We start from the raw sequence: 57,671 nt of genomic DNA, 5'->3' as shown, positions 1-57,671 counted from the left end.
ACATTAAAAGAATAATGAAAACCACAGAAGGCGTAATGACAAGAATATGGCAAAGAAAGAAATTATGGGACCAAAGAAACCTCAAAACCACCTAACCCACAAAAACTTTACAGTGCCATTATCCCCCCAGCACAAACAGTTATATAGGATGAACTCTAAAACATGCATCTACCCCTGCGGTTTTTGAATTTATTCATTTAAATTCTCATTTATAGATTTAATAATATTTAAGGGGCCCGTGGCTTAGGCGGTAGAGCGCACGGCTGATAACCGTGAGGTCCTGGGTTCGAATCCCAGCGGGCCCATTATATCGTATTTCTGAGATTATTTTTTATTAAATATTAAATTTTAAATTATTATTATCAAATATAAAGACGCGTATTATGTTTCAACCCGTTGATTAAGACATCACATAACAGCAAAAAGTAATATTTAATTGCTTTTGGAAAAAATTTATATGCTGAGTTTGGGATACTATAACATGGAGCAATGGTAAATTTGGTAATTAATTACCTCATTTTTTTTACCTTATTTACCATTTTCTTCCTTTATTTTATAATTTTGGATATTTAAAACCATCATAATTTCATTTTAAGCATTTTTACCCATATTATCAGGAAATCAAACAATTTCTGTGGAAAATGAATAAGTGTTAATATTATATGAATATTCTGATTTTCTAGATTTTGTAGACAAAGATTTAATTGAATAGAATCTATTTTTTTGAAATAATTATTGGATATGATATGTATATATTTGCAGGTCTTTGAGATTATTGGATACATATCTTATTTATTAATTCTCAATTTCCCTTACAAGCCGATTACACTCATGAACTACTTTTTTATTACTGTATGCATTTGCTATTCTGCGCACTGCCTCCAGCATCCTGATCAGGGAGTCCAGCCAGGAGAAAATGTCCCCTGCATAGGCATGGATTTCATAGTCTCTCATTAATTTTTTGCTGATATCAACAGGGTCACGATGTTTAAGTCTTTGTTGGACCATTTTACGGGAAAGTTCTCTTTGAAAACATCCACAGAATGGTCTTTCCTTGCACTTGCAGGTGTAGAAGTCCATTTGAAGTTTTATGAGACGTTCTCGGAGATTGGGTTCCAGTTTGGAAATAGCCGAACTGGATGAGAGAATATCCAGTGTGCTGTCAGCGAATAAACGGGTGGACATGTTTATCTTAAGTATGCGGCCAATTTGAGTGGTTATTCTATTAGAAAGATAGGCATTTTCAAAGGGTTCCAATTTTAGTGCAATATCCAGAGGCTTCATGCGGCCCAAGTTCTGGCGAATGTACTCAGCACAGGGGTAAGCTAGAAATGAGATGGAAACCGCCCTACCATATGCAGTTGGTTTGATATTTCCTTGTTTTTCCTTCACCAACCCGTAATCTATCATGATGTTGAAGGCATCTTCAAATTCAAGGGGTAATTCCTTATCCCTATAATTAGTAATTATTTGGGGGAACCTTTCTACACAACCAGCACACACATCTGCTAGGAATTGCTCCACCTGACTATCCTCAGAATAGGTAACATTGACCTTTTCCACATCACTGGCCAGGAGTTTCATGGCCTGAGTTTCCTCAGTCTCATCTCCATAGCTTCGCCCTACTTCAGGCAGTAGATATACTTTTCCCTGATCATGATAAGTAGGCCTCCCTGCTCGGCCCAGCATCTGGGAGAACTCATTAGGAGTTAATGTTTGGTTACCCATGGTTAAACTCTCAAATAACACTTGTGATGCTGGAAAATCTACTCCTGCAGCCAGGGCAGCGGTGGTGACAACTGCAGCTAATTTTTGTTTCCCGAAATCTTTTTCGATCCGGTTTTTCTTAGCATATGATAATCCTGCATGATAAGCTGCTGCTTTAATCCCTCTTCGAATCAGGAAATCAGCTATGATGTGGGTTTTTCGTCTTGAATTAGTGAAAATTATACTTTGACCATGATATCCTTTTTTTGACCGGTTCTGATATTCCATGCGTGATAATTGAGTCATTAAGTGATTTTTTTCCTCTTCTGTGCCTACAAATATCAGGTGTCTTTCCAGTGGCACTGGACGAAGGGGGTATTCAACCAGTTTCATGTCAAATTCACTGGCAATTTCTTCAGGATTTTTAACAGTAGCTGAAAGTCCTATCACCTGTAAGTCTGGAAATATGGTCTTCAAACGACGAATAAGGCCTCTCAGGCGGGGACCTCTATCCTCATCTCCCATCATGTGGATCTCATCCACTACCACGACCTTAAGATTTCCCAGTTGGGATGACCTACCCGCCCGCAGGAGAAAATCAATACCTTCATAAGTTCCCACCACAATATCTGACATTCCAATATCATCTTCAGGAAGATTAAGCTCTTCTTTGGCCTTTATCCTGCTCATTCCCACTCTTAAAGAAACATTTAAACCCATTTTTTGGTATCTTTTCTTGAAATCCCTGTACTTCTGATTGGCAAGCGCTACCAGGGGTGTTAGAAATAGGAACTTCCCACCTTCAAGAGCTTTGGGAATGCCAGCCAGTTCTCCAATCAGTGTTTTTCCACTGGCAGTGGCAGATACCACCAGGAGACTCTCGCCCTCTAGAACTCCAGCCTGAAGAGCTAAAACCTGCACAGGCAATAAATGAGTTCCCTGAGATTTTAAAGACTTTTTTAAGTCTTCAGGAATTTTAAGTTCATCAATAAAGATTTCAGGCAGATTATCCTGTCTTCGGGTGGTTATTTTATCGAAAAGGGTGAGTTCTTGATTTTTTAATGGATCAAATCGTGGATCAAAAATACTCAATACTTTGGCCAGGTTTCCGGTCTCATCCAGCATTTTCCTGAATCTGGGGAAAGTGCTCATGTCATATGATCTGGACTTTAATTCTCGTTTTATCTCGTTTTCCGCACACAGACGACAGAGATAATCCCCATGAAACATGTATGATTTCTCTTTCTGTATGAGTGTAATGAACCCTTCAAATGTACAGTGCCTGCAGATAAGGGTGTGTTTATATTTTATATTTAAAGAATCCAGGAATTCTTCTGTTTCATGGTCACTGCCCACCAGGAATACATTCTGTTTTCTCAAGATCTTTACTGCTTCACTGGGAGGCAGAACAAGTTCCTTATCCTTTTTCACTATGAATTTGCTTATTTTCACCTGCCCTTCAACCCGACGAAACTTAATATAAGCATAAAAAAAAGGTTTTCTTCTGTGATTCAAAGCCCCTTTAGAACTTCCAATAGGGAATAACTCCACTATCTTCTTCTTACGTCTTAGGATGATCATTTTACCTTATTTGAGTTCAGCTACATCTTTGACTGTTTATTTATTCTTTGAAAAATTGAAAAATGAATAAAAGAACCTACCTGAATCTTAAGTAGAGATTTTATATAATTATAGTTCATTTAATTGGTTAAAAATGGTTAATATATTTTTTTAATAAAATTTTATCCATAATTTTAGAAAATAATTTTATTTTCTTAATTGAAAATGGTTTTAGGGTAATTTTATTTTCTCCAGAGTTTCTACTCTCTCTTCATGGTATTCTACCACATCAATTTCATCTAGGGTTCCCTTAATTTCCATATTGGAATTATTTATCTGGTCCACCAATTCCTTGCAGGTCCATTTCTCCACTGAATTGGCAATTTCAATATGTGGGATGAAAGGTAGTTCCAGACGTAATTCATCAGCTAGTTTACCTGAATAGAGGTTATCATGGAGTTTAATTATATGACTGTATCCTTCATCAGGGACCAGGTAAACATGCCAGTAAGGGGTGAATGCATCTTTATCCATGACCGCGCATCGTAAAGCGAAATCTATTTTTTTATGATCCGCAGCGCGGCTTTTAATTTCTTCTATGAAAGTTTCTGGTCTCTGATTGAAAACTGGAAATACCAGGGTAAAGTGGGGTTCCATTACTCCATGGTTTAGTTCATCATTTTCTTCCCTAAATTCCTGAATCCAATGGTAATCATTTTTGCTTATTTTTGGATATGCAAGGGCTAATAGTGACATTTAGTTGATCTCCACCGTCTTACAAATTTTTTTTAAAAATTCTTTATATTCTTTATAATTTCGTTTTATACTTCCGTTAGATTGAATGATTATCGGTTAAACTGACTTCTATTAGAGGCTGATTGAAGATTATAAAAAATTGAATATGAGAAATGGATATTGAATCAAATAATCTAATATCTAATTAAATTTTCTCTTCTTTTTCCAATTTCTCTTTAAGCATTTTCGCTGCCTGTTCCCTGAGGATGTATTTCTGTATCTTTCCACTGGCTGTGAGAGGGAATTCATCCACAAAGAAAACATGTTTCGGTACCTTGAAACGTGCTATTTTAGTTAAAGCATAGTCCCGAACATCTTCTTCAGTAAGGTCTGCTCCTTCTTCCAGAATAATGAAAGCACCCACAATTTCTCCATATTTCTCATCAGGTATCCCTACTACCTGCACATCAAGAACACCAGGCATGGTGTATAGGAATTCCTCAATTTCCCGGGGGTATATGTTCTCCCCGCCACGGATGATCATATCTTTTATTCGACCTACAATGGAATAATATCCTTCATCATCTAAAGTTGCCAGATCCCCACTGTGCAGCCATCCCTCATCATCAATTACTTCCCTGGTTTTTTCTGGCATTTTATAGTATCCTTTCATTACATTGTATCCCCGGCAGCATATTTCCCCAGTCTGGTTGGGTCCCAGGGTTTCACCTGTTTCCGGGTCCACAATTTTAATTTCACACTCTGGTAGGGGCTTACCCACGGTTTCCACTCTTTTAACCAATGGGTCATCAACACTGGTCTGGGTGAATCCGGGTGATCCTTCGGTCAGACCATAAACACTGGTAATTTCAGTCATGTTCATGTCATTGACCACCTTTTTCATTGCTTCAATGGGTGGAGTGGAACCTGCCATGATACCGGTACGTAGGCTGGAAAGATCGAACATTTCAAACATGGGGTGACTGTATTCTGCAATGAACATGGTTGGCACTCCGTACAGTGCGGTGCAGCGCTCTTTTTGAACTGCTGCCAGTACCATCAGTGGGTCGAAGAGTTCTACCATGACCATGGTGGCACCATGGCTATAAGCAGCCATAACCCCTAAGACAATACCGAAACAATGGAAAAGCGGCACGCATAGACACAATCTATCCTTTTCTGTGAACTTCTGACGTTCACCAATGTAGTATCCATTGTTTAGGATGTTTCGGTGGGTTAACATCACACCCTTGGGAAATCCTGTGGTTCCAGAGGTGTATTGCATGTTAACCACTTCATTATTATCAACAGAGGATTTGATCTTCTGAAATTCTTCCTCATTACCATGTTTTCCTAAAAGCAGGAGTTCATTGGTGTTGTACATTCCTCGGTGTTTCTCCTGACCCACATAGATAACACTCTTCAAGAATGGGAAATTTTTATTTTTCAGTTTACCTCTTTCCTGAGTTTTTAGCTCGGGAATTAATTCATAAACGATTTGAAGGTAATCAACATCCTGAAATCCGTCAATGATGGCTAATGCTTTCATATCAGATTGTTCAAGCACATAAGCAAGTTCATGGCTTTTGTAAGCTGTGTTAACTGTTACCAATACTACTCCTATTTTGGAAGTGGCGAACATGAATGTAAGCCAGTCCGGCACATTTTTAGCCCATATACCCACATGGTCGCCCTTTTTTATTCCTATTTCCAGAAGGCCTTTAGCCAGCAGGTTTACCCTTTCGTCAAACTCTTTGTAGGTGAAACGGAGATCTCGGTCTGGATAAACCATGAACTCCTGATCAGGATCCTTTTCCACCATTTTTTCCAGGAAATCACCAATAGTAAGCTCGGTAAAAACCATTATAAAAACTCCCAATTCTTTAATTAGATAATTGAATTATTTTTACATTTATTTCCATATCTAACCTAAAACTTAATTTATTTACCTGAATAATCATCTAAATGTTCTTCCAATTTTTTTCTTAAATCTTCTGGTATTGGTAGTGATTTTTGCTGGATGAAATCATAATGCACCAGAACAGCAGTTCCTTTCGCCTTTAAATGGCCTGATTGCCATGCTTCGTGGTAAGTGGTAAATGAAGTGTTGCCAATTTTCATTACATTGGTTTTGATATCCACATCACCATTGTAGTACATCTGTCCAATGAATTCGAAATCAGTTTTAACCATGATAAGTTTCCATTTCTCGTAACTGAGATCGAGATCAGGGGTGAATATGCGATAAAGTTTGTTCCTGGCCAGTTCGAACCATTCTGCTAGTACAATATTGTTAATATGCCTTAAACCATCTGAATCCCCAAAACGAGGAGTAACTGTAATCATATACATTATTTATATCTCCAGTTTACCTGAAAATTTAAAATGGAGTGTAAACCACTGCCAGCATCTTAGAATCTTTTTCTTTGGCGTGCACATGGTGTGGAACGACGGAGTCGTAATAAATGCTATCTTCTGCTTCCAGGAGGTACCTTTCATTCCCATATAATACTTCTATCTTTCCCTTGATTACATAAAGGAATTCTTCCCCTTCATGAGAAGCTAATTGGTAGTCCTGGTTTTCAGTGGGGTGAACATCTATGAGGAATGGTTCCATATGTCTATCACCCTTCCCATATGCCAGGGAGTAGAATTCCAGTGCACTCTTGTTGCTGTGTTCACCAAGACCCTGACCTGAAAACCGTATTATATTATCTGACTTTCCAGATTTCACCATGAAGGGGCCGCTGTGAGGAGCATCATCCAGGAATGTTCCCAGGCGCACGCCAAGTGCCCGAGCAATCTTCAAAAGAGGGGTGAGTGAGGGTACCAGTGCCCCGCTTTCCAAGTCTTTGATTAATTCAACATTACTGAAACTGGCTTCAGCAAGTTCTTCTACAGACATTTGACGATCTTCTCTCAACTGACGTATTTTCGCTCCAACTTTGTTCTCCTCAGACATTTATAATCACCTGATTAGCAAAATTTCTAATTAATACTCCATAAAATTTTTGAGTCAATTATTCAAAAATTTTAAATCTATCCAAAAACTTTTCATATTTGTTTAAACATTTTTTAATATTATTTCTAAGTCCAAATAATTTTTACATTTCATTTTTAATATTCAAATAATTATAATATTAATTTCTCCTTTAAAACCAACCCATGGTTCCAGTGGTTTGTAATCTATCAACTCTCCATAGCCACCTTTACGGACTCTAATATTAACCATAATTAACCATTAAAATAGATAGAACATTATTATTTAAACTTAAATCAATAAATAGCTCTTCTTAATTTTTTAGAACTTAAATCAATAATTGATGATAAGGTTATTGAAGTTTATTAGTTGTTGGTTGCGTTATTAATGGTATTATTATTGCTAGAATTATTTGTAGTGTTAGTGGTGTTAGTAGTGTTGACAATTACATGGCGAACTATGTGAACTGGTGTGAATGATGCATCACCAATTTCATTCATCTTCTGATCCCCATTTAAATTGAAATTAGAAGGAATCAAACCCACCCCTATATCAGTGCCAATATTCAAAGCATTAGCTCCAGATGCTGCCCCATAGGCTACCAGGGCAATCATTAAAACAATGAAAAGTGTGCCTGATTTTTTAGGGGTCATTTTAAATACCTTATTAAATTATCAAGTGATCCTACGGTCAACAGATGAATTAGAATATCTAATTCTAATAAATATTTTCATTATTTTGAATAAATGGATTTTTAGAATTATTTTGAAGTTAATTAGAAATTCGGGTTTCTTTATAAATTCCCAGTGCTTCCCCGGCCTAGCAGGTTCTATTTGATTGTTTATTAATTTATCTAAATATAATATCTCAAAACACCTTTAAATATTCATAGGACGAGCAGACATATTACTAAATTCAAATATTCTGAATTTTTTTATAATTGGATTGGTAAAAAATTTTTTTAAGTTGAATAAGCCATTTATTCCACGGTAACACATTTGGCCAGATTTTTTGGTTTATCAGGATCTATCCCTCTGGCTACACTTATATGATAGGATAGTAACTGTAGGGGCACCACATAAAGAAGAGGAGATAAAATTTCACTTATCTCAGGAGCAAATTCAATCATATCATGAGCTTCATACTTCAAAACATTATCTTCACTTGATCCAAGACCTATTACCCTAGCACCTCTGGCTTTTACTTCTTCAACATTACTCAGAGTGCGGTCATGACTTTTTCCAGGTGGCACAACAGCTACCACTGGAACATCATCATCAATCAGAGCCAGGGGTCCATGTTTAAGTTCTCCAGCAGCATAGCCTTCACCATGGATGTAGGTTATTTCTTTGAGTTTCAGTGCTCCTTCCATGGCAGTGGGATATGAAAATCCTCGACCTATGAAAAAGAAATCATGGGCATCTTTATATTTGGCTGCCATTTCCTTGATGTTATCTTCAAGGGAAAGCACTGCCTCCATGTAATCTGGAACATGCTGAAGCTGTTCTAGAAGATCCTTATTTTGTCCCATGCATGCTGCCAAGAGGTAGATACAAGTTAATTGACTGATATACGTTTTCGTGGCAGCAACACCTATCTCAGGACCGGCACGAGTGAATAAAACATGATCTGCCTCTCGAGTAGCAGTGCTACCCAGTACATTGACAATAGCCAGGGTTTCTGCCTGCTTATTGGCTATTCGAAGGGCTTTTAAAGTATCTGCAGTTTCCCCGGACTGACTGATGAATATGACCAGAGACTCAGGATCCAAAGCATTTGCCGCGAATTCAAATTCAGAAGCCAACATTACATCAGTAGGCAGACCTAAAAGGCTTTCGAAAAGATATTTACCAACCATAGATGCATGGTATGATGTTCCACAGGCAACAAAGGTTACTCGTTTAAATTTAGGGAATTTACTGACCACTTTCTCCACATCTGAAACTTCAAAAAGTGTGTTTTTCACTGCTTCAGGCTGTTCATGTATTTCTTTCAACATGAAATGAGGATAACCACCTTTTTGAGCCATTTCAGGAGTCCATTTAATGGTTTCTACCTTCTTTTCAATTACCTGACCTTCACGGTTCTTCACGGTGATTCCATCACCATCAATAAGGAAAGTTTCATGATCAGCAAGGTATATGATCCTGCGAGTGTGTTGCAGTATTGCCGGGGCATCAGAGGCCAGGAAATATTCACCATCCCCCAATCCTAGTATCAAAGGACTTTCCTTTCGAACACCCCTAATTTTTTTAGGTTCTTCAGCAGAGATAACTGCAAAGGCATAGGACCCATGAAGTTGGTTAATGGCCTGATTCATGGCTTCCTCCAGATCTGCACCCTGTTTATGATATTTTTCAATCAAGTGAGGAATGACTTCAGTATCAGTTTGCGACTTGAAAATGTGCCCTTCACTTTCTAACTGGTCTTTAATTTCCTTGTAGTTTTCAATGATTCCGTTGTGAACCACTGCTATTTTCCCCTCACAATCTGTGTGAGGATGTGCATTTTCCTGAGTAGGTAGTCCATGGGTGGCCCAACGAACGTGTCCAATCCCTATTTCCCCAGATAATCGTTCTAAATGAAGTTCCTCAGAAACATCCTTAATTTTTCCCTTATCTTTTTTAATCTCTATTCCTGATGATGAGATAGTAGCAATGCCCACTGAATCATAACCCCTGTATTCCAGACGCTGCACACAATCCAGGAGTACTGGTGCTGCTTTATTATTTTTAAGTATACATCCCACAATTCCACACACGTGTTTCACCTTGAGAATGATTTATTCTTAACCTCTCATTGATAAATATAAATGATTTAATACGAGTTGATAACGAGTATATCCTATGATATTGGATATCCCCATTCAAATACCTAATATAATTCTATAACTTATCTAATACTATAAGCTATTATAATCCTAAAGCTAATATATTGTCTAAAGAATTGTCTAAGGTAATCTTATCTTAATGTACTTAGTATCTATATTATATAAACTATAAACTTTTGACACCAAACAAAGAAAATGGAGTTAAAAATGAAGCTTGAAAAGGAAAATCTCCTATACAGGGGTAAAGCCAAGGATGTGTACCAGACCAATCACCCCCAAAAAGTATTGGTAAAATTCAGAGATGACATAACTGCAGGGGATGGTGAAAAGAAAGAAGTTATGGGAATGAAAGGTTACTATAACTCTCTCATCTCAGCTAAACTCTTTATGATCTTGGAAGAAGCAGGGATAAAAACCCAGTACATTGATTTACCCAAACCCGGATACATGCTATCTCATAAATTGAAAATGATCCCCTTGGAAGTTATTACTCGAAATATTGCCACAGGTAGTCTGGTAAGGCGCTTCCCATTTAAAGAAGGGCAGACCTTTGAACCGCCAATAATTCAGATGGACTACAAAAACGATGAATACCATGACCCCATGCTCAATGATGATATAATTTTAGCCCTAGGTTTTGCCAGTAGTGAGGATCTTCAGACAATTCGCCAAACCACCCTTAAAATCAACCAGGTTCTTAAAGAGTTCCTCAAAAAAAGAGGACTACTATTTCCTGACTTTAAGATCGAATACGGCAGAGACCATAAAGGGAACATTGTTCTGGGAGATGAAATCAGTCCGGACACCTGTCGTTTCTGGGATAGTAAAACTAGAGACATCTTAGATAAGGATCTCTTCAGGAAAGGAGAATCAGGAGTTATTGAAGCCTATCAAAAAGTGGCTAACATAATCTTAGATCAGGAAGATAAAAACAGATGGAATTTGGATTTTTAATAAATATAACTTTGAAAATGAATCGTAAGCTGAATATAACCCAAAAAATAACTAAAAAATATACTATAAAACTCTAAATATATCCTACTGATAATATTACCTACTGAAACCTGCTGAAATAAATTTCTTATTTAATATAGTTGATACTAAAATTTGAAATCTCTGGTGATGCCATGAAATACAATGCACAAGTAGAAATAAGCCTTAAAAAAGGAATGCTAAACCCAGAAGCTTCTACCATTCAGAGGGCATTGGCTCTTCTGGATTATAAGGTGGAAAACACCTCTACCATAGAAATAATAAAATTCTCACTGGAAGCAGATGATGCTGATATGGCCCGTGAGGAAGTGGTTGAGATGTGTGAGAGATTGCTCTGCAATCCCGTTATTCACGACTACCAGATTCAAATCAAACCTGCAGGTGAGTGAGAATGAAAGTGGGGATCATACGTTTCCCGGGGTCTAACTGTGACCGGGACGTATATCACGCTCTAAAGCTGGCCGGAGGTCAGCCTGATTATGTTTGGTGGAACCAGAGAGACCTGTCCGATTTCGATGCAATTGTTATCCCCGGAGGTTTCTCCTATGGAGATTACCTCAGGGCAGGGGCCATAGCAGCTATAACACCAGTTATTGAAGGAATTAAAGACATAGTGAAAGATGAAAAACCTGTTCTTGGAATATGCAACGGGGCACAGATCCTGGCAGAAGTGGGATTGGTTCCAGGAGTTTTTACCTTAAATGAAACCGCTCAGTTCATCTGTGAATGGGTGGAACTGGAAGTTAAAACCACCAGAACACCATTTACTAGTCTTTACGAGAAAAACGAAATTATCAAGATGCCTATTGCCCATGCTGAGGGTCGTTACTACACTGAATATATTGACCAACTCCATGATCAGGACCAGATCGTACTGGCATTCTCTGGAGATAATCCCAATGGTTCCATGGAAGCCATTACCGGAGTATGCGATCAGGAAGGTTTGGTCTGTGCAGTAATGCCCCACCCTGAAAGAGCATCAGAATCTATTTTAGGATCAGATGATGGTTTAAAATTTTTTAAGGGAATTATTAATTACTAATACATTGAATAAGAATTAACCCTTCATTACTAGGAATTACTAATAAAAAAAAGAATAAATAATAATCAAATTTACGCGGTGAATTAATGGTTGTATATTTAGTAGGAGCAGGACCGGGTGACCCTGATTTATTAACCCTTAAAGCAGTTAAAGCCCTGGAAAAAGCAGATGTGGTAATCTACGATCGTCTGGCCAATGAGGAAATCTTAAAGTATGCAGATGGAGCAGAGAAAATCTATGTGGGTAAAAGAGCAGGATCACACTCCAAAAAGCAGGAAGAAATAAATGAAATACTTATCGAACAAGCTAAAAAACACGAAGTGGTTGTTCGACTCAAAGGCGGTGATCCCTTCGTTTTCGGAAGGGGTGGTGAAGAGGTGCTGGCCCTTAAAGGTGAGGGAATTTCTGTAGAGCTTATTCCAGGAGTTACATCTGCTATTGGTGTTCCCACCACTTTAGGTTTACCAGTAACCCACCGGGGCGTTGCCACTTCATTCACCATAGTAACCGGCCATGAAGATCCTACTAAAAAGGAAAAGCAAGTTAAATGGAACTATAACGCAGATACCATTGTCATACTCATGGGTGTGGGGCACTTGAAAGAAAATGTTGCAGAAATAATGAAATATAAAGACCCTGAAACTCCGGTTTGTGTGATTGAAAATGGTACCCTGCCTGATGAGAGGATCCTACTGGGCACCCTGGAGAGCATAACAGAAAATGATATAAAACCCCCTGCACTGGTTATTATTGGGCCTGTGGTGGATGTTTTTAAAGATATTCGTGAATAATATTCTGAGGATGAAAATGAATGAGTTGAAGGGATTTGATGGTAAAACCATAGCCATCACACGACCTATTGAAAGGTCACAGGTGGCTGTGCAAATAGTTGAAGATAATGGGGGAGTTCCATTAGTGGTCCCTACCCTGGAACTTGAACCTTTCTTTAGCCAATCCCTAAGGGACTTGTGTCAAAGAGCAGGTGAACTGGATTGGATAATTTTTACATCCCCTGCATCCCTGGAATCACTGTTCAAATTCTGTCAAGATTTTAAAGAAGAACTTAAATCCAGTTGTCGAGTTGCGGTCATCGGCCCCCGCACTGAAAGAGTTTTAAATCAATACGGTCTTGAAGCTGAGATAGTTCCAGAGGATTATACTGCTGAAGGTCTTTTGAAAGAGTTCGAGGAGTTTGATCTTCGAGGGAAGAACGTTGGAGTTCCAAGAACATTCAAAGCAAGAGATGTGCTCCCTGAAGGTTTAAAAAAGATGGGTGCTACTGTCATCCTGGCAGAAGCTTATAAATCCACCAAACCCAAGGATACCTCTGAAGTTGAACAGCTTGTAGATGATATAATTCAGGGAAAAGTTGATGCCATAACATTTACCAGCCCTCTCACTGTTACCAATTTCTTTGAAATCTCTGGAGACAAAAAGGAAAAATTAATTGCATCTTTGAAAGGGAAAAAAACTATGGTGGCAGCTATAGGTCCCATAACCCAGAAGCCAATTGAGGAATTAGGAATAAAACCCATCACACCAGACAAATACACAGTGGAAGCAATGCTTTTAACTTTAATGAGAAAAATGCATGACATGAATAAATCTTGACAAAAAGATTATAGTTCTCTGTAAAGAATTGTATTTGCGGGTAAATATAACAAAACTAATGGCAAATACACCAAACCATGAAAACATAACGATCCACGGTAAAAAAAAGCAATCCCCGACATCTAGAGGAAAAAAACATGAAAGATGAAAATAGAATTATCGTCTGGCCTGCTTACCTTGATTCTAAAAAGACCAAATCCGAAGGAAGGAAAATAGCCAAAAAGTATGCCGTCGAATCGCCAAGGATTCGTGAAATCACCCAGGCAGCTAAAAAACTGGGATTAAATCCTTCGGTGGAGAAATATAAATCTTATCCGGCTTCATGGTGGGAAGGATCCGGAAGGGTAATTGTGGATAAAAAAATGAGTAAACTGGAAGTTTTAGTTAAAATCAGTAATCTCATTAATGGCTCCAGATCATCCCATAAAAAATAAATCCAATCTAAACCATGACTCAAAAAAGTTATGAATTGAATGAATTAATATGGCCTTAAAAGATAAATAAAACTAAAAGCCACTTTTAATGTTTTATATTATAAATATTATTTAAAAAAAAGGATTTTTATGGCGTCAACTTCAAAAGAAATGGATCAATCACTAATTAAGGCCCATAATATGGTTGAGAAGGCTGAAGACGTTAAAATATACAGCCACATTGACTGTGATGGGATTTCGGCAGGTGCAATTCTATCATTAACCCTTGATCGTTTAGAAATTGACCATGAAATAGAATTCATTACTCTGGATAGGATTTCAGAGTTAAAAAAGGAGAATGAACTCACCATATTCTCTGATTTGGGTTCTGGACAGAATTTAGAACATTTCCGAAGCTCCCAGTCAAAGGTTCTTATTTTAGATCATCACCCCCCTGTAAGGAAGATTGCGTCAGGGGAAAATTGGTTTCTGGAGATTAATCCTTATTACTACGGTTTTGATGGTTCTTTTGATGTTTCAGGTGGAGGTATGTGCTACCTTTTAAGCAGAACATTTGGATTTTATGATTTAAGCTGGATAGGAGTTTTAAGTGCCATTGGAGATATGCAGAACAGTTTATCCGGGAAACTGAAGGGGTTGAATGAAGGAATTGTCTTCGATGGTGTCAAGAGCGGTGTAGTGAAGTCAACAGATGATTTAGCCATATACGGAAGACAGACTCGTCCTCTATTCGTGGCTCTTTCCTATTTTGGAGATGTTAATCTTCCCATTACCAACAACCGCAACGAAGCAATTGAGTTGTTGAAAAACTTAGACATTCCAATTACCAATGGCAGGAAACAACGCACACTTTATGATCTCTCCCTTGATGAAAAGAAGAAACTTTTCACCGAACTGGTGAGGATGATGAGTAAGGAGGTGCCTCCCCGCTATGTTAAATACATTCCTCGCCTGGTTTCAGGAGATGTATACGAATTTTTAAAAGAAGAAGAATATTCACCACTAAGAGATGCCAGTGAATTTTCAACGGCTATAAATGCTTGCAGCAGGAACAATAATCCTGAAACAGCTTTGAAAGTTCTTAAAGGTGATAGAGGTATGGCTGTGGATGAGATGGAAGAGTTGGGGAAAAAACATCGCCAGTACTTAGCCCAGAAGATGAACTGGATACGGGAAGAAGGTAGAATAAAGAGTTTGAAGAATTTGCAATATTTTAATGGTAACCAGATAAAAAGCGAGGTTATTGGAACCGTGGCCGGCATGGTTCTAAATTATGGTGACTGGAGAAAGCCAATGATCGGTTTCACCCAGACCAATGCTGAAGGTGATGGTTTGAAAGTATCCCTGCGTTGTTCCCGACTTTTAGCATTTGATGGAATTCATTTTGGGAATATGATTTGTAAAGTGGCAAAAAAGGTGGGTGGAAGTGGTGGTGGTCATTCTGTGGCTTGTGGAGCCTATATTCCGGGTGGAACCCAGGATAAATTCCTAAAACTATTTGACGAAGCTTTAAATGGTGTTATATGACCAAATTTTTATCCTTAACCATTCTATATAAGAAGATAGTTAAAAAAATTTAAGATAAAAATTAAGTTCATATGGAACTTAAAGTCTTAAAATAAATATCTAAAACTAAAAAAAGGTGAATTCATGAAAGTTTTCAAGAAAAAGGGGGAACTCACCAAGTTTCAGATTCTGGCTGAAATTGCCAGAGGCCAACCTCACCTGCGTCAGAAGGACATTGCTCAAAAGCTAGGAATCACTGTGCAGGCAGTTTCAGAGAATCTGAAGACCTTGGTTGATGAAGGATGGGTGGAAACCGGGACCGGGCAGTCACGTTACAAGATCACCAAACGTGGAATTGAGAAAGTTAAACGAGGTGCCCTGGATTTGCGAAAATATTCTGATGAAGTTTTAGACACCATGAACACCTATAAATCAGTTTGGCCGGCAATTGCCAAGGAAGAACTAAATGAAGGGGAAAAAGTTTGGCTTAAAATGGAAGAGGGGACATTATACGCGGTTAAAGAAGAAACCCCTGCTCATGCTGAAGTGATGCATCATGCAAATAAAGGTGAAGACGTGGCCCTGGTAAGTTTAGGTGGTACTATTGAACTTAAAACCGGATTTGTAGTTATTATTAAACTTCCCACTATTAACCAGGGCGGTACCAGGGCCTGTGACTTTCAAAAAGTCCAGGATGTTTTGGAAAAATATCCGGAACAGTTTAACCGGGTGGGGATAATGGGAACCGTATCCAGAGCCCTGGTAAATAAATTGGATATAAAAGCAGATTTTGAATTTGCAACCCCACAAGCAACAGTTGCTGCTGCTAAAAGGGGTTTAAATGTTCTGGTATTTGCAGTAGGGAAGATGACCCGAAATCTAACCAGAAAAATGGATGAAGAAGGAATCAGTTATGTTATTGAAGATGTTACTGAAAAATAGAATTACTAAAAAAAGATATTTCTAAACTTTATAGTAGATTTCAGCTGCATAAAACCATTCGCAAACCCCGGTAACCCGAGATTATCTAAAGTATCACAAGCAACTAATTAACATTTATCAAAGAATCCTTTTAAAAAAAATTTCTTTTGGAGATATTCCTTAATCGAAACATAAAACTCCAAAAAAAATAAACTCCAAACTACTACCATCAAAAGAACCTGCAGCCACAACTATCTACCTTTGCAACCATTACACCCTCAACACTGGAATCTGGAGTTTGTGAAATGGAGAAAGCTGTTTTACCAAGCATTGCCATTGAAGCACCTATTGTTTCTTCTTTCATTACTTCAACTATTTCCATAACTTCTTCATCAATCAGTCCAGTCTTCTGGGCGAATTCAAGGGATAAGTCCATGAAATTTGAAATTTGAGGGCTGGAAATTAGTTTTCCCAATAATTCCCTGGCAACTTTGTTCACCCTGCGGGTCATTTCCGGACTTTTAAGAACTGATGATGTTTCAATGGTCCCCAAGCTCTTGGATATAACGTAAAGTTCCCCTCCATCTTTACCAATACTTTTGTATTTAATATCTTCAAAATTAATGTCTTTAAAATCTTTTTCATAACCTTTAACAGTGACCTTATCATCAAGGAGCCGGTCTGCCTTTCCGAATCCCGGAGCACCGGGTTCTAATCGGATGGGGAAACCTCCCATAACTGCACCCATCACATCGCCCAAACCTGTGTTTAACTCTACTTCTGCTCTATGAGCTACTGCAGCAGCCTGATTATATGTTAAAGGTAGTTTAAGGAGTTTTGACAAGGACATAGATGTTCCGAGGGCTGATCCGGCTGATACTCCAAAACCAGCCTCTATAGGTACTTGGGTCTGATGATGGATGGTGATTTTTTTCTCATCCCATCTTATTTCTTCAGGAAACTGTTTCCTGAGTAAATCAAGAGTTTTATAACTGACTGAACCCTCTAATGGATAGTTACTACCATTGGTTTTAATAATGATCTCACCATTGCCATCTGTAACATTCACCTGACTTATAACACCCCTATTCAGGGTAACCCCCGCACCCCTTGACCCTTTAATTAGAGGGTTATGATGTTCTACTATTTCAAAAAACCCTGTTATATGGGATGGAACAAATACTGTGCATTTCAATTGATCACCACTTTTATTATATCACTTGATGAATAAAAAAAAGGCTCCAGAAATAAAAACTTCCAACTTTCTAAAGTTTGTATAAATAAATTCCCTGTAAATTATTCCAAATATTCCCTGATATTAAATACTGTATTAAATATATTAATAATTACCAAGTATTAATAATTACCAAGTTCACATAAAAAATACAACTTCATGATATAATTATAAAGTTCCCCTAACATTTCCAAAATAATAAATTTCACTATTGGTCTACTTGGATGTTCCTAAATAATATTTGCTAAATTTAAGATGGTAGAATGATAAAAAAGATAAATGAAGAAAATTGAAGAAAATTGTGAAAGTGGATTTTTAGATATTATAAACTACTTTTTGTAAACACAATTAAACATATTATGAATAAGGTGAACTGATCATGAGAAAAAGAATTGATCTGCATACACACAGTATTTTCAGTGATGGTGAACTCCTACCATCAGAAATAGCACGTCGAGCTTGTGTCTTAGGTCACCGGGCTGTGGCTATTACAGACCATGTGGATGCCACCAATATGGACTGTGTGGGCAGAGTTATTAACGCAGTCAGGGACCTTAGAGATAACTGGGACATTGAAATCATCCCCGGGGCTGAAATAACCCATGCACCTGCTGAAATAATCCCCAAACTGGTGAAAGAGGCTCAGGATCTAGGTGCGGAGATTATTGTAGTGCATGGTGAAACATTAGTGGAACCAGTTATTGAGGGAACCAATTGGAGTACGGTTAACTGTCCTGATGTTGATGTTTTAGCCCACCCAGGACTTATAAGCCACGAAGAAGCACTCATGGCCAAAGAAAATGATATTGCCCTGGAGATCAGTGCCCGAAGAGGTCATAGCCTTGGTAATGGTCATGTGGTACAGGTGGCTCTGGAAGTAGGAGCCAATCTGGTGGTGGACACAGATACCCATGCACCAGGTGATCTCATAAACTGCCAAATGGCTGAAAAAATAGCTTTAGGCGCAGGTTTACCTAAAAAAGAGATTAAAAAGGTACTGGTAGATAACCCAACGCAAATCTTGAAGAAAAAAGGCATACTATAATTTTTTGGTATACTGTAATCCTTTTCCTAATATCCCTTTTTTTAAATAGTTTAGTGTAATTGTTTTCTATCTGAAATTCTGAAATAATTAGAATAACTTTTAAAGAGCTTTAAATACTATAAATGAATGGATATTCTCATAAAAATAACAATAAATTACCCCAATACCTTGTATTCGACTATTAAGTCTTCACCCAAGGTATAAGTCTTTTTAAGCTTTAGACGAAAGGCATCTTTCATATAGTCCACTCCTTCACCATCAACCAGAGTTTTTGCCTCAACCCCACCTGCAATCATAGGAGCTATACACAACCTAATTTCACTTACCAGCCCCTCCTTTAGCATGGAGTAATTGAGAGTGGACCCTCCCTCTAACATTAAAGTTTCAATCCCTTCATCAGCTAATTTTTTCATTAAAAGATTAAGATCTACCCTTTTATCTCCACAGATCATCACTTGGTGACCTTTAGATTCAATTGCAGCTATCTTATCCTGTGAGGCTTCACTAGAAATGGCAATGATGGTGGGTGCTTCTTTGTTTAGGATCCTGTATTCTGGAGGTGTGCGGGCTTTACTATCAACCACCACCCTAACTGGATTATTTTCCGGTTTTGCAGGGACTTTATGAACAGTCAACCGAGGATCATCAGCCAGAACCGTGTTTATCCCCACCATTATGGCGTCCATCTCTTTGCGAAGTTCATGAACCCTTAAAAGATCTTCCTGACCAGATATCTCTGAACTACCAGTTCTGGTGGCTATTTTCCCGTCCAAAGTCATGGCTGCGTTGAGTATCACTTTAGGTTTAATGAAGACTCCTCCCCTTTTCTCATTAAAGATTTTTTTATATAAATATGGAGTTTTAATTAAATTAAGGGGTATTAAAGGCCTTTAATCTATATCATTTAATCCATTGTTATTCTATATCAACTTTTTAATTAGAATCCTGCTAGGCCTATAGAATTTTTCATAAATTTTTCCCTGAGGAATAAAATAATAAATAGAATAATAATAAGGATGCTTATTGATATCCACCACCCATTAGGTTGGATATGGTCCAGATAATTTGTTGTATCTGCTGTACAATGGAATTGATGGTGTTAACAATATCCTGAATTGGGTCTAGTGTTTTTTGAATTTCCTGAGCTGTTTCATTGGTTGTTTTACTGGCGTTTTGAAGTGCCTGATCAGCACTGTTTTTAACATCACCCAGATCTGGTTGTTCAGCAGCCAAAACTGGCTGGAACATTAAAATCAGAACCAAAAGCACTGAAAAGCCCATTAATAACTTTTTCATTATATCACCTGTTTAATTGATTAATATAAACTTCCATTTTCTATTTCTGCATTTTCTAAATTACTTACCTCATTTATCACTTTAAGTTTCATTTATCACTTATTTCTATCTCATGTAATACTAAAACTATACTTACAATTATAGAGTATTTCTCTGTTCATAGATGGGAACTGAAAAGATTGGATCTGAAAAGATCATCTTAATACAAGCATAACTACAATTATAGGGATGATGGATATTAAATATTTACAAAAGATATACAAAATTCCCCATTATCAAAAATAAACGAATATGCAGAGTGAATATACGGATAAAAGGAAGTGTAATCATGAGTAAAGACAGATACCAGAAAGGTCTGGACAAGTTGAAAATAATGAATCCCGATTCTTACCGTAACCTGGAAAAACTATTGGAAGATATTGCCCCTGATATGGCACGTTACGTGGCTGAGTTTCCCTACGGGGACATATATTCAAGGAAGGGATTAGATCTTAAAACCAGAGAACTGATAACCATTGCATCCATCACCACCTTAGGCAGTGCCCCTCTGCAACTGGAAAGCCATATCCATGGTGCTTTAAATGTAGGGTGCACTCCTCAAGAGATAATAGAAGTTATTATACAAATGGCAGTCTATGCAGGTTTCCCAGCAGCTTTAAACGGAATATTCACCGCTAAAAAGGTTTTCAATGAAAGAAATGAAAATTTTTTGGAAGAAAGGGATGAAAAACCTGATGAATAAAATGGGGGTAAAAAAAGTTAAAATAAACAATTCTTATCAAACCATTTAAACTTTTTCCTATTTAGAACACTTCATTTTTTTTAGAATACTTTAATAGAACTAAACTGAGGAAATGGTCAATTCAAGAAAATGAAGGTAATATAGAAACTAAAAAGAAAAACAAAAAAATATTAACAATTATAAATTAAAATGAACAATTTCAGAATATGAAAACACTTTCATTTTTTTTATCGTTTTCATAATGAGAATACTTTAAGGGCATTTCTTTCAGTAATTTTACCTACCTCATTAGTGGGGATGGATTTAATCTCAGCAATGGTTTTAACTGTTTCTTCTACAAATACTGGTTCATTTCGCTCTCCCTTAAATGGAGATAAATAGGGACTGTCTGTTTCTGTGAGAAGGTGAGATAGGGGAAGTTCGCGGGCCAGTTCCTGATGATGTTCACTGAAAGCTACAATGGTGGAAATTGATATGAAGAAATCTTCTTCAATGATTTTATTGGCAGTTTCTAGATCTCCTCCATAACAGTGAAATATTACTTGAGGGATTGAATGATGCTTTTTAACCATTTTCAAGGCTTTCTCCTCTGCATCACGGGCATGTATAACCAGGGGCAACTGATAATCAACTGCCAACTGCAGGAAAGTTTCAAAGAGCTTGATCTGCTTATTTTTACTATTTTCACCCTTCAAATTGTTAAAGTCCAGTCCGGTTTCTCCCAGAGCTACAGCATAATCAATATTAGTTTCAATTTCTTTTAAAACCTGTTTTATAACCGTTTGATCTGATTTTGCAGAATTGGAAGGGTGAAATCCCAGTGTGGGGAATAAGAAATTTTTATATTCCTCTGCCAGTTTCAGAGTGCGGCGATTTCCTCCTAAAGTGGCACCGGAATTAACTATTGCAGTGAGTTTTTCCTGAGCCCGCTGGAGTACCTCTTGCCGGTTTTTGTTATAAACCTTAAAATCAACATGACAGTGACTGTCAATCACGCATACACCTGCCTCTTTGTATAATGTGCTATAAATTTTAACTCATCTATGAGATATCTACACACCAAACCTGCGTTCTCTCTGCTGGTAAGATCGTAAAGCACGTAAAAAGTCAACTTTTCTAAGTTGGGGCCAGAGACTATCACAGAAATAGAGTTCAGAGTAGGAGGATTGCCATAAAAGGAAGCCACTGAGCCTCTCCTCACCACTGGTTCGTATAATCAGATTCGGGTCTTCTAATCCTGCAGTGTAAAGGTTTTTATTCACCATATCCTCGTCAATATCATCCAGATTGATTTTCCCATCTTCAACTTCTTTAACTATCTTCTTTATGGCATCCACTATTTCCATACGCCCGTCATAGCCTATGGCAATGTTTACCTGCCTTTTATTGTATTTTGCAGTTGATTCTTCTGCTATGCGAATTGCTTCACGAACATCTTCCGGTAAAAGTTCCAATTTCCCCACAGCTTTCACACGAACTTCATTGTTGTGGATCTTCTTATTACGGGCAATTCCCTCAAAATTTTCCTTAAAAAGTTTCATTAGACCTTCAACTTCATTGGGGGGTCGTTTGAAGTTTTCTGTGGAGAATGCATATGCAGTTACCATCTCAATACCCAGATCAACACACCAATCAAGTACTCGTTCTAAAGTTCCAATACCCATTTTATGACCCTCAATTGCATCGCGATTTCCCTGGATCTTAGAATACCGACGATTACCATCCATAATGATGGCCACGTGTTTGGGCATGTTCTCTGGTCTGAGGTTCCTGGAGATATACCATTCATAAAGTCTGTAAAGAGGTTTTAGGGGTGACATTCTATTTCCTTTAAGCTAGTTGTGTTATTTGATATTTAATAGACTATATTTTAGGTAAATAAAAAAATACATTGTAATAACTAGTTAGTATTTAGATTTACGATGATAAGATTATTCTACAATTATTTTACAATAAAGTTTAACCCTTAAATTCAAGTAATTTTTTTAATAGGAACTTTGTAGTGAAAAATATACTTATTGGAATTTTGATTAATGAATAATTTATTAATGAATAATATAAATCTATTTATGTTTTGCTGCAAGTTTTTCAGCGAGTTTAAGAGCTCTTAAGTATCCTTCTTCATTCTGTGATCGTGATGTGTCTATAAATATTTCCTTAATTCCAAGGGTCACTGCACCATGGCTTTTTATGGAACCTATAAAAACGAGGCTGCGGAAAATTAGGTTTCCACATATTCCATCAGGTGCTAGTATTATGTTAGCACCATCATTAATAGCATCTTCAATCAATATAAAGTAATGTTTAACTGCATATTTATCCCTTGTGATTCTAGCTAACTTTATAGCGTCATGAATTGACTCATCAATGCGGGAACTTCGACCTTTATCCTGAGGTCTGCCACCGGAAAGAATAGCAATTTTTGGTTTAATACCCATTTCTTCTAAAAATTGAGCCCCGTATTCAATGATCTTTTCCTTCTGTTCCAGGGTGTCCCCCTCATCAATTCCCACTGGTGCAAGTAAAAACTGACCTCCTTCAAACTCCATTAAAGATGCACGGTATATATGGGAATATTTTTCCCTGAAAAAAGCCATTAAATGAGAGGCACTTAACGATCCCCTTACTGCAGCCTCAACTTCACCATTTAATATTAAATTAATAAGTTCTTCTTCAGATTCAGTTAAGATCACTTCACTCTCAACCTTCTGGGCTGCTTTAATTATAGCTTTGTTCTCACCCACACCTGCTGCAATTTTCATGGTGTTAATATTTCTTCATTTTTAAGTTATTTATAATTGAAATATAATTGAAATTCACCAAATTCAATCAATGATGAAGAATAATATTAATGATCCCTAAATTATTTAACATTTATCCTCATCTAGTTTGATACACAAATAATAAATAAGAAAAAATCCTTAAAGATAAGCAAAAATTGTCTTTAATTAAGAATTTTGTTATTTAAAAAAATGCCAAGTGAAGGTGTTTGAATGGTTTTGAACCAGGAAAAAAACCAAGAATCCATTCAATTTTATGATAATCCTGCAGGATACTTATTTTGTAATAAATGCGAGGGTTATTACGAGTTAAAGGACTCTGAAACTCCCGAAGACTTTGAAACATGTTCCTGTGGAAACGTCTTGGAATTCGTTTCAACATTGAATGAATTGGATAATCCGGAAATAAAATTTTCTGAGAACATATCCAAAAAAGCATCTTTAGTGAGCAATTTATCACAAAAACCAATTGCAGAGGAAATATTAACCAACATAAGGCAAGATAAATGGTCTTTATGGAATTCAGAACAGCTAAAATCCACTGAAGAGCAAAATGACCAAAAATTAATGATGGATGATTTTGTTGAGATGAACCGTTTGATGATGCTGGTTGATGAAAAAAGATCCATTGAAATGGGTAAAACCTCAAAATTAGAATCAATTTCCCAAAAAAAAGGTCTAATTGGATTTTTAAGCACGGCTATAATATTAATGATTGTAATTTTAACCCTCACCCTTCCTGGTAAAATGATTTAGGTAAAATGATTTAATTACTGGATAAGAATAAAGATAGAAGAAAAAAAAATTAAAAATAATTCCCTTTAACAAGACTTTAATCCTTATTAATAGTTCCCTTTTTTTAATCGTTCCAATCTTATAAAAAAGTTTAAAATCCAATGAGTTTCGTTGATTATCTTTCTATATTTTTAATTCCTTTTTCCATGGCTTCTAGTGTTTTTTGAATGTCTTCAGTTGAATGACTTTGGGATAGGAAACAACACTCGAACTGTGATGGGGGAATAAAAACTTCATTATTGAGTAGTGAGTGGAAGTAGTTCCCAAATTTTTCTGTATCTGCAGATTTAGCCTGAGCATAATCCCAGACCTCCTCTTCAGTGAAATAAACCTGGAACATTGATGATAAACCCATAACCTGATATTCAAGGGCAGCATCCTGTATTATGTCCTTAATTCCCCTTCGCATTTGCAGTCCTTTAACTTCTAAATCCTGGTAAAACCTGTTATCAAGATGTTTTAACGTTTCAAGTCCAGCAGTGATGGAAATAGGATTTCCATTAAATGTTCCCGCCTGGTAAACATCTCCAGATGGAGCAATTAGTTCCATAAATTCTTTGGATCCTGCAAATGCCCCCATAGGGAAACCTCCTCCTAAAATTTTTCCTAATGTTACCAGATCTGGTGTTACACCAAAATAATCCTGTGCTCCACCTTTTGCTATTCTAAAACCAGTTATTACTTCATCAAAAATGAGTATAACGTTATATTCTGATGTTATATCTCTTAAAAATTCAAGAAAACCATTTTTTGGAGGGATGCATCCTACATTTCCCATGACGGGTTCCAGTATTATGGCGGCCAGGTTTTCGCCTTCTTTTTCCATCAGGGAGACAAGGGCTTCTTCATTATTGAAAGGAACAAGAACTGTATTTCGAGTAGTTTCTTCCGGGACTCCGGGAGAATCTGGTAATCCCACAGCTCCAGAACCTGATTTGACCAATACATAGTCATGGGCACCATGATAGGCTCCTTCGAACTTGACTATTTTTTGCCGACCTGTAACTGCTCTGGCTAATCTAATGGCGCTCATGGTAGCTTCCGTGCCTGAGTTTACAAAACGAACCATTTCAGCACAGGGAATCCTGTTTATAACTTCTTTCGCCAGTTCAATCTCGGCTTCAGTGGGAACTCCGTATGCTGATCCCCTGCTCAGTTGTTCTCCAACAGCTTTCATCACCGGAGGATAGGAATGGCCCAAGACCAGTGGCCCATAGGCTAGACAGTAATCAATGTAACTGTTTCCATCAACATCAAAAAGTAGGGGGCCCTTTCCCTTTAAAGCAAAGAATGGGTATGGTTTAAAAGCCCTTACTGGAGAATCAACCCCGCCTGGAAGATAATTTTTAGCTTCTTTAAACAAATCCTCAGATTTCATTACAAAACACTCCTAACAACATAACCTGCTTATCACTTAAACAAAAAAAACTATAGTATTAAGGTCTGCTTAAACTCTGAAAATATCTGAAATTCATGAGTTCTTGAAAACCTTAAAATCTGCACTGATTTCACCTATAATAAATCTCATCTTTTTTAAAGCTTTTTAAAAGCTGCTATTGTTATTAACATTTATTACTGCTATTTTATTAGGATTTTTTATTAGCATTCATAATATTAATCAGAGAATTTACAGCAGCCACTGCTACAGGTGTTCCTCCTTTAGGGCCTTCAGTAACCAGATAGGGGGTTGAACTTTCCTGAAGTGCTTTTTTTGATTCTGCAGCACCTACGAAACCTACTGGGACTCCTATGACTGAGGTTACCTTAATTGAACCTGATTCAATCAATTCCATTACTTTCCACAATGCTGTGGGAGCGTTTCCAATCACCACCACACCATCAAAACCCTCTTGAGCAGCTAATTCTACAGCCGCAGCAGCTCGGGTGATTTCTTTTTCCCGGGCAAGTTCAACAGCCCTCTCATCACCTATATAACATTTGATATTTCCGGAGTACTTATTTATACCCACTCTAACCATGTTAATATCTGTCAGGATATCCTTTCCAGCAGTAATTGCCTTAAGACTTTCGCTAACGAAATCATCACTCATAAGGGTTATATCCGCATAGTCTGGATCTGCAGTAGAGTGTACAATTCTCTCCACTATTGATCTTTCCTCAGTTGACAAGTTCTCGGTTTTGGAATCGATGAGGGATCTGACTATCTTCCTACTTTTTGCAGCAATCTCGTAGCCCTGTTTGGTTGATGCACCCATAGACATTGTTTTCACTTACCCTAAAATCAATCTAGACCATTAAATATTCTGTAATGAATTTTGATAGTTTTGTTATAATAATTTATTTATGGCTATTAAATTTTTTAATTGCATAGTTCACTAAATTTTGGAAAAATATTTGGGAACTAGTTTTTTTATTGAGCATCTATGCCATAAATGTTCGTTTAAGGATTAATTTAATAAATCATAATTTTCAAAATATTATTCACAGTTTTCGTTGGGAGGAAAGATCATGAAAAAACAAGCCGAGGAAGTTAAGGGACAGGTACTTCAGACCATTGCTACATTGATGACCACTGCATTTGGTTTGATTGCAGCCTTAGCATGGAATGAAGCTATAAAGGCCATTATACTGCTATATGTGCCTAAAGGGGATGGTGTAACTGGTTTACTGATATATGCGATTATTATTACCATTATTGCAGTAGTTGCAACCATTATAATCGGCAGAGCAATAGCTAAACCAGCAGTTCAAGAGGTTAGAATTGTAGAATAAAATCTAGAATAAGGTTAAATAATGGTTAATATCTGTAATAATGATATTAACCTACTCTTTTTCTTAAATGCATATTCATCAGAATCAAAAATTTATAGCTTAACTATAGATGTAATAGGAACTATTAGAGCAAGTCTAATAAGATTAGGTAATTGTTTTAATTCAGATTCAGATCATTTTAATCCAGATTTTACGACTCTTGTCCCAGCAAAATGATCAAGATATCGTTTTTTAGTTTCCTTTTCAGCCCTGAAACCCACTGCAATATCAACCACCAGTGGTATAATTAGAAATTTGGAGAGATTTCTTAGTAATGCTTTTTTATAGTTCATTTCACCTTCATCAGACCTGACTTTAAATTTGAATAAACCTTTGCCCAGTGTGGTGCACCATTTTCCTTCCATTATAGTGAAATATAGCAGGGTGATGATTCCCCATAAAAGGAGCCAGAAGTTCAAAATTGCGAAGCCACCAGTCCATGCTATTAATGGGTAGATTAATGCAGTTAGAATCCATAAAAGGAGAGTTATGAAAATTACGTCAATTATTAAAGCTGCCAGTCTTAAACCCCAAAATTCCTGCATTTTATCACCCTTTAATACCCATTAATACCATTAATTAATATTCTAAGTTTAATTTAACATACTCTTGGCACTGGATCTGCGATTGGCGCCTCCAGTATCCTCTTACCACCCATTGTAGTTTCCAGAATCACATGTTTATCTGAAGTTATCTCACCAATGATCTGCGCCTCTTCTCCATACCGTGTTTTACGAATGGCTGCTAATATTTCATCAGCCTTGTCAGCCTCAACACTCATAATAACTTTACCTTCATTGGCTACCTCGTAGGGGTCTATTCCCAGCATCTCTGAGGCAGCGTGCACTTCTCGTTTTACTGGTATTTTCTCTTCATCAAGATACATCCCCAATCCAGATTTAAAGGCCATTTCATTAAGAGCATTGGCAATTCCACCACGGGTGGGGTCTTTCATGGCATGCACCCCTCCGATGTTCAGGGCAGCTTCCACCATACCCCATACTGGAGCCACATCAGATTTCAGGTCTGTTTCAAAGCCGAATCCTTCCCGGTAGCTCATTAATGATATTCCATGATCTCCCACACTACCAGTGAGGATGACCTTGTCTCCCACTTTGAGATTAGAATCACGGGTTATGGCATCCTTAGAAGCTATTCCTATCCCGGTAGTACATATAATCATTTTATCCAGTTTATCTTGCTCCATTACCTTGGTATCCCCGGTAACAATGGCCACACCTGTTTCCTGGCACACCTCATCCATAGATTTGATAATGCGTTCCATATCCTCACCTGGAAACCCCTCACTGATGATCATGGCATTGGCTATTGCCAGTGGACGGGCTCCCATGACAGAAACATCGTTCACTGTACCAGCCATTGATATTCTACCAATGTCTCCTCCCGGGAAGAATAATGGGTCAATGGTATGACTATCTGTACTTATAACAATCTCATTTTCACCAAGGGGAATAGTTCCCCCATCATCCAATTCATCCAGACCCAATCCACCGTTTACATTTTTGTTTTTGATGTTACCCAGTATCATTTCTGAGATGAGGCCCTGCATTAACTCTCCACCAGCCCCATGTGACATTCCGATCTTCATTAATTCACCTGTTTATTGTTTTAATAACCATTATTAACATTGAAATCCTTTTCTAATCATTTAAGGCTTTGAAGTCATTAATTAGAAAAATATAGATATGATTCTCCTGTTAGTGAGTTGTAATGTTACGATATTTAAATTTACCCCTACTATAAATCAAACATTCCAAGTTGTTTTTGATATGAATAGAATAATGGGAATAGGTTAATGGTGATGAGAGATATCAAAGCTCTTGGAAAAATATGAGAAACAAGTGAATTAAAAATTTAAGATAAAAGAGGGTTATAAGATAAAAAAGGGTTAAAATAAATTATTTGGTTTGAAGGGACTTTAAAGTTAAAGGGTGTGGGAATGTAGTTAAATTTCAAATTCGTTTATTATGGTTTTTCACAAACAAATACAAATTATTTCAAAAATTTTTCAAAAATCACTCCCCATAACTTTACAACCCCGGTTTAAATATATCCAAAGGTTTAAATATATCCAAATTTAATGTTACAAGTTTAATTTGTAATGTAGTGGCAGGTTAAATTCTTTCAGAATACTCTAATTCTCTGAAAAATATTCTAAACTTAGTTCCCTTATTGCGGCTTAGTTCAACTCTACCCTCCAATTGATTCACCAGTGTGCTGACCAGTTGCAAACCCAGTGTTTCTGTTTCACCAAAGTTAATATGGGGCGGTATACCCACACCATCATCACTAATAGTAAGACAATATTTCTCCCCATCTGAATCAAGTTCGATTTTAAACTCACCCTTCATATCATTGGGAAAAGCATATTTGAGAGTGTTGGTTACCAGTTCACTGATTATAAGGCCACAAGGAATGGCTGTTTCTAATCCCAACATCACTTCTTTCAAAATCATCTTCTTTTTGATTTTGGCGGGATCTGCACCATAGGAATGGAAAAGATCATCCACCAGACTTTTTATGTAATCTGCGAAGTTTATTTCTGAGAAATTCCTGGTTTTGTAGAGTTTTTCATGGATCATGGCCATTGATCTAACTCTGTTCTGGCTTTCCAGAAGTACATTCACTGCTTCATCATCATTTACATACTGTTTTTGCAGGTTGAGTAAACTGGAGATAATTTGCATGTTGTTTTTAACCCGGTGATGTATTTCACGTATTAAAACTTCTTTTTCTTTGAGGGAAGATTTAAGTGATTTTTCAAACTCCTTGCGTTCGGTTATATCACGTGCCACCATGACAATATAAAAGTCATCACTGAAACTAACCAGGCTAAGGTTGATTTCCACACACATCCTGGAACTATCTTTCCTACGCAGCACTGTTTCAACGGTTCTACGATTTTCAACATCTTTTTCCTCAATTAAAATCCGGAAAATGTCATTCATCTCCCCTATCTCATCAGGAGCTATGATATCCTTAACAGACATTTCCAGCATTTTCTGAGGTGAATATCCAAGTTGCTGGCAGGCAGAGTAATTAACATCAGCAAAACGTCCGGAAGATACTTCTAAAAGAAATATAGCATCGTTAGTTTCATCTAATAAGGCCCTAAACCGCTCTAATTCAGAAAGCCGTTGCTGCAGTTCCGGGTAATAACTCTTTCTAATAGATTGTTCCCCTAAACCTATTATTTTCTCACGGATAGAGTTCCAATTTTGATCCGGATCAGAGGGCATTTTTAAAAATCACCTCTACATCACTCAGACTCGGTCTTCGGGGATTGGTAATAATACATGCATCATTCATGGCTTTTCTGGCCAGTTCTGGAATATCACTGGTAGTTACCCCAGCATCTTTGAGAGAATGGTTTATACCTGCTTGGGCCTTCAGATCTCTTATTCCGCCAATAAGAATTCTTTTAGCCTCATTGTCACTGACTCCCCCTAATTGAAGTCCAAGAGCTTCGCCTATTTGCCGGTATTTCTCCACTTCTGATTCAAAATTGAATTCAACCACATGGTCCAGGAGTATGGCATTACACTCACCATGGGGCAAATCCAAAAAACCACCCAGGCTATGGGCCATTGCATGTATAAGTCCAAGACTTGCATTGGAAAATGCTAATCCTGCATGTAGACTGCTTAACATCATCTGAGCCCTTAAATCAATGTTTTGCAGATCATTACTGGTGGGAATGAGGTTAGATGCTACTAAGCGAATGGCTTCCAGTGCATGTAAATCTGTGATGGGTGAACTGGCATTAGAGCCATAGGCCTCTACAGCATGGCTTAAAACATCAAAACCTGTGCAAAGGGTTAGGAATCTGTCCATGGTAAGAGTTGTTTCCGGGTCAATCAATGCAACATCTGGCACCACAGTCTTACTAACAATTGCCATCTTTAATTTACGCCGGCTGTCAGTTATTATTGCAAACTGGGAAACATCTGCAGCGCTTCCCGCTGTTGTTGGTATGCAGATCAGTGGTGGTGATGGAACAGCAACTTTATCCACACCTTCAAATTCGCACACATCCTTATTATTGGAACACACAATCCCAATAGCCTTGGCACAATCCATGGGACTACCACCACCCACTGCTACAATGAAGTTGCAGTTTTCATTCAAGTTAACATTGGATCCTTGCATTACCTGTTCCTCATTGGGGTTTGGTGTGACATTAGAATATACTACGTAATCAATTCCTTCATCCTTCAAAGATTCAAAAACAGGATTAACCAAGCCTAAAGAAAGTACATGAGGATCTGTGACCACTAAAACTTTACGGGCACCGAAATTCTTAGCATAACGTCCCACAAGTAATCTGGCACCACTGCCAAAAATGAATTCTGGTGCCACGAATTTTCTTAATTCCAATACATTATCCATGGTATTATCCCCTGGAACCAAGTATTATCTATTGAATTAGTCTATTGAATTAGCTTAATATTTTTTGAATTGAATTGTTGTTATTTATGGGGTGTTCTTAATATTAATGTTTGGTCCGTATCTTCGTATGAACCATAATACCCCTCAAAAAAACTTGGAAGTTTTTGAAATTCATCTTTTTTATAAATAGGGGGAAAGGTTAATATATCATACACTGTAAAATCATTACATCTGGAGATGAAGACTTATAAAAAGACTTTTTTACACTCCAAAGGAATTATTCAATAATGAATTTCCATGACTTTTTATTGAAATAGAAAGAATAAATTGTAAATTAAGTTAATAGAGGTAGATAATATGGCAATATGGCAAGGAAGATCCGTGAGAAAACCAACTGGTGCACGGGCTAAAAGTAATCGTAACAAAAGAAAAATGGAATTTGGTAGGGAAGCTGCAGAAACCAAAATTGGAGATCGGAGAATAAAAAAAATCCGAACCAAAGGTGGGAATGAAAAGATCCGACTCACCAATGAACAGAAAATCAACGTAGTTAACCCCGAAACCCAAGAAGTAGAACTAGCCGAAATTATCAGTGTGGTGGAAAACCAGGCAAACACTCACTTTGTAAGGCGTAATATCATCACTAAAGGTGCAGTTGTTGAAACCAGCGTGGGTAAAGTTAAAGTTACCTCCAGACCTGGTCAGGATGGTATTATCAACGGAACTATGGTTAAAGAATAGTTTAGTTTTAATCTTGTTCAGATTCCATGAAATCTGAACAAACACCCTATTCTCTTTTAACCATATTTCTCTTTTAAAAACAATTTTTATTAAAATATAATAATAAATATAATAATAATCATTATATCCCCTAAAAAATGGACAATTCATTCCAAATTTGGTGTAAGTTTGCGCAAAGAAATTAAAGAAACCGTTGACAAGTTTCTGGATTCTGTTAATAATGAACTTCCCCCTGGAATGGAACTGGAATTTGAAGGATTCTACGAAAGGGGTTTTTTTGTTACTAAAAAACGTTACGCCCTTATACAGGGTGATAAAATTGTTGTTAAGGGATTAGAGCTAGTTAGGCGAGATTGGGCTCCTGTAGCTAAAAAGACACAGGAAAAAGTGATGACGGCAATCTTAAAAGATGGATCTCCTGATAAAGCTGCTGAAATCATCAAAAATGTTATTGACGAGATCAAAAATGGTGAAATACCCCTTAAGGATCTGGTAATCCACACCCAACTCACTAAAAATCCCGATAAATATAAACAGATGGCACCACATGTTATTGCTGCAAAAAAGGCTATTGCTAGAGGAAGGAAAGCAGGTCGGGGAACCATAATTCAGTACATAGTAGTTAAAGGTAAAGGCCCTATCAGTCAGCGCGCAGAACCTGTGGAAGATGCTACTGAAGCAGAATATGATCCTTCCTACTACATCGATAACCAAGTTCTTCCAGCAGTATCAAGAATAATTGACTCTTTAGGATATTCACATGAAGAAATAGTGCATAAAGAGCGGCAGAGTAGCTTAGATGCCTTTTTCAACTAGAATAAAAATAATTTTATGGGCATGTTTTTCAATCTAGAAAAATCCTAGAAATCTGTACAAAATATAATACATCACAGTTATATATCATCCCCATCCTAATCATGAATTAAAAAAAAAAATAGAATTGCGTAAAATCAAGTGCGGGTATTATCAAATGAATGAGCGGATAATATGATCAAAGCTGTTTTTTTTGATATAGATGATACTTTGTATGATACTTCTGGTTTTGCGGAGTTAGCTCGTAAAGCTGCACTAAGAGCCATGATCGATGCTGGTTTACCCTTAACAAATCAGGATGCCTACTTGCTTTTGCGTGAGATCATTGCTGAGAAAGGATCTAACTACAATAAACACTTCAATATATTAACCAAACGCGTTCTTGGAGATGAAAACCCACGACTCATAGCTTTGGGCATGATCACCTACCACAATGTTAAATTCGCTCTTTTAAGACTCTTCCCTGACACCATGTCCACCCTCATTTACCTTAAAAAAAATAACTACCAACTGGGAGCAATCTCCAATGGTTTAACCATTAAGCAATGGGAGAAACTCATAAGACTGGATCTTTATCATTTCTTTGATGATGTGGTAACCTCAGAAGAGGCCGGGTCGGAAAAACCACATATCGAAATCTTTCAAATGGCCTTAAAACGCATGGGATGTCAGGCTGAAAAATCAGTGATGGTGGGAAATAAATTCAGTGAGGATATACTGGGAGCAACCAACGCCGGAATGTCTGCTATACTTGTGAATTCTAAATTAACTGATGAAGAAGAAAATATTATAAAAAGAGAAGGTCTGGATGTGGAAGTGATTTCAGACATTGGTCAGGTTAAAGACATACTTTAATATTAAAAAAATAATTTAGTCTCTAAAAAGGAACTGGAAAACTCTTTGAAACTGAAAATAGGAAATTTCAGGTGGTTTGATTCTATGGACTACTTTCACGATGAAAAAATGGAAAAAATTTTCAAAGCTCTAAAACAGCCTAAAAACATTGATGATCTCCAGCTGTCTGACAGTTTTGTTAAAGGATTGATACTGAAAATTATCGCCAGTTATGGTACGGTGAAAACCAGCACCATTAATGAATTAACCGGAATACATTGGGATATTCTGGAGGTTACTTTAAGTCAAATGGAGAAAAGTGGTTTCTGCGCACCGGTTAGTGGAGGTTTTCTATTTTCCAGTGTTGAATACACAATAACCAAAAAAGGGCGTGAAAAGGTTAAGGGCATTGCTGAAGAAAACCCTTACATTGGTATTGCACCCGTCCCCTATGAAGAGTACTTTGAGATCATGAAGGTGCAGATGCACCACCGCCATCCCATTAAAATCCCTCCAGAAGTAATACAGAAAACCTTTAATCAAGTGGTGGGAGTTGAATATGCCAAAGAAGCATTAATTGAGTCCTGTATTATTGGAAAAGGAATTTTCGTTTATGGACCACCTGGTACTGGAAAAACATTTATCATCAGCACCATGCCTGATCTTTTACCTCCTCTGGTAATCCCCAAATACATAGAATTTGGTGGGAAAGTTATACAACTTTACGATCCAGATTTTCATAAAAAATGTGAAGAACAGCCCAGTGATCCTCGTTGGGTTAAAATTTATGCTCCGTTCGTTCTGACTGGTTCAGAATTGAATTTGAACAAATTAGAAACCAATTACGATCCTAATAAAGGTGTTTATGAAACTTCTCCCATTATTAAAGCAAATGGAGGTATCCTTCTCATAGATGATTTGGGAAGACAACGGGATGATCATGAACTCATCCTAAACCGATTAATCGTGCCCATGGAAAATAAGAAGGATGTAGTTTATGTGCGTGGTATTCCCGTTATTCTCCACACTCATTTCATCCCCGCATTTTCAACCAACCTAGATATAAGTATTATGGATGAAGCTCACCTGCGACGAGCCCCCTTACATATCTTCCTAAAAAATCCAGAGATTGAAGAAGTGGCTGAGGTTTTCCGTAGGAATCTAGAAGATCTGGGAGAAACATTCGAACCAGAAGCTCTGGAAAGATTCATGAAAGTTTATCAATCAAAGAAAGAGGGTGGTGAAGGTTTACAGCCCAGTTTTGCTCATTCACGTGATTTAGCTCAAATATGCCAAGCAGTACGTATCAACTGTAACAAAAACACTATAGACACCCAGGTCATGGAAGATGCTCTGGATAAACACGTGCTTATTGTGCTGCAGAGGATGAACATTGACATAGCTCAGATTTCCCATAAAACTCGCTCCTACCGGTTGAAAGTTGATGACCTGGAAAAAACATACGATGCCCTATTCCATTTTGGTGCCAGCAATATATCCTATGAAAATAGTTCTATACTCACAGATGTGGATGAAAGCACCAGTCCAGCTGAATTAGCAGATTACTTACGGGAAAAAGGTATTAAAGTTGAAAAAGTTGATTTAATAGCTGAAACAGAAAAAGAACTTAGGAGAACCCTCTTGAACTGGTGATGATTCTCTCTTCATCACTAGAGTTAATGGTTCCTTAATAGTACCACAACTTATTTAAACGTGGAGTACCTACACTAGTAAAAAAAGGGGTTACTTAATTTAAGAATTAAGAAAAATTCATGTAAATCAGGATTTCATGAAAAAAAATTTTTAGGGAGATTATTTATTTGAAGAAATATATTTTAGGAATTGTTTTTCTGGCTGCCATAGTACTGGCATTTACAATATCATTTGGTAGTGCTAATATTGAAACCAAACATTATCAGAATGGTGAAATTTCTTTTAACTATCCTGCCAATTGGCAGCAAGTTCCAGGCCAGGGCAGCCAAGTGGTTGCCTTCAAAGATCCAGATACTGGCAGCAACATCACTGTAAACCGTCAGACTATACCACCAGGTTACAAGGTCCCTGCAGATTTTGTTCCTGAACTAATCAAGGAATCAGAAAGTAAGATTAAACTATCTTCCAGTAACAAAGTTGATGTTAATGGAAAAGTAGCTTATGATAACACCTACCAGATCCAGGGAAATGGTTCCAAGAAAGAACAGAGAGAATTATGGGTTAATACCAACGGAGCCCTCTACAGTGTTGTTTATACTTATCCACAGGAAGGATTTAAAGTAGAATCATTACTTAAGGGAATAAGTGGATCTGAATCTAGTGCTTCCTTCGATGCAATAAAAAACAGTCTGAAGATAGACTCCAGTAAACTGCCCACTTCACCAATTTTTGGAACAGTATCCATACCTAAACTGGGAGTAAACTGGAACATTCGATACGACACTTTAAATGCAGCAAGTGCAGTTTATCATTATTCTGCACCAGACAGTACCCTGCCTAAAAGCTTTTACCCTGGTGAAAAAGGATCTATGGGATTATTAGGACATCACACCCGTTTCTCAGCTCCATTTGATAATATAGATAAGCTCCAAACCGGAGATATCGTTATTATTAAGGATTATCTGACTCAGAAGAAATATACATACAAAGTGGTTTCAAATAACGATATAAGATATGATTACACCACCAATCTAATCCAGTTCCCTGCAAGTAGTAAAGAACTGGTACTCGGTACCTGCTGGCCAGAAGGATTTACCGCTGCAGAACGATATGTTCACTGCCAGCTTAGCTCAGTAGACCCCTTAAATTAAAATAACAATTCAAGGGGTTTTAAAACTATTTTTTTAACCCCAAATTCTCTTTTAATTTTTATTGTTGAATTTATTATTTTATATGTAGGCGTAAAAAACTTTCCATTCCTTAATACAATAGAATAAATTATTTATATTATATTTTACACCATACAGTTGTAGAAAATTTAAAAATCCAGTTCACGAACAATTCACAGATAAATTTAAAATCATCTGAATAAAATTTATGAAAATCATATCTATAAAAATAACATCCCATATACAAGGTCTATATTTGAAAAAAATAATTCACCTTTAAGTGCATAAAGAGTTTTTTATGTTTTTCAGATGCAAAAGATATACAATTGATAAAGGGCTAAAAAATGAATAGAAATACCATCATCCTTATTTTAACAATACCCCTAATTTTGTTTATAGTATTATTCCCCATATTTTCAGCAAACAACAACACACAAAGTGATAATGCAACAGACACCGGATCAGGTAATGGAAGTGCTGCATCCACCCCAGACAAAGTAGCATTTATTATCCCTCATCCTGATGATGAAACTATAGGGGTGGGGGGAACAATTCAAAGAATTATGGAAAATGGGTCCACAGTCCATTTCGAGCTTATGACCTCGGGAGATGCCTTATCATCTAAATTGCTCACTGTAAGGAATTATTACAATATAGATATTCCTGCCAATGCCACTGCAGATTACAGGAAGAAGTTAATCCGGGAGGATTCATTTAAAAGAGTGATGGCGTTGTGGGGATGTAATGATTATAATATTCATGGATTTGATGATGGTACCTTAAACTCCGACTATGTATTTACCACCATGGAAAATCTGTACCTTAACGGAGGATACAATGTCTTTTACACCACCACCGGTGATGGTAATGTTGATCACCTGGCCTGTTACCAGGGTATGAAAAAAATGATGGAAAAATATCCCAATTTAAAATACAGACAGTTCCCCATTTACTATTACCACACAGTCAGAGCTAATCCCCTGCCACTGACCAAGAACTACACTGATGTTAACGTTAACAAATACGCTGCTAAAAAGAAAAGCGCCTTCCAAGTATATTACAATATAAATACTATTCAACCAATATTTTATCCCTACAGTGATGGTTTATACAGTATTGGGCCAGAGAGAATTTACTATATTAATTGATGCTATAGTTTGAGGGTAATAAACAGGTACATATTAGGTTATTATAAAAAATTAAACAAATTTTGATTTGAGAATTGAATATAAAAAGAATTTTCTAAAGCAAAACTTTTTCTAGGCAAAACTTGTTAATATTAAGAAAATTATATGATGCATTGAGTACAAAATGGAGATTTTGATAAAATGGCAGATACTGTTGTGTTTGGATCACTACTTTATTCCCACATACTTCCCCCTATACTGGCATTTGTAGCTGTGATACTAATTTGCAGTGGAATAATGGATCGTAAGACTAACTACACCATAGCAGGGATTGTTCTCTTCTTTGCTGCAGGTTTGTTACCATTTTTAATATTGCCATTATTAATCGGATCATGAAATTTAGATAAATTGATTAAAATCCAAAATTTATTTTCAAAACTACATTGTAAAGGACAAATAAAAGATGGATAATAAGTTAAATCCCAATCCAATTAAATTAATTAAATGGTCAGCATGATCTTACCCATATCTAATTGGTGTTATTGATTAAATAGATAAACTTTGAACGTTTATTTTCAATTTCTTGCCGGTTACTGTGAAATGCTCCTTTTTTCTCTAATTTCAGAGAGGATACTATTGATGCAAAAATTCCACTCTCATAAGTGTCCCCGGTCTCCTGCATTCTAAGTGCATAAGCAGCCAAATAACTATCACCAAGACCGGTAGGGTCTGCCCTTTCCTTGGAAGGAAATGCAGGTATTCCATAGATCTCATCTTTATCTTTAGAATAGATTAGAGATCCCCTACTTCCCCTGGTGATAATGACTTCTTTAGGCCCAGAAAGAGACAGTTTTTTTGAAATTTCATCTAGTGAAAGTGATTCATCAGCAGTAACCACTGCAGCCTCAACTTCATCCAAAAAAAGAAAATCAACATAGTTTAAAAACTTTCTATAATTATCCCATGGTTTTAAAACAACTTTTTGACCTTCCAAGTGGCGTAAATACCCCTGAGCACCTAAATAAACAGGAACTCCCTGTTGTGAGATATATTTAAGGGTTTTAAGGGGAACATCATAGGGTGAAAGTGGGGAAACCAGTACTGCATCAAAGGTTTTAAAATCAATACCAGAAAGATGCGATATGTTAACTGGATTTGAAGGTATACATGCCCTTTGAATGCGGTGATTGGGATTTTCATCAGGGTAACAGTTCTCAAATACCATGGACTCATCGCCCCAAACTGGTTGAATATCTAAATCAGAGGGGAAATATTTCAATAAATGTTCATCATCCCTACCTAAAGTTACTATAGCCTTCAAACTGATTTTAAGGGCTGATAATACACTGGACTGGTAATAAACTGGTCCACCTACCCCTCGACAGGTGGAATCCTTTTTTAAAATAGTATCTCTGGTAACTGGACCTACAATCAAAAATTTAACCATAATCTACATTAGTTGAGACTACTAATAAGTTTAAGGATAGTTTATTGTTAAGGAATTTCTCTAAATAAAATAGGATCTGTCAAAAACTAGGATGATTTCAAATGAAATCATCTTTATCAATAATAATTCCTTGAAATGATAGGAACAACACAATAATTCCCCGAATAAGGTTTTTTATGGTCAAAAAAATGATATTAAGGGAGTTAATTATCCAGAATAATTCATTCATCAATTCATCAAAAAATAGGTTTCATTTTTCCACTATGAAGGGCCGTGCCCACCAATACATTATCAACACCTAAATCATGAATTTGTTTTAGGTCTACTTCTGTAATACCTCCCCCTAATATAATTGAGCTTTTTAAACCAGCGAATTCATCTATCAAGCGTCTGTTAAACCCTTCTTCTGTCCCTACACTGGTAATATCTAAAAGTATAACCCATAATGGTTCTAATTCTTCTAATTTTTCTTTTAGACTGTTAAAATCTAATTGAAAATGTTTGTTGAGGATTTGGTTATTTAATACATCCACACTTACAATTAAATGTTCTTTATTAATTCTGAGGAATATTTCATGAAGGTCCTCCAGGTTTTTTAAGGTTTCTGTGGCCACAATCACCTTATCTGCTACTTGAAGAGCTTCTTTGACAGAATCAAGATCATGAGCACCGCAATCAAGCATCACCGGAATATGGGAGTTAATTTCTCTCACAACATCCAGATTAGAGCCTTTTCCATCGATGGAATCCAGATCAGCAATGTATAGCGCTTTAGCACCTTGATTTTTAAGAGACATGGCTATTGAAAAAGGATTTGAAGACTGACTAAAAACTGTTTTCAAAGGTTTATATTCTTCTCTGTTACCTGATTTTCCTGAAACAGCCACTCCGTCTTTGATATCTAAAACTGGTATAATCATTACCTAACTCCTAAAATTTAATAATATTTAATCAGCTATTGCTTTTCATTAATCAATTAAAATCATTTTAAAAAGATATATTACATTGTATTCTCGTCATGTTCCATATGAACCTACTATCTATAATTAATATATAATGAATCAAATACTTATAACTTGATTTTAGATAAATAGTAATGATATAAGTATTTAAATGTTATTAGGTTTTTTAGAGTGATAATAATGATTATAATTCGTAAACTGAGTTAAGTGAGTTGAGAACTGAAATTTCCATCAGAAATCTGGAAGGCTTAGGGATAAAATGAGAGGAAAAGACGACATAATAGCAGAAGTTCAAGACAAAGGCGTTGAATTCATTCGTTTATGGTTCACTGATCTTAATGGTGTTCTTAAAAGCTTTGCCATAACCAATGAAGAACTTGAAAATGCACTGGAAAGGGGAATGGGTTTTGATGGATCCAGTATAACTGGTTTCCAGGATGTTGAAGAGTCGGATATGATCGCCATGCCGGATCCAGACACATTTGCCATATTACCCTGGAGGCCACATGAAAATTCTGTTGCCAGAATGATTTGCGATGTCTTGCAACCCAGCGGCAAACCCTATGAAGGTGATCCCCGTTACGTTTTAAAAAGAGCCCTGGAAAAGATGAAAAAATACCGCTTCAGTCACTTTTATGTTGGACCGGAACTGGAGTATTTCTACTTCAAATCACCGGAAAAACCTGAACCCCTGGATAAAGGGGGTTACTTCGATCTTACCCCTCTTGATCTGGCATCAGACCTCCGGAGAGACACTGTTTTAGCCTTGAAAAAGCTGGGAATACGGGTGGAGTATTCTCATCATGAAGCAGCAGTTTCCCAGCATGAAATAGACATGCGCTATGATGATGCCCTGAAAATGGCAGACAACATGGTCACCTATAGATTAACTGTAAAGGAAATCGCCACCCAACACGGAGTCTACGCCACTTTCATGCCCAAACCACTGAATGGGGATTATGGCTCTGGAATGCACACCCATCAATCCCTCTTCCGTGGAGATAAAAATGTTTTCTTCGATGCAGATGATCCCTACCATCTCTCGGATTATGCTCGTTCTTACCTGGGAGGAGTGCTTAAATATTCAAAGGAAATAACATCCATCCTAAATCCCTGGATAAATTCCTATAAAAGGCTGGTTCCTGGCTACGAGGCCCCAGTTTATATTGCCTGGTCCCGCAGTAATCGATCAGCCCTGGTTAGAGTTCCGCAATACCAGCCGGGTAGAGAAGAAGCAACCCGGATTGAAGTACGCTGCCCTGACCCTTCAGGTAACCCTTATCTTCAGCTGGCAGTTATGCTCATGGCAGGTTTAAAAGGAATAAAGGAAAAATGCGAAGTACCAGAACCTATGGAATTAAATTTGTACGGTTTAAACGAAGCAGAAAGGGTTGAGAAAGGGATAGAAACCTTACCATCATCCTTGCAGGAAGCTATAAGGTACTCAGAAGAATCAGAATTAATGAAGGAAACCCTGGGACCACACTCGTTTGAAAGGTTTATCACCCTTAAAAAGATGGAATGTGATGAATTTAACCGCCAGGTGACAGATTACGAGATAAAAAAATATTATCCTCTTCTATAATTTTTGGGAAATTGATGAAAGGTGATGAAAGGAGAAATCTAAAAAACAATCGGAATATAAAAAAAGATAATTAAAAAAGATGGAAAGAAGATATAATTTAAGTTTTCAGGCGGATTTTGATCCGCATCTGGTCAACCAGTCACCATTATCAGTTTTCCAGTTTTGGGATCCTGATACACAGTTCCTTTTTTAGCATATCCCTGTCCTGATCCAGATTGAGTTTGGGGTGTTTCATTAAGTTCTTTACCCTGCTGGAGTTCAGCAACCTGTTTCATGGCTTGCATAGTCTGCTGGCGTTCTTCCTGGGACATATCAGCAAACACCACATTCTGCATGTTCCAGGACATTACCAGGAATATCAGAAAGCCGACAGCTAAAACCAGCATGGCATCCACTAGGTTAGCGGACCCTGCTGTAGGATCTTCACCATGATCAACCAGCATACGGCGTTTGCGCCTTACCATGGTTCATCACCTCTAGGGCAGCTTCACACAGAGCATCGAGATTGGAGAGGTATTCTTCATACCACCTTCTCCTGATTTTGGATATAACATAGGCTACACCACCTGCAGCCAATCCCACCACAGTAGTATCAAAAGCAATGATGATGGCATTGGCCAGAGTGTTTATGTCTCCAGCACCAAGTGCTGCCAGTCCAGGTCCCATGGGTATCAGTGTTCCCATCAATCCCAGTGTGGGGCCTAAACGAGTTACAATATCAGTTTTCTCAAGGCTTTTAGCTGCGGTGGCTTCTTCTTTTTCAATTAACTTTCGAGCCAGAGCCTCCCTGGATCTGCTTCCCAGTTCAGGGTGGGATGCAATTTTGATTATTATGTTTTTATAACCAGTAGGGAGTTCACTGGCCTCCATCACTTCTTTAATCCCATCAGATGTGCCTTTCCTTGCAAAATCGCTGATAATTTTTTCCATTGTATCTGTGCTAACCCTTATTCTACCTGTATATTCGGATAATAGACCTCCGAAGCTTACGATTGCATAGACCATAAAGGCCAGAAGTCCTACAATAACTGGAATCAGGAGGCTCTGGGATATAACATGCAAAGCTGAGCCTAACATTTCACTACCTGGAATCGCTACCATATGTATCACTTAATATTTTGATTTTATACGATTATATTTCTAATTTAATGCTGATCTATAAATCTCTGTTTTAATAATTGATAATCCATACTACTTGTTACTAGATGATTGATTTCCTGATGATTGATCTACAAATGGGCTTCTATTACGGGTTATATAATAACCAGCAGCTGCCAGTACAATCAAGGTTATCAATGCATATGAAAACATCCAAACATCTGGAATCTCTATGGGGGTCATTTTCTGGGTTAAAACTGTGCTGATGTTGGGGATTACTATGGCTGAGGTTAAAAAGTAAAACCCGGCAAACAACATGAAATTACCCAGCATAACAGGATACGGTTTGTTTAATGCACGGCCAATAAACCCTGAAAGTAAATAAAATGCTGTCATTACAATCATGAGAAACAAAGCAGCATATTCACCCACTGCAAAGGCTGAAGCACCAATCATTGGCGCGGCGATGACTATGGCTGCCACTGCTGCTCCGAAACAACAGGGACAGGGAGCAATCATGGCCATGCAGGTTGCAGTAACACTGTTTTTGTTGTGAATTTTCCATTCTTTAAGGGTGTGGAATCCAGCATATAAAATCACTGCTGCCATAACGATCCCTAAAACAGAACTATAAGTGTAAACAAAACCCTGTATCTGGTCAATAAAAGCGCCAGCAATGAATGTAAGTAGTAGTATACCGCCTCCGTAGCCTAAAATGATTGCGGCTGCTACTTTCTTGGAAAGACCTGCGAAACCCATGGCTAATCCAATTTTAACACCGAAAACCAAAACTATTGAGAGTATTCCCAGTTTCCATAGTAAATCCATCATGATAATCACATTCTTATATGTTAACCACACTATGATTTAATCAAATAGCTTATAATATTTTCGATCAGCTTTGTATTATTACTTTTTGGAGCAAATAAGGCCTTTTTTTAATACCCGGACCATCATTACACCCCATCTAGAACACTGTTATTTTAACCAAAAATACTATCACCAAAATATTTCAAGCATTCCTTAAAGATATTAAAAATAAATTGAATATAAATCTTTTGATTTCAATTGATGATAAATTTAAAAAAAATGTAATTAATCCCCAAAAAAAGAAATGGGGGGGTGAAATTGCTTATTTTTTGATGAATCCCAATATACTGTTTCGGAAGTAACCGAAACCTACCAGACCCACGAGCATTAACACTCCAACCATTGCCACCAATGGCATGTTAGACTGTGGAGAAGAAGAAGACTTCTTCTCAGATACCTCGTAGGAACTGGAAGATCCATCACTACCTGCAGCTTCTGATCCGGATTCAGCTAGAGATGGACTCTGGTCTTGACTACTGGAAGCACTGGAAGGTTCATCCCCTGCAGTAGAAGATGACCCTACAGCAGATGATACAGAACCAGTGGGCTGAGATGGATTTCCTGTAGTACCCACAGTTACCGGTTCACCAGTAGCAGCCTGCATGATATCTGCGAACTGCTGCAGTTGTTCCACGCTTAAAGAAGAACCCATTACCACGTAGTTGGTGAAATCAATGTTTCCACAAGTGTGATGGCAGCAAGTTACACCATACTCTATATTTGCCTTGATATAAAGGTCTTTAAGCTGAGTTAAGGTTGCTGCATCTGGATTCCACATACCTCGGCGGGCAGCTTCTAAAGCCCATGCAGCCATTGATTTGAAAGCATGAGGATTAGCTGCAAGGAGTTTGTTCCTCATCTGTGAGTTGAAGATGTAGGTTTCCACCACTTCCTGCCACATCCAATCTTTGATTGAATCTGGTTGGATGGCGTCCCATCGGAACATGTTCTCCACATTATCGTTGATTTCATGAGCACCAGAAAAACCGTTTTTTAGCATTCCTTCAGCCCATTTAGGGTTTAAAAGGCGTGTTCTTATCTCATTATTCACAAATGAGGATAATGTTTCGATTTTTGGTGTGCTTCTGGTGTTTGCAATGTAAACATGCACATTACGGCCGGATAATGCTTTGGCAGCCATGGAAAGGCCCCCTAAATACTGGACAACATCATCATTGTCAAAAACACCATATAAACCATCTCTTATCTGCACTGTGGCTTCAATACGAGTTAATTGGTTTATAAATGCATTTAAACCACTTTGGGCATTGATGTTTCGTCCGTAGAAGTAGGAATTCCGTGCCAGGTAGGTGTCAACCAGGTCAGATTGATCATCCCAACCTGAGGTGGTGGTGGTTAACTCACTTAAACCAGTACCATACGCCTCTGCAGGAGGTCCGAAAATTCGGGCCATAGCATACATCTCTGCTTCTTCTGGACTCATTCCCTGATTTAGATATTTTTGAAGGTCTTCCAAGTAGTGCTTTCGGATGTAATTTTCTTTGTCAGTTTCATTGAGTTTGGAAACCATTCTAAATGCATCATCCAGAAGTTCCACTGTATAGGAGAAGGTGTCTCTGAAAAGACCACTCATAGAGATTACTACATCCACTCGTGGCCGTTTGAGTTCTGATAAAGATGTGACATTGACTCCATTGAAGTAACCCGAAGAGGCATAAGTTGGTTCAAGACCCATCAGCCGTAATATCATGGCTATGGTCTGTCCATTGGTTCTCATGGTCTCGATGGACCATAAAACCACCCCCACTGTTTCAGGGTAGTGCCCATTGGCCTGGTAGAAATCCTGCAGCAAATCATCTGCCAGCTTCTTTCCAACCTCCCACGAAGCCTTATCCGGTGCGTATCGGGGGTCAAAGGAATAGAAGTTCATGCCAGTTGGGATAACATCTGTTTTGCGTATGGGGCTTCCTGCCAGGGCTGCTGAGATGTATTCACCATTTAAAGCTCTTAATAGGTTTTCCATTTCATAGTTCTGGCTGAGTTTCTGACGTAGACTGTTTCTGAAGGCAGTATTATTCCGGTTGACCGGGTCAAAACTCACTATGGATTCAATCATCTGTTCCAGTAAATCCCCTTCCAGGGCCTTTCCAAATGTATGAAGACCATAAGGCATCATAGTCTTGGCCAGTTCTTCTAGATAGTGTTCTACCTTGTCCACTACTTCATAGAAGGGAGTTTTATCCATGTCCATGTTAAGGTCTTCATTCAGGTGCAGATCCTTAATCATGCCTACTATAATGGTTTGAAGCTCCAGTTTTCTCTGCTCGGTCGTTGCAACGTGATAGAATTTTATCTGATCACTGAGGCTTGAGAGATCTGGATAGAGTTCGGAAAGAACTATGGGTGGGATCATGTGGTCGATGATTACTGCGTAACTCCTTCTTTTAGCCTGGGTTCCTTCTCCCGGGTTTTCCACAATGTAAGGGTAGATGTGGGGCATGTTTCCCAGTAGAACATCTGGCCAGTCATCATCTCCCAGCCCCACACTTCTTCCTGGAAGCCATTCCAGGGTGCCGTGTGTTCCCAGGTGAATCACTGCATTGGCATCGAACTGGTTCTGCAGCCACATGTAGAATGCTATGTACTGGTGAGTTGGTGGTAAGCTTGGTGAGTGGGTGATTTTATCTGGATCTTCTCCCCAGCCACGCATGGGTTGCGCTCCTAAGAACAGGTTGCCCAGAATTATTCCAGGGATTACAATGGAATTATTGTATACCATTACATTTCCTGGTGCTGGTCCCCATTCGGCTATTACTTTGTTACGTAGAGTTTCAGGGAGGGTGTTAAACCAGGTTAGATATGTTTCTAAGGGTATGGTTATTGCACCAGATTTAACCACTTTTTCCAGTTCACCCGGAGCCCAGGAGCCTACATTGTTTCCAGTGCTTAACATCAAGTTGACGATGTCCTGGGAAGAAAAATTGGCTGGTACACTGTACCCTGCAGAGTTAAGGGATTTGATAATATTGTCTATACTGCTTACAACATCCAGGTAGGAAGCAGAAACTCCATCTTTACCTCCGCCGATATTGTAGTAAATCAGTGCAAGCTTTTTAGCTGAGTTTTCCAATTTTCTTAATTCTACCCAGTTCATTACTCGTTCAGTGACTCTTTCTATCCTGCTAGGTATGGCTGTGTAACGTTTGAGCACAATACCTGTCTCTTGATCTATTCCTACTGTTTCTATGCCTCCCATAAGGACTGGTTCAATTCTGCCTTCCAGTTCAGGTTGGGCGATCTGCCAGTACACTTCACTGGTAATACCTGTTGAACTGTCCTCCCATCCTTCAAGATTTGAGGTGTATGCAGGGGCAAATACAGGGACATTAAGATCTTGAAACAGCAATATGGACTTGCTTGAATTTCCAGAAACATAGGTGAACCCTAAACTGGCAATAAGTGCATCTATTCGGGTTTTGTTACTGGCATCTTTGAAGAACATAGTGGCTAGGTTTAATCTACCTGTAGTAGTAGCAAATATTAACATGACATTGGCTCCCTTGGCTTCCAGACTTTTCAAGAGTTCCACTTGCATTTCATAGTTTCCCCCTTTCAAACTGGAATCATATGCCACAATTGCCACCCATGGTGCATTCTCCTTGTAAAAGCCTTTATTCTTATACCAAGTAAAGTACTCATCCCATGTTTTAAACAGGGGTACTCCCCCAATTAAGGTTGCATCAGATGAAGTTGCGTTGGGATGGTATACCATCTGGTCTGGCCATTTTACAACCGCTACATTTTCACCGGTTTTTAATTTCATTCCCACTAATTGCAGGACGTATAACTGGAATCTGCGAACGTTTTCTTCACCACCCTGAGCCCAGTAATTTTTAGTTATCGAATCATCAGTGTCAATTCCAGGTATGTTCAGATTGGAACTGCGTATTCCCAATATTTTTTGAGCAGGCGATGCTGAAATGAGGTCTTTGATAATATCCACCTTCGAAGAGCTACTTATCATCTGTAGAGCTATTATATCTGCTTTATTAGCTGCAGCTCGGATTTTTTCCTGTTTAGCTGTGTCAGTTACTTCATCCAACCCAAAATAATACAGGTTAAAGTAGTAACCTTCGTTTTTGAGTTTTTTGTAGGAGTCCACAAAGTTCTGGACAAAAGTTTCTGAGCTACTGATAATCAGGAGATTGTAAGCCCTTAGATATAGAGTAGCATTACCATAGAGAACCGGATCGTTTAGGTTCTTCTGTGAAACTGGTACAGTTACTGTTTGATTAATGTGCCCCAGAGCACTAACATTCAGGTTGAAAATGGTTTTATCACTGATAAAAGTCACTTTGTACTGAGTGTCATTGTTTTTGGTTAAGGTTACTCCGTTTATAACATTCCCTTCGCTATCTTTAACTGTCACATCCGGTAATTTATCTCCTGAGAGAGCTTCCGGATGTTCTAAGTTGATAGTGAGGGTTATCTCCGGGTCAGTTAGTTCACTGCCATGATCAGTGCTTGCATTAATAAGATTATTCTCAACACCACCAGTTTCCTGTGAATCTTCTGCTGATACTGCTCCTGAGAGGAGCAATGCGAAAACAATTGTCGTTAATAGTAAAATCACTTGTTTTCTTATATTTTCACCTCCTTTTTATTAGTTCAGCATTCATTGATCTTTTTCAATAATGCTTGATTAATTTTAAAATTAACTTTAATATAAATATTTCTGATAATCAATGAATATGAGCATAAAATATTAAATAAAATGCATAAATAAGTTGAATAAAAAAAAAGATTGATAAATACCCAAAAAAAGAAATAGGGGAAAAATTGCTTATTTTTTGAAGAAAACGAAGATGTTGGTCTTGAAGTATCCTAAACCAACCAGCCCAACCAGGATCAGCACACCAACAATAGCCACAATAGGCATGTTGGACTGGCCTGAACCCTGTTGACTTGCTTTTGAAACTTCATATGCACTACCTTCACCAGTGGCTCCTGCTTGCTCTCCAGAAGTTGAGGTTTCCTGTGCAACACCAGCATCTCCAGAAGAAACTGTTCCCGAAGATGAGCCTACACTACTGGTTTGACCACTGCTACTGCTAGAGCTACTTTGACCAGTACTCTGACCTACCTGTCCTGTTTGTCCTGTAGTACCAACTGTAACCAATTCACCAGTTGCAGCTTGTAGAACACTTGCAAACTGCTGTAGTTGAGCTGTGCTCAGTGATGAACCCATAACCATATACTGGTTGAAGGCTAGGTTCCCACAGGTGTGGTGGCAGCATGAGACCCCGTACTCGTTAACAAGTTGCATGTACTTGTCTTTTAGAGCTGTTAAAAGCTGCGGATCAGCTTGCCACATACCTCTACGGGAAGCTTCAATGACCCATCCCAGCATACTTTGGGTTGCATAGGCCTGATAATTAGTGTTTCCAGTGAAACGGTTACTTAAGAGATTTTGAGCTGCTAGAGCCCACATCTGGTTGGAAACACATCCTGTGGTTGCATGCATTCCAAATAGGTTCTCGTATCTTGAGGCATATTCCATCCATCCACTGGGAGTTCCCAGCAGTGCATCCTGGTAGGCGGGGTTTAAGAGTTGAGATCGCATTTCCAGTTCAACCTCTTCCTGTGCAGTTCGGGTTACCACGTTGTTTTTGTTTCGGATATCGGCCAGTATGGCATCTGGACTACCGCCCAAACTACGTGATGCCAGTAACATTCCACCGAACCAGTCGTAGTAGTCATCGGTGTCCAGTAATCTCCAAGTGCTGTCAATGGTTTGAGTTACCATGTCCATGTTTCTCAAGAGATATTGGAAGGTGTTTCTGTTCTGCTGAATGCTGACCCCATTATTAGTGGTTCTCCAGGCATAGGAAACACGGGATAGATATACACTGGACAGTTCATCACTGGTATCCCATTTACTGGTGTTTGGCACCAGATCAGAAATTCCAGTTCCTTCTAAAACCAGTCCTCTAAGACCAAAAATACGGTCTAAAGAATCGTTTTCAGAGAGATGTTTTTTGACGTAATTCTGATTGGTGTTTTCTCCAAGTGCTTCTGCTGCCAGTTTCACGGCATTGTTCATGAGGTTGATCCATATCTCATTACCTGTGACTGCAGTGGTGAATACATCGATTCTGGGTCGTTGCATGGTGACACCATCAATAGTAATGGTCAAGTTTTCCAGTGCAATCAATTTAGGCATGGACTGCACATCCCCGTTATCATTCCAATCCGGTTGCACACCTAAAAGGTATAAGAACTCTGCAATTGCTATGGCATCGGTTCTAAGTAGTTCGGTTCCCCACATGATCATGCCTATGGTTTCCGGGAATCTGCCATGTTCCTTGTAGTAATCGGTTAAAAGTTTATCTACTACTTTTTTAGCGGTTTCCCATGCGGCTTTAGTGGGCATTTTCTTAGGATTAGCGCCGTAGAAGTTCATTCCTGTTGGTAAAACATCAGCGTAAGCCGGGTCTGCTCCTAAACCTGATCTAACAAACCCACCATTAAGTGCATTCAGAAGATTTTTCCATTCCTGATTTTCCCTTATTTTATTGATGGTTTGCTTACAGTAGTTAAGGTCTGCAAGTAGATCACTGCTGGTTACGCCTAAACTTGTTGGATCTTCACCATTCGCTATTCTTTCAATGTATTTTCGAATCTGGTTATCTATGGATTCAAGTTCGTCTTCGTACTGAGTATCTTTCTGCATATCATAGTAGTTCACGGTTATGGCTGGATAAAGAACATTTTTCACATGATTTGTTATTTGAGTCATGGATGAGGCTATGGTTAAAATTTCTTCTACCAATTCATCTCCATTTAAAATCTTACCTATACTGTGTAAACCAAGTGGTATGATATCGTTTTCAATTTCATGCAATTTTAGATGAATTCCTTCCAACCAATTACCGAAATTTTGACCGGCTTCCTGACTTTCAAGCCCCATTTCATTGGTTTTAGATGTTATCTGTGCTTCAATGGCAGGTAATATCTGGTAATTGCCCAGTTTCAATGCATTTTCGTACTGGTGTATTAATTCATGGATTACAGCCAGATCACCGTATAACTCAGATCGAACCATTGCTGGTGTCATGTGATCTATTATTAGTGCGCTGGCTCTGTCTTTTGCTACCAATCCCTCTCCAGGGTTGGATACTATGTAGGGGTTGATGTTGGGTATGTTTGAAAGTTGGAAAGGCCAGTCATCTTCCTGCAGACCCACATTTCTTCCTGGAAGGAATTCCAGCGTTCCGTGGGTTCCCATGTGTATCATGGCATTGGCACCGAATACTTCCTCCAGCCATTTGTAGAATGCTATGTACTGGTGGTGTGGTGGTAAGTATGCATCGTGGTAATTTTCTACTTCTTCCCATCCTCTGCTGGGCTGAACTGTGATGAACACGTTACCTAACATAATGCCAGGAATCACAATTGACCCGGAAGAGACCATGATATTACCCAGAGCAGCACCCCACTTTTCAATCACCTGTTGTTGCAATGCCACTGGTAACTGGTTGAACCAGGCCATGTAGGTGGTTGCATTGACCAGTTGTCCGTTGATTTGCAGTTTTTCCAGGTTGTTCTGAACGTACTGTTCTAGGAGTGGTTGTGCCCAGCTACCCTTGTTACCAAATTCAGCAGCCAGAGTGTAAAGTGCATCAGCCGTGGGTATTTCCTCTGTTCCAATGTTGTAACCTTCATCCTTTAACTTCGCCAGGAGATCACGGACACTCTGGAATACATCAAGGTATGATGCACCCATTTCTGCCTTTCCAGGAGGATAGTTGTAAAGAATTATGGCTATTTTCTTCTCTGCATTGGATAATTCTTTGAGTATAGCCCACTGGTTAGTTAAACTGGCTATTTTTTTTATTCCAGATTCAAGGGTATGTTCAATGTAGTTACTATCACTGTAGGATATTACTACTGGACTGAATACTCCTTCAAAGCTGGGATAAGTTACTGCGAAGGTCCATTCATACTGAGCTCCCAAAGGATTGGTTAAACTGTTCTCATCGAAGAGTTGAACTGCCTTGATGGCTTTGATGTTCATTCTTTCCAGTTCAGTTAAAGCCCCATCACCTCCAAAGAGGTTAGCGTAGTTCATTGACCAGCTGTATAATGATGTGACTGCTGATACTCCTCGTTTTAATGGTCCGTTACCATTTTTTCCCAGTACCAGTTCTTCTAACAGGCTGCTTATAGGTGGGTTGGTAGCTCCCTGGAACAGATTCACCACTGCCCTACCCTGACTTTGATATTCTGTTATCAGAGCATCTATGGCAGGTGCCCATGCTCCCCCTGGACTGTAACTGGTTATTACTATGAATGGTCCTGTTATTCCTGGTTTGTTAGTGTTGTACCAGTTTTCAAACTGTTTGTATAGATTATCACGGGCTGTTGAAGCCCATGTGCCGTAATCTTCGTCGATCCATTTAAGACTGTAATAGGGTGCTATGTATCCAGGGTTTCCTTCTATCCAGTTTTTGATCTGTATCTGGGTGGGAACAGCAGATAGGACTCCCATGTCTGGATGATACAAACCCCAGTCTGGGGTGGCCATTATGGGACTTTTACCATTCTGGGTGGGATTGAGTGTGGTTTCTCCTAGGAGGAAATAGATATATTCCACCATGTTCTGCAAGTTAGTCAGGAGTGCTGAACCAGTAGCCAGTGCATAGTATGAACCAACATAAGTGTTTTCCACTGTATCTGCAGTGTCACTGGTGTCGTGGCCACCTAAAAGGTGTAGACCATCTCCACCGTAGGGGTCTGTGTCCGGGTCACATGTAGGATAACCAAAACCATCTGAAATCATATAATTCTGATTGGCTGGGCTTTGGAGTAGTTCATCATACCATGAATCTCCCCATGTGGTTCCTGGCATGGCCATGTCCAAGTAGGCGAAGTTCACGTACTTCATGATCCAGTCGTTTGCAGGTGATGAGTTGGGATCCCACATGTCTAGATAAATAAGCCTGCGATTAGCCAGATCTTTTAGTCCCTGCCCTTTCTCTGGAACTGAACTAATAATTGCAATATCCGGCATGAATGTATGATTTAGCTCTGCTTCAGGTATAGGTGTGCCCGTTGGTGTGACGTTGAAAATGCGGGTTTTGTAGGTTGAGTAGGCTATTTCCACCTTGAACTCTGTCAGGGTGGATATGAAACTGAGGTCATATTGTCCTTTGGCATTGGTAGTTCCAGTGACAATTACTGAGTCATCAATGGGGTTTTTTATGGTGATGGTTGCACCGGTAACTGGAATTGCATTTTCAAGACTGGTATATTTTCCGGAACTTTCATTGTAGATCTCGGTTACAACCCCATAAAATCGTGGATCTAAAGCTTCTTGTTGACTATCGGTAGTTAAAGTGGAATTGTCATAGGAATCTGATGTCCAGCTGGATGAACTTGCATATTGAATAACATCGTCTTGGCTGAATATCTCACCTCCCTGTGAATCTTCTGCTGATACTCCTCCTGAGAGGAGCAATACGAAAACAATTGTCGTTACTAGTAAAATCGCTTGTTTTCTCATATTTTCACCTCCTTTTTGTTAGTTTAGCATTCATTGATCATTTTCAAGAATGCTTGAAAACTATTAAGTTAATGTTGTATATAATAGTATCCATAATACTTTAAAAAAATTAAAGTAAATTTTATATATTATGAAGTTAAAGGAATAGTTTGATCCATACACCTATAAAATTGACACCAATAGGGTCCATAAAAAACTCCTTGTTTTCCTAAAGGTGCCACAAATAAGGGACTTAGACCTCCTGGGTCCCTTTAATACTTTTTAAATAGTAAAATGAAATAAATAAATAAATAAATAAATTCTGCGATTAGATATAATAAAATTGTTATTGGCCCTTTTTGATATCCATGGTAAAAGTTTATTCATTTATATCCCATAAATTAAGAGAAAAATCAATAATACTGCTGAAAACAGTTTAAATGAAAAAGGAATTAGTATGGTGTAAAATTCAAATCAGTGCCTTTTATTTCCTGCAAAAAAAATAGCAGTCATTAAAACTTTAAAAACCTTTAAATGAGTTCTAGATAATCTAAAGTTGATTTGAACCTGAAAGCTTTTCTTAACTCTTCACTGTTATTTAAATCATTTACATACATATTCAATATCAATTCCATAAAAAAAATGGCAAATAATCCAATTTTTATAGTATCCAGTATCTTTTTAACTGTTTTAATAACCTTTTCCAATTAATTCCTGCTAGTTTTCTCTATAGCCTATATCTATATTATTAAGTCCAAAATTTTCATTTAGGATTTTTTTTATATCGTAAACCAATGGCATTTTCAATTTTATCACTAAAAAATAGTATTAAAGATCATTATTTAAGTTTTCAATATAAAGACCCTTTAAAATCAATATAATCAAATAAAAAAAAAATGAATTTTAAAAAAGAACTATAATAAACACAAAAATTAAAAAAATCCTTAAATTCCCCAATTTTCACATTAAATCTAACACCCTATTCAATCTAAACCCATCCAATCTATTGTCATGTATTTTTCTCAGTCAATAAATGGACCTTGTACTTTGAGTAGGTTAAAATTACCGGCTCTTCTATTAACCTTCCTTCATCTTCCGGATCTACTTCATCTTCTTCCATTTTTATAATCACGGCTTCCTCTTCTGCGGCCCCTGGATCTTTCTCGATGCACTCTTTGACTTTAGATTGGATGGCTGCAGCATCTTCTACATCAATCATGCTCACTATATCCATCTGTTTCTGGAAACGTTCAATAGCCTCATCAGGCATGTTTTCGATGAATGGTATGGCTCCTGTGGCCCCAATAATTTTCCTTTTTTCAGGATCAACTCCATTGGCATGTAAGGCTTCAATGCTCTGACCAGTGATGTGTCCCTGCACTTCAGATCCGCAGAGTATCAGGAAGCGGATGTTGGGATTGGAAATCAGGTTGGCTATCATCTTTTCAATTCCCAAATTTTCAGTCTTACAGGGCCCGGCAATGGCCGCACCTGCATCTACCAGAACTTCTTCAATGTGGGAAGCCAAGGTAGCGCCAGCCACACAACTTTTAGGGTCACCCACCACATAGTCCCCATTAATCACCGGCCATCCTTCTGCTGGTTCTTTCTTTTCCACCATCTAAAACACCTCCAGTTTGATCAAAAATATAATATTCCTAGAATGAAATTTCATTTATTTAATATGAATTAACTGAATATAAATATTTCCATTTTACTTTAATAATATTAAAGTATTTTTTAAAAATATTTGTGAATTGATTTAGGATAACTGTGAATGTTAATTCCAATAAACAAATAAGAAAAAGTTCTTAAAAAAAATAAGCAGTTAGGTATTTGATTTTAAAGCCAAATACCCTATAATCAACCAATTTAGAAATTGAATGTGTTTATTAATACATTGCATTTTGAATGGAATTCTCCTCCAATAGGCTGCCGATTCCTTTCCCTATGGAATAGCCTATTTTAGAGGATACGGTGCTTAAAAGGTCGTCAAATGACTGGGGAGAGGTCATAGTAACCACTTTATATGATCCATGGATTCCTCCCAGTTTTGCAGCAATATCCAGTGCCTTATCTTTTCCTCCGATTTCATCAATGAGTTTGAGATCTTTGGCCTGTTTTCCAGTGTATATCCTGCCTTCTGCAATGCTTGACACATAGTCTTTGCTTAAGTTTCTGTTTTCTGCTACTATGGTCATGAAATTATCATAGTTTTCATTCACCATACTCTGGAGTATGCTCTGCTCCTCAGGAGTTAGATTCTTGTAGTCAGCCCCCATATCCTTGTATTTACCTGCTGTAATGGAAGATCGGTTTACTCCCAGTTTTTCGTAAAGTTCTGATAGATTGGTTAAATCCATTATCACCCCTATACTTCCCACCATGGAGGAGTTACTTGCCACAATTTTATCGGATCCTGTTGCTGCTAGATAGGCTCCTGATGCTCCCGAGTCGCTTATCCATGAAACAACGGGTTTTTTAGAGTTTTTAACGGCATTCATGATTTCTTCACTGGCAACTGGTGTTCCACCGGGGCTGTTGATATCCAGTAGAATTGCACGAACTGAACTGTCCTCTTCAGCATTGCGAATTTGTGTTTTGATTTTTTCAGGGTTTACAACACTTCCACCCAGTACATTGGCTGAACCATATCCAATTTGACCTTGAATAGGTACTACGGCCACCGTCCCTCCGAAAGAAGATGATATTATGGCCAGCATGGCCACGGCAAATACAGCCATAACTGAAAGACCACCCAATCCTAATATCAGTAATTTAGTATTTTTATTTATATAAACCACCTCGATTTATTTTGTTTTAAATACTCAGTGAATGAAATAGGTTTTAGTTATGATATGAACTCAATGAAAAATCCCAATGGCTAATTAAGTTATAATTTTCCATTTTAGTGCAATTAAATCCATTATATCCTATAATTTTAACCCAACATATAATACTTTCGGTTTATATTATATTATTACATTTATAGTGATGAATCAGTTATTTGTAATAATGATTGAATTTTAAAAAACATGATTTAATTAGAGCTGATGAAGTGAATAAAACACTCGATTCTATTTTTTTAAAAAAAAAGAAAAAAATGGGGAAATGGATTGATTTTTTTTATCCGAAGAGACTTCCCTTAAAGAAGAATCCAATTCCAGCTAAAGCCAGAACAGATAAGATTCCCACCACAGCATAAGTACCCCATGGGGTGTCATCTGATCCCTGTTTTCCGGCTTGGGTTACCTCATAGGATTTTCCAGCATCACCTGCAGGCTGAGCACCAGCCTCAGTAATGGTGGTCTGGGTTGCAGCATTCACTGCAGCACCAGTAGTGCCCACAGAGCCTCTGAAGAACCCACCAGTACCAGATCCGGTTGAAGTTATGAGTCCTGATCCGGTTGAAGTTCCCTGAGAAGTTGAACCATCAGATTGTGAACCTCCCTGAACAGGTATTAAATCAGAAAGACTACGCACCGGCAATCCAATAACGTAACTCAACGAATTAACCGACCCAGATCCTCCAGATACAATAAAAGCCAGATCTTCTTGGGTTATAAGACGTTCAGCCTCTACACTAATTTTGTGTAAAGAAAGCAAGTTAGCTGAAGAAGTGTCACCCTTATACAACTTAATGTACTCCTCATAAGAGTTTGAACCCCTAGCAAAATCTGGACTCTGCCAATTAATGATGGCTGCAGTACCTATCTTCAACTTTTCATTCCATTTTATTATAATACCCACCATACCATTCATACCTCCACCACCATTACTTCCAGCTGAGGTGTCTGTGGTAGTGAGTCTTATGTTGTAGTAGGTTCCGGATCCTGCGGACACTCCCAGAAGATATGAAATGATATCATCTTTACAGTTGTCCAGAGTGGTTACGTAGATATATTTCTCATCTTCTCCCACAGGGTAGTTATCCAGTATGTAGTCAGTGAGCAAGTATCCTGGTGAACTACCTCCACAAATGTGGTTGTGGAATAACCATGCCATCAATGCATCATAAGGTGGATCATATAACAAGACACCCTCAATACTGTAACTGGCCTTTGAATCCACCACTAACTTCTGAGTGGCAATATCATAGTGCATAGTTTTGGTTAGTACTTTGGTGCCGTTTTCATAAGCAAATTCGAATATGAGTGATTTCCATAGTGCGCTGTGGACTGGTAGTAGAGTTGCTCTTGAAAGTCTTGTTCCGAGAATGTCAAATAGACCGTCCCAAGTCATATCAGTAGGTTGGCCATTTAAACGTACATAACCTGCGGAAGTTAAGACAGTTAAACGGGAATCGTCTTTCTCTATAGTTATTCCCATTGCCTTGAAGAGTTCTATGGCTTTTTTGGCAGCGTCAATTCCAATTTGTTTAATCTGTTCTGGGGTCAAATTACCAACTGTGTACTGCATATTTTGTCTGGTTGCTTTAGGTAGATTTAGGGTGTTAATGTAATCCATGTCCAAT

The 57,671-nt window shown here is 38.0% G+C and carries 49 protein-coding genes, 1 tRNA gene and 1 pseudogene (2 of these 51 cut by a window edge); 22 read left to right on the top strand and 29 right to left on the bottom strand.

What is annotated here, in order from left to right:
- Both HVN35_06490 and HVN35_06485 read left to right on the top strand, forming a co-directional pair.
- Positions 1-15: the 3' portion of a hypothetical protein gene (locus HVN35_06490; GenBank protein NYB52186.1), read on the top strand. Its footprint begins 1,107 nt before the window's first position; only the last 15 of its 1,122 coding nucleotides appear in the window; its start codon lies beyond the left edge, outside the window; the stop codon is at positions 13-15.
- 217 nt (positions 16-232) lie between these two features.
- Positions 233-305 (top strand) — tRNA-Ile (locus HVN35_06485).
- A 490-nt stretch (positions 306-795) separates the two neighbouring features.
- Here HVN35_06485 and HVN35_06480 read toward each other — a convergent pair.
- From HVN35_06480 to glmS, 7 genes are all read right to left on the bottom strand, one after another.
- Positions 796-3,288 (bottom strand): DEAD/DEAH box helicase, encoded by a 2,493-nt coding sequence (locus HVN35_06480; GenBank protein NYB52185.1) that lies wholly within the window; start codon positions 3,286-3,288, stop codon positions 796-798.
- 210 nt (positions 3,289-3,498) lie between these two features.
- Complete coding sequence (locus HVN35_06475; protein ID NYB52184.1) at positions 3,499-4,023, bottom strand: 2'-5' RNA ligase family protein; 525 nt, start codon at positions 4,021-4,023, stop codon at positions 3,499-3,501.
- 184 nt (positions 4,024-4,207) lie between these two features.
- Positions 4,208-5,866, bottom strand: a complete 1,659-nt coding sequence (locus HVN35_06470) for an AMP-binding protein (protein NYB52183.1) — start codon at positions 5,864-5,866, stop codon at positions 4,208-4,210.
- A gap of 77 nt (positions 5,867-5,943) precedes the next feature.
- The gene (locus tag HVN35_06465) at positions 5,944-6,354 is read right to left on the bottom strand and encodes an acyl-CoA thioesterase (protein ID NYB52182.1); all 411 of its coding nucleotides are present in this window, start codon (positions 6,352-6,354) and stop codon (positions 5,944-5,946) included.
- A gap of 28 nt (positions 6,355-6,382) precedes the next feature.
- Positions 6,383-6,964, bottom strand: a complete 582-nt coding sequence (locus HVN35_06460) for a helix-turn-helix transcriptional regulator (protein ID NYB52181.1) — start codon at positions 6,962-6,964, stop codon at positions 6,383-6,385.
- A 383-nt stretch (positions 6,965-7,347) separates the two neighbouring features.
- On the bottom strand, positions 7,348-7,635 hold the full coding sequence (locus HVN35_06455) for a hypothetical protein (protein ID NYB52180.1): 288 nt from the start codon (positions 7,633-7,635) through the stop codon (positions 7,348-7,350).
- A 326-nt stretch (positions 7,636-7,961) separates the two neighbouring features.
- Positions 7,962-9,743: a glutamine--fructose-6-phosphate transaminase (isomerizing) gene (gene glmS / locus HVN35_06450; GenBank protein NYB52179.1), complete on the bottom strand. Its 1,782-nt coding sequence runs from the start codon at positions 9,741-9,743 to the stop codon at positions 7,962-7,964.
- 276 nt (positions 9,744-10,019) lie between these two features.
- Between glmS and HVN35_06445 the strand changes: the two genes are divergently transcribed.
- From HVN35_06445 to HVN35_06410, 8 genes are all read left to right on the top strand, one after another.
- The gene (locus HVN35_06445) at positions 10,020-10,766 is read left to right on the top strand and encodes a phosphoribosylaminoimidazolesuccinocarboxamide synthase (protein NYB52178.1); all 747 of its coding nucleotides are present in this window, start codon (positions 10,020-10,022) and stop codon (positions 10,764-10,766) included.
- A 173-nt stretch (positions 10,767-10,939) separates the two neighbouring features.
- Positions 10,940-11,194 carry a phosphoribosylformylglycinamidine synthase subunit PurS gene (gene purS / locus HVN35_06440; protein NYB52177.1) on the top strand — a complete coding sequence of 85 codons (255 nt, stop codon included), beginning with the start codon at positions 10,940-10,942 and terminating at the stop codon, positions 11,192-11,194.
- 2 nt (positions 11,195-11,196) lie between these two features.
- Positions 11,197-11,847 carry a phosphoribosylformylglycinamidine synthase subunit PurQ gene (purQ, locus tag HVN35_06435; GenBank protein NYB52176.1) on the top strand — a complete coding sequence of 217 codons (651 nt, stop codon included), beginning with the start codon at positions 11,197-11,199 and terminating at the stop codon, positions 11,845-11,847.
- A gap of 86 nt (positions 11,848-11,933) precedes the next feature.
- The gene (cobA, locus tag HVN35_06430) at positions 11,934-12,638 is read left to right on the top strand and encodes a uroporphyrinogen-III C-methyltransferase (protein ID NYB52175.1); all 705 of its coding nucleotides are present in this window, start codon (positions 11,934-11,936) and stop codon (positions 12,636-12,638) included.
- Between the two features lie 25 nt (positions 12,639-12,663).
- Positions 12,664-13,458: a uroporphyrinogen-III synthase gene (locus tag HVN35_06425; protein ID NYB52174.1), complete on the top strand. Its 795-nt coding sequence runs from the start codon at positions 12,664-12,666 to the stop codon at positions 13,456-13,458.
- A 137-nt stretch (positions 13,459-13,595) separates the two neighbouring features.
- Positions 13,596-13,892 carry a signal recognition particle protein Srp19 gene (locus tag HVN35_06420; GenBank protein ID NYB52173.1) on the top strand — a complete coding sequence of 99 codons (297 nt, stop codon included), beginning with the start codon at positions 13,596-13,598 and terminating at the stop codon, positions 13,890-13,892.
- Between the two features lie 129 nt (positions 13,893-14,021).
- On the top strand, positions 14,022-15,419 hold the full coding sequence (locus tag HVN35_06415) for a DHH family phosphoesterase (protein NYB52172.1): 1,398 nt from the start codon (positions 14,022-14,024) through the stop codon (positions 15,417-15,419).
- Positions 15,420-15,542: 123 nt separating this feature from the next.
- Positions 15,543-16,340, top strand: a complete 798-nt coding sequence (locus HVN35_06410; protein ID NYB52171.1) for a MarR family transcriptional regulator — start codon at positions 15,543-15,545, stop codon at positions 16,338-16,340.
- A gap of 208 nt (positions 16,341-16,548) precedes the next feature.
- Here the strand turns inward: HVN35_06410 and HVN35_06405 are convergent, their stop codons facing one another.
- Positions 16,549-17,514 carry a GHMP kinase gene (locus HVN35_06405; GenBank protein NYB52170.1) on the bottom strand — a complete coding sequence of 322 codons (966 nt, stop codon included), beginning with the start codon at positions 17,512-17,514 and terminating at the stop codon, positions 16,549-16,551.
- 418 nt (positions 17,515-17,932) lie between these two features.
- Between HVN35_06405 and HVN35_06400 the strand changes: the two genes are divergently transcribed.
- Complete coding sequence (locus HVN35_06400) at positions 17,933-18,598, top strand: histidinol phosphate phosphatase domain-containing protein (GenBank protein NYB52169.1); 666 nt, start codon at positions 17,933-17,935, stop codon at positions 18,596-18,598.
- 155 nt (positions 18,599-18,753) lie between these two features.
- Here the strand turns inward: HVN35_06400 and HVN35_06395 are convergent, their stop codons facing one another.
- Both HVN35_06395 and HVN35_06390 read right to left on the bottom strand, forming a co-directional pair.
- The gene (locus tag HVN35_06395) at positions 18,754-19,407 is read right to left on the bottom strand and encodes a 2,5-diamino-6-(ribosylamino)-4(3H)-pyrimidinone 5'-phosphate reductase (GenBank protein ID NYB52168.1); all 654 of its coding nucleotides are present in this window, start codon (positions 19,405-19,407) and stop codon (positions 18,754-18,756) included.
- A gap of 211 nt (positions 19,408-19,618) precedes the next feature.
- Positions 19,619-19,894, bottom strand: a complete 276-nt coding sequence (locus HVN35_06390) for a hypothetical protein (protein ID NYB52167.1) — start codon at positions 19,892-19,894, stop codon at positions 19,619-19,621.
- Between the two features lie 328 nt (positions 19,895-20,222).
- Between HVN35_06390 and HVN35_06385 the strand changes: the two genes are divergently transcribed.
- Positions 20,223-20,636 carry a carboxymuconolactone decarboxylase family protein gene (locus HVN35_06385; GenBank protein NYB52166.1) on the top strand — a complete coding sequence of 138 codons (414 nt, stop codon included), beginning with the start codon at positions 20,223-20,225 and terminating at the stop codon, positions 20,634-20,636.
- A 236-nt stretch (positions 20,637-20,872) separates the two neighbouring features.
- Here the strand turns inward: HVN35_06385 and HVN35_06380 are convergent, their stop codons facing one another.
- From HVN35_06380 to mtxX, 3 genes are all read right to left on the bottom strand, one after another.
- The gene (locus tag HVN35_06380) at positions 20,873-21,631 is read right to left on the bottom strand and encodes a TatD family hydrolase (protein ID NYB52165.1); all 759 of its coding nucleotides are present in this window, start codon (positions 21,629-21,631) and stop codon (positions 20,873-20,875) included.
- A 57-nt stretch (positions 21,632-21,688) separates the two neighbouring features.
- Positions 21,689-22,456, bottom strand: a complete 768-nt coding sequence (uppS, locus tag HVN35_06375) for a di-trans,poly-cis-decaprenylcistransferase (protein NYB52164.1) — start codon at positions 22,454-22,456, stop codon at positions 21,689-21,691.
- Positions 22,457-22,699: 243 nt separating this feature from the next.
- Entirely contained in the window at positions 22,700-23,398 is a 699-nt protein-coding gene (gene mtxX / locus HVN35_06370; protein ID NYB52163.1) for a methanogenesis marker protein Mmp4/MtxX, read from the bottom strand.
- 231 nt (positions 23,399-23,629) lie between these two features.
- On the opposite strand from mtxX, the gene HVN35_06365 reads away from it, so the two are divergent.
- On the top strand, positions 23,630-24,172 hold the full coding sequence (locus tag HVN35_06365) for a hypothetical protein (GenBank protein ID NYB52162.1): 543 nt from the start codon (positions 23,630-23,632) through the stop codon (positions 24,170-24,172).
- 154 nt (positions 24,173-24,326) lie between these two features.
- Here HVN35_06365 and hemL read toward each other — a convergent pair whose 3' ends face one another.
- Complete coding sequence (hemL, locus tag HVN35_06360) at positions 24,327-25,589, bottom strand: glutamate-1-semialdehyde 2,1-aminomutase (GenBank protein NYB52161.1); 1,263 nt, start codon at positions 25,587-25,589, stop codon at positions 24,327-24,329.
- A gap of 208 nt (positions 25,590-25,797) precedes the next feature.
- On the bottom strand, positions 25,798-26,442 hold the full coding sequence (locus tag HVN35_06355) for a cobalt-precorrin-8 methylmutase (protein NYB52160.1): 645 nt from the start codon (positions 26,440-26,442) through the stop codon (positions 25,798-25,800).
- Between the two features lie 238 nt (positions 26,443-26,680).
- Here HVN35_06355 and HVN35_06350 point away from each other — a divergent pair, with 238 nt between their 5' ends.
- A complete protein-coding gene (locus HVN35_06350) occupies positions 26,681-26,944 on the top strand; it encodes a hypothetical protein (GenBank protein ID NYB52159.1) in 264 nt (87 codons plus the stop codon).
- 173 nt (positions 26,945-27,117) lie between these two features.
- Here the strand turns inward: HVN35_06350 and HVN35_06345 are convergent, their stop codons facing one another.
- From HVN35_06345 to HVN35_06330, 4 genes are all read right to left on the bottom strand, one after another.
- Positions 27,118-27,528 carry an RDD family protein gene (locus HVN35_06345; protein ID NYB52158.1) on the bottom strand — a complete coding sequence of 137 codons (411 nt, stop codon included), beginning with the start codon at positions 27,526-27,528 and terminating at the stop codon, positions 27,118-27,120.
- 53 nt (positions 27,529-27,581) lie between these two features.
- The gene (hypE, locus tag HVN35_06340) at positions 27,582-28,592 is read right to left on the bottom strand and encodes a hydrogenase expression/formation protein HypE (GenBank protein ID NYB52157.1); all 1,011 of its coding nucleotides are present in this window, start codon (positions 28,590-28,592) and stop codon (positions 27,582-27,584) included.
- Between the two features lie 526 nt (positions 28,593-29,118).
- Positions 29,119-30,243, bottom strand: coding sequence for a PAS domain S-box protein (locus tag HVN35_06335; GenBank protein ID NYB52156.1), 1,125 nt, complete (start codon positions 30,241-30,243; stop codon positions 29,119-29,121).
- Complete coding sequence (locus HVN35_06330; GenBank protein NYB52155.1) at positions 30,233-31,393, bottom strand: iron-containing alcohol dehydrogenase; 1,161 nt, start codon at positions 31,391-31,393, stop codon at positions 30,233-30,235. Before HVN35_06330 ends, HVN35_06335 begins: the two co-directional genes overlap by 11 nt.
- 357 nt (positions 31,394-31,750) lie before the next feature.
- Between HVN35_06330 and HVN35_06325 the strand changes: the two genes are divergently transcribed.
- The 7 genes from HVN35_06325 to HVN35_06295 all read left to right on the top strand — a co-directional run bounded on the left by HVN35_06325 (position 31,751) and on the right by HVN35_06295 (position 38,126).
- A complete protein-coding gene (locus HVN35_06325; GenBank protein NYB52154.1) occupies positions 31,751-32,134 on the top strand; it encodes a 30S ribosomal protein S8e in 384 nt (127 codons plus the stop codon).
- Positions 32,135-32,302: 168 nt separating this feature from the next.
- Positions 32,303-32,950: a hypothetical protein gene (locus HVN35_06320; GenBank protein NYB52153.1), complete on the top strand. Its 648-nt coding sequence runs from the start codon at positions 32,303-32,305 to the stop codon at positions 32,948-32,950.
- 171 nt (positions 32,951-33,121) lie between these two features.
- A complete protein-coding gene (locus HVN35_06315) occupies positions 33,122-33,802 on the top strand; it encodes a TIGR02253 family HAD-type hydrolase (protein NYB52152.1) in 681 nt (226 codons plus the stop codon).
- An 84-nt stretch (positions 33,803-33,886) separates the two neighbouring features.
- The gene (locus tag HVN35_06310; protein ID NYB52151.1) at positions 33,887-35,434 is read left to right on the top strand and encodes an ATP-binding protein; all 1,548 of its coding nucleotides are present in this window, start codon (positions 33,887-33,889) and stop codon (positions 35,432-35,434) included.
- Positions 35,435-35,601: 167 nt separating this feature from the next.
- On the top strand, positions 35,602-36,585 hold the full coding sequence (locus HVN35_06305; GenBank protein ID NYB52150.1) for a sortase: 984 nt from the start codon (positions 35,602-35,604) through the stop codon (positions 36,583-36,585).
- A gap of 362 nt (positions 36,586-36,947) precedes the next feature.
- Positions 36,948-37,751, top strand: coding sequence for a PIG-L family deacetylase (locus HVN35_06300; GenBank protein NYB52149.1), 804 nt, complete (start codon positions 36,948-36,950; stop codon positions 37,749-37,751).
- A 180-nt stretch (positions 37,752-37,931) separates the two neighbouring features.
- The gene (locus HVN35_06295) at positions 37,932-38,126 is read left to right on the top strand and encodes a hypothetical protein (protein ID NYB52148.1); all 195 of its coding nucleotides are present in this window, start codon (positions 37,932-37,934) and stop codon (positions 38,124-38,126) included.
- Positions 38,127-38,259: 133 nt separating this feature from the next.
- Here the strand turns inward: HVN35_06295 and HVN35_06290 are convergent, their stop codons facing one another.
- Together HVN35_06290 and HVN35_06285 are read right to left on the bottom strand one after the other, a co-directional pair.
- Positions 38,260-39,177: a carbohydrate kinase gene (locus tag HVN35_06290; protein NYB52147.1), complete on the bottom strand. Its 918-nt coding sequence runs from the start codon at positions 39,175-39,177 to the stop codon at positions 38,260-38,262.
- 236 nt (positions 39,178-39,413) lie between these two features.
- Entirely contained in the window at positions 39,414-40,097 is a 684-nt protein-coding gene (locus HVN35_06285; protein NYB52146.1) for a HisA/HisF family protein, read from the bottom strand.
- Positions 40,098-40,398: 301 nt separating this feature from the next.
- Between HVN35_06285 and HVN35_06280 the strand changes: the two genes are divergently transcribed.
- Positions 40,399-41,724, top strand: a complete 1,326-nt coding sequence (locus HVN35_06280; protein NYB52145.1) for a glutamine synthetase — start codon at positions 40,399-40,401, stop codon at positions 41,722-41,724.
- Between the two features lie 131 nt (positions 41,725-41,855).
- On the opposite strand, the gene HVN35_06275 is transcribed toward HVN35_06280, so the two are convergent.
- The 8 genes and pseudogenes from HVN35_06275 to HVN35_06240 form a co-directional block, all read right to left on the bottom strand.
- Positions 41,856-42,188 (bottom strand): DUF2149 domain-containing protein, encoded by a 333-nt coding sequence (locus tag HVN35_06275; protein NYB52144.1) that lies wholly within the window; start codon positions 42,186-42,188, stop codon positions 41,856-41,858.
- Complete coding sequence (locus HVN35_06270; GenBank protein NYB52143.1) at positions 42,157-42,825, bottom strand: MotA/TolQ/ExbB proton channel family protein; 669 nt, start codon at positions 42,823-42,825, stop codon at positions 42,157-42,159. Before HVN35_06270 ends, HVN35_06275 begins: the two co-directional genes overlap by 32 nt.
- Before the next feature lie 90 nt (positions 42,826-42,915).
- Positions 42,916-43,653: a DUF2162 domain-containing protein gene (locus tag HVN35_06265; protein NYB52142.1), complete on the bottom strand. Its 738-nt coding sequence runs from the start codon at positions 43,651-43,653 to the stop codon at positions 42,916-42,918.
- Between the two features lie 301 nt (positions 43,654-43,954).
- Positions 43,955-48,298: a cobaltochelatase subunit CobN gene (locus tag HVN35_06260; GenBank protein ID NYB52141.1), complete on the bottom strand. Its 4,344-nt coding sequence runs from the start codon at positions 48,296-48,298 to the stop codon at positions 43,955-43,957.
- A 198-nt stretch (positions 48,299-48,496) separates the two neighbouring features.
- Positions 48,497-53,218, bottom strand: coding sequence for a cobaltochelatase subunit CobN (locus HVN35_06255; GenBank protein NYB52140.1), 4,722 nt, complete (start codon positions 53,216-53,218; stop codon positions 48,497-48,499).
- A 1,090-nt stretch (positions 53,219-54,308) separates the two neighbouring features.
- Positions 54,309-54,818, bottom strand: a pseudogene (gene mtrA, locus HVN35_06250) (tetrahydromethanopterin S-methyltransferase subunit A).
- 271 nt (positions 54,819-55,089) lie between these two features.
- The gene (gene sppA, locus HVN35_06245; GenBank protein ID NYB52139.1) at positions 55,090-55,992 is read right to left on the bottom strand and encodes a signal peptide peptidase SppA; all 903 of its coding nucleotides are present in this window, start codon (positions 55,990-55,992) and stop codon (positions 55,090-55,092) included.
- Positions 55,993-56,323: 331 nt separating this feature from the next.
- A protein-coding gene (locus HVN35_06240) for a metal-binding protein (GenBank protein ID NYB52138.1) crosses the window boundary here: on the bottom strand, positions 56,324-57,671 show its end. Its footprint extends 1,379 nt past the window's final position; 1,348 of the gene's 2,727 nt are visible here — the last part of the coding sequence; its start codon lies beyond the right edge, outside the window — the gene reads right to left on this strand; its stop codon occupies positions 56,324-56,326.

The organism is Methanobacteriaceae archaeon (genome assembly GCA_013403005.1).
Taxonomy (GTDB): domain Archaea; phylum Methanobacteriota; class Methanobacteria; order Methanobacteriales; family Methanobacteriaceae; genus Methanobacterium.
Note: the sequence above shows the minus strand (reverse complement) of the source record. Positions and strands in the feature narration are given on the sequence as shown.

Bases quoted from the DNA above. Each gene is read 5' to 3' on its own strand.
- HVN35_06480 (NYB52185.1), bottom strand. From the start codon at position 3,288: ATGATCATCCTAAGACGTAAGAAGAAGATAGTGGAGTTATTCCCTATT.
- HVN35_06475 (NYB52184.1), bottom strand. From the start codon at position 4,023: ATGTCACTATTAGCCCTTGCATATCCAAAAATAAGCAAAAATGATTAC.
- HVN35_06470 (NYB52183.1), bottom strand. From the start codon at position 5,866: ATGGTTTTTACCGAGCTTACTATTGGTGATTTCCTGGAAAAAATGGTG.
- HVN35_06465 (NYB52182.1), bottom strand. From the start codon at position 6,354: ATGTATATGATTACAGTTACTCCTCGTTTTGGGGATTCAGATGGTTTA.
- HVN35_06460 (NYB52181.1), bottom strand. From the start codon at position 6,964: ATGTCTGAGGAGAACAAAGTTGGAGCGAAAATACGTCAGTTGAGAGAA.
- HVN35_06455 (NYB52180.1), bottom strand. From the start codon at position 7,635: ATGACCCCTAAAAAATCAGGCACACTTTTCATTGTTTTAATGATTGCC.
- HVN35_06445 (NYB52178.1), top strand. From the start codon at position 10,020: ATGAAGCTTGAAAAGGAAAATCTCCTATACAGGGGTAAAGCCAAGGAT.
- purS (NYB52177.1), top strand. From the start codon at position 10,940: ATGAAATACAATGCACAAGTAGAAATAAGCCTTAAAAAAGGAATGCTA.
- purQ (NYB52176.1), top strand. From the start codon at position 11,197: ATGAAAGTGGGGATCATACGTTTCCCGGGGTCTAACTGTGACCGGGAC.
- cobA (NYB52175.1), top strand. From the start codon at position 11,934: ATGGTTGTATATTTAGTAGGAGCAGGACCGGGTGACCCTGATTTATTA.
- HVN35_06420 (NYB52173.1), top strand. From the start codon at position 13,596: ATGAAAGATGAAAATAGAATTATCGTCTGGCCTGCTTACCTTGATTCT.
- HVN35_06415 (NYB52172.1), top strand. From the start codon at position 14,022: ATGGCGTCAACTTCAAAAGAAATGGATCAATCACTAATTAAGGCCCAT.
- HVN35_06410 (NYB52171.1), top strand. From the start codon at position 15,543: ATGAAAGTTTTCAAGAAAAAGGGGGAACTCACCAAGTTTCAGATTCTG.
- HVN35_06400 (NYB52169.1), top strand. From the start codon at position 17,933: ATGAGAAAAAGAATTGATCTGCATACACACAGTATTTTCAGTGATGGT.
- HVN35_06390 (NYB52167.1), bottom strand. From the start codon at position 19,894: ATGAAAAAGTTATTAATGGGCTTTTCAGTGCTTTTGGTTCTGATTTTA.
- HVN35_06385 (NYB52166.1), top strand. From the start codon at position 20,223: ATGAGTAAAGACAGATACCAGAAAGGTCTGGACAAGTTGAAAATAATG.
- uppS (NYB52164.1), bottom strand. From the start codon at position 22,456: ATGTCACCCCTAAAACCTCTTTACAGACTTTATGAATGGTATATCTCC.
- mtxX (NYB52163.1), bottom strand. From the start codon at position 23,398: ATGAAAATTGCAGCAGGTGTGGGTGAGAACAAAGCTATAATTAAAGCA.
- HVN35_06365 (NYB52162.1), top strand. From the start codon at position 23,630: ATGGTTTTGAACCAGGAAAAAAACCAAGAATCCATTCAATTTTATGAT.
- hemL (NYB52161.1), bottom strand. From the start codon at position 25,589: ATGAAATCTGAGGATTTGTTTAAAGAAGCTAAAAATTATCTTCCAGGC.
- HVN35_06350 (NYB52159.1), top strand. From the start codon at position 26,681: ATGAAAAAACAAGCCGAGGAAGTTAAGGGACAGGTACTTCAGACCATT.
- HVN35_06345 (NYB52158.1), bottom strand. From the start codon at position 27,528: ATGCAGGAATTTTGGGGTTTAAGACTGGCAGCTTTAATAATTGACGTA.
- hypE (NYB52157.1), bottom strand. From the start codon at position 28,592: ATGAAGATCGGAATGTCACATGGGGCTGGTGGAGAGTTAATGCAGGGC.
- HVN35_06335 (NYB52156.1), bottom strand. From the start codon at position 30,243: ATGCCCTCTGATCCGGATCAAAATTGGAACTCTATCCGTGAGAAAATA.
- HVN35_06330 (NYB52155.1), bottom strand. From the start codon at position 31,393: ATGGATAATGTATTGGAATTAAGAAAATTCGTGGCACCAGAATTCATT.
- HVN35_06325 (NYB52154.1), top strand. From the start codon at position 31,751: ATGGCAATATGGCAAGGAAGATCCGTGAGAAAACCAACTGGTGCACGG.
- HVN35_06315 (NYB52152.1), top strand. From the start codon at position 33,122: ATGATCAAAGCTGTTTTTTTTGATATAGATGATACTTTGTATGATACT.
- HVN35_06310 (NYB52151.1), top strand. From the start codon at position 33,887: ATGGACTACTTTCACGATGAAAAAATGGAAAAAATTTTCAAAGCTCTA.
- HVN35_06300 (NYB52149.1), top strand. From the start codon at position 36,948: ATGAATAGAAATACCATCATCCTTATTTTAACAATACCCCTAATTTTG.
- HVN35_06295 (NYB52148.1), top strand. From the start codon at position 37,932: ATGGCAGATACTGTTGTGTTTGGATCACTACTTTATTCCCACATACTT.
- HVN35_06290 (NYB52147.1), bottom strand. From the start codon at position 39,177: ATGGTTAAATTTTTGATTGTAGGTCCAGTTACCAGAGATACTATTTTA.
- HVN35_06285 (NYB52146.1), bottom strand. From the start codon at position 40,097: ATGATTATACCAGTTTTAGATATCAAAGACGGAGTGGCTGTTTCAGGA.
- HVN35_06280 (NYB52145.1), top strand. From the start codon at position 40,399: ATGAGAGGAAAAGACGACATAATAGCAGAAGTTCAAGACAAAGGCGTT.
- HVN35_06275 (NYB52144.1), bottom strand. From the start codon at position 42,188: ATGGTAAGGCGCAAACGCCGTATGCTGGTTGATCATGGTGAAGATCCT.
- HVN35_06270 (NYB52143.1), bottom strand. From the start codon at position 42,825: ATGGTAGCGATTCCAGGTAGTGAAATGTTAGGCTCAGCTTTGCATGTT.
- HVN35_06265 (NYB52142.1), bottom strand. From the start codon at position 43,653: ATGATGGATTTACTATGGAAACTGGGAATACTCTCAATAGTTTTGGTT.
- HVN35_06255 (NYB52140.1), bottom strand. From the start codon at position 53,218: ATGAGAAAACAAGCGATTTTACTAGTAACGACAATTGTTTTCGTATTG.